This window comes from Neptunomonas sp. CHC150 (genome assembly GCF_030397555.1).
Lineage (GTDB): Bacteria > Pseudomonadota > Gammaproteobacteria > Pseudomonadales > Balneatricaceae > Neptunomonas > Neptunomonas phycophila.
Window position 1 is genome coordinate 180,315 of sequence record NZ_JAPNXU010000008.1, and the last position, 57,671, is coordinate 237,985.

54 protein-coding genes and 1 other RNA gene (1 of these 55 only partly in view) are annotated in these 57,671 nt (G+C 46.6%); 28 read left to right on the forward strand and 27 right to left on the reverse strand.

The genetic code is table 11. From position 1 onward, the window contains the following. The first annotated feature begins 222 nt into the window (after nt 1–222). Nucleotides 223–396: a DUF1328 domain-containing protein gene (locus tag OW491_RS10115; protein ID WP_075174004.1), complete on the forward strand. Its 174-nt coding sequence runs from the start codon at nt 223–225 to the stop codon at nt 394–396. A gap of 107 nt (nt 397–503) precedes the next feature. Continuing rightward, a complete protein-coding gene (locus OW491_RS10120; protein ID WP_075174005.1) occupies nt 504–965 on the forward strand; it encodes a PA2169 family four-helix-bundle protein in 462 nt (153 codons plus the stop codon). Nucleotides 966–1,045: 80 nt separating this feature from the next. On the opposite strand, the gene OW491_RS10125 is transcribed toward OW491_RS10120, so the two are convergent. The 4 genes from OW491_RS10125 to OW491_RS10140 all read right to left on the reverse strand — a co-directional run bounded on the left by OW491_RS10125 (nt 1,046) and on the right by OW491_RS10140 (nt 5,552). After that, the gene (locus OW491_RS10125; RefSeq protein WP_290035847.1) at nt 1,046–2,422 is read right to left on the reverse strand and encodes an aminotransferase class III-fold pyridoxal phosphate-dependent enzyme; all 1,377 of its coding nucleotides are present in this window, start codon (nt 2,420–2,422) and stop codon (nt 1,046–1,048) included. A gap of 25 nt (nt 2,423–2,447) precedes the next feature. Then, a complete protein-coding gene (locus OW491_RS10130; RefSeq protein WP_290035848.1) occupies nt 2,448–3,206 on the reverse strand; it encodes an SDR family NAD(P)-dependent oxidoreductase in 759 nt (252 codons plus the stop codon). 9 nt (nt 3,207–3,215) lie between these two features. Next, a complete protein-coding gene (locus OW491_RS10135) occupies nt 3,216–3,956 on the reverse strand; it encodes a sulfite exporter TauE/SafE family protein (protein ID WP_215151549.1) in 741 nt (246 codons plus the stop codon). A gap of 126 nt (nt 3,957–4,082) precedes the next feature. Next, a complete protein-coding gene (locus tag OW491_RS10140) occupies nt 4,083–5,552 on the reverse strand; it encodes a PLP-dependent aminotransferase family protein (RefSeq protein WP_215151550.1) in 1,470 nt (489 codons plus the stop codon). 203 nt (nt 5,553–5,755) lie between these two features. Here OW491_RS10140 and tauA point away from each other — a divergent pair, with 203 nt between their 5' ends. The 3 genes from tauA (at nt 5,756) to OW491_RS10155 (ending at nt 8,688) form a co-directional block, all read left to right on the forward strand. Beyond that, on the forward strand, nt 5,756–6,784 hold the full coding sequence (tauA, locus tag OW491_RS10145) for a taurine ABC transporter substrate-binding protein (RefSeq protein ID WP_277252469.1): 1,029 nt from the start codon (nt 5,756–5,758) through the stop codon (nt 6,782–6,784). A 93-nt stretch (nt 6,785–6,877) separates the two neighbouring features. Then, nucleotides 6,878–7,723 carry a taurine ABC transporter ATP-binding protein gene (locus OW491_RS10150; RefSeq protein ID WP_075174011.1) on the forward strand — a complete coding sequence of 282 codons (846 nt, stop codon included), beginning with the start codon at nt 6,878–6,880 and terminating at the stop codon, nt 7,721–7,723. Further along, on the forward strand, nt 7,723–8,688 hold the full coding sequence (locus OW491_RS10155; RefSeq protein ID WP_290035849.1) for an ABC transporter permease subunit: 966 nt from the start codon (nt 7,723–7,725) through the stop codon (nt 8,686–8,688). Before OW491_RS10150 ends, OW491_RS10155 begins: the two co-directional genes overlap by 1 nt. Here the strand turns inward: OW491_RS10155 and OW491_RS10160 are convergent. Together OW491_RS10160 and OW491_RS10165 are read right to left on the reverse strand one after the other, a co-directional pair. After that, the gene (locus OW491_RS10160; RefSeq protein WP_075174012.1) at nt 8,685–9,116 is read right to left on the reverse strand and encodes a helix-turn-helix domain-containing protein; all 432 of its coding nucleotides are present in this window, start codon (nt 9,114–9,116) and stop codon (nt 8,685–8,687) included. The genes OW491_RS10155 and OW491_RS10160 overlap by 4 nt on opposite strands. A gap of 3 nt (nt 9,117–9,119) precedes the next feature. Then, nucleotides 9,120–10,004, reverse strand: a complete 885-nt coding sequence (locus OW491_RS10165) for a class I SAM-dependent methyltransferase (RefSeq protein ID WP_290035851.1) — start codon at nt 10,002–10,004, stop codon at nt 9,120–9,122. Between the two features lie 129 nt (nt 10,005–10,133). Between OW491_RS10165 and OW491_RS10170 the strand changes: the two genes are divergently transcribed. After that, complete coding sequence (locus tag OW491_RS10170; RefSeq protein ID WP_290035852.1) at nt 10,134–10,790, forward strand: cation transporter; 657 nt, start codon at nt 10,134–10,136, stop codon at nt 10,788–10,790. Between the two features lie 85 nt (nt 10,791–10,875). On the opposite strand, the gene OW491_RS10175 is transcribed toward OW491_RS10170, so the two are convergent. After that, nucleotides 10,876–15,642: an NAD-glutamate dehydrogenase gene (locus OW491_RS10175; protein WP_290035853.1), complete on the reverse strand. Its 4,767-nt coding sequence runs from the start codon at nt 15,640–15,642 to the stop codon at nt 10,876–10,878. Between the two features lie 704 nt (nt 15,643–16,346). Here OW491_RS10175 and OW491_RS10180 point away from each other — a divergent pair. Then, on the forward strand, nt 16,347–16,733 hold the full coding sequence (locus OW491_RS10180; protein WP_290035855.1) for a c-type cytochrome: 387 nt from the start codon (nt 16,347–16,349) through the stop codon (nt 16,731–16,733). Nucleotides 16,734–16,866: 133 nt separating this feature from the next. On the opposite strand, the gene OW491_RS10185 is transcribed toward OW491_RS10180, so the two are convergent. Beyond that, the gene (locus tag OW491_RS10185) at nt 16,867–17,418 is read right to left on the reverse strand and encodes a cysteine hydrolase family protein (RefSeq protein ID WP_215151555.1); all 552 of its coding nucleotides are present in this window, start codon (nt 17,416–17,418) and stop codon (nt 16,867–16,869) included. 92 nt (nt 17,419–17,510) lie between these two features. On the opposite strand from OW491_RS10185, the gene OW491_RS10190 reads away from it, so the two are divergent. Next, on the forward strand, nt 17,511–18,461 hold the full coding sequence (locus OW491_RS10190) for a helix-turn-helix domain-containing protein (protein WP_215151556.1): 951 nt from the start codon (nt 17,511–17,513) through the stop codon (nt 18,459–18,461). Nucleotides 18,462–18,515: 54 nt separating this feature from the next. Here the strand turns inward: OW491_RS10190 and OW491_RS10195 are convergent, their stop codons facing one another. Genes OW491_RS10195 through hemC form a run of 4 tightly spaced genes read right to left on the reverse strand, consistent with a single transcriptional unit; the run spans nt 18,516 to nt 22,959 of the window. After that, a complete protein-coding gene (locus tag OW491_RS10195; RefSeq protein ID WP_290035856.1) occupies nt 18,516–19,820 on the reverse strand; it encodes a heme biosynthesis HemY N-terminal domain-containing protein in 1,305 nt (434 codons plus the stop codon). Continuing rightward, nucleotides 19,820–21,154 carry a uroporphyrinogen-III C-methyltransferase gene (locus OW491_RS10200; RefSeq protein ID WP_075174018.1) on the reverse strand — a complete coding sequence of 445 codons (1,335 nt, stop codon included), beginning with the start codon at nt 21,152–21,154 and terminating at the stop codon, nt 19,820–19,822. The genes OW491_RS10195 and OW491_RS10200 overlap by 1 nt, the downstream gene beginning before the upstream one ends. Then, nucleotides 21,151–21,966 carry a uroporphyrinogen-III synthase gene (locus tag OW491_RS10205; protein WP_290035858.1) on the reverse strand — a complete coding sequence of 272 codons (816 nt, stop codon included), beginning with the start codon at nt 21,964–21,966 and terminating at the stop codon, nt 21,151–21,153. The genes OW491_RS10200 and OW491_RS10205 overlap by 4 nt, the downstream gene beginning before the upstream one ends. 30 nt (nt 21,967–21,996) lie before the next feature. Further along, nucleotides 21,997–22,959 carry a hydroxymethylbilane synthase gene (gene hemC / locus OW491_RS10210; RefSeq protein ID WP_075174020.1) on the reverse strand — a complete coding sequence of 321 codons (963 nt, stop codon included), beginning with the start codon at nt 22,957–22,959 and terminating at the stop codon, nt 21,997–21,999. A 242-nt stretch (nt 22,960–23,201) separates the two neighbouring features. On the opposite strand from hemC, the gene argH reads away from it, so the two are divergent. Together argH and OW491_RS10220 are read left to right on the forward strand one after the other, a co-directional pair. Continuing rightward, a complete protein-coding gene (gene argH / locus OW491_RS10215; protein WP_290035859.1) occupies nt 23,202–24,596 on the forward strand; it encodes an argininosuccinate lyase in 1,395 nt (464 codons plus the stop codon). 42 nt (nt 24,597–24,638) lie between these two features. Further along, a complete protein-coding gene (locus OW491_RS10220; RefSeq protein WP_290035860.1) occupies nt 24,639–25,697 on the forward strand; it encodes a diguanylate cyclase in 1,059 nt (352 codons plus the stop codon). Between the two features lie 96 nt (nt 25,698–25,793). On the opposite strand, the gene OW491_RS10225 is transcribed toward OW491_RS10220, so the two are convergent. Further along, nucleotides 25,794–26,042: a GlsB/YeaQ/YmgE family stress response membrane protein gene (locus tag OW491_RS10225; RefSeq protein ID WP_075174023.1), complete on the reverse strand. Its 249-nt coding sequence runs from the start codon at nt 26,040–26,042 to the stop codon at nt 25,794–25,796. Between the two features lie 123 nt (nt 26,043–26,165). Beyond that, the gene (locus OW491_RS10230) at nt 26,166–26,678 is read right to left on the reverse strand and encodes an ACT domain-containing protein (protein ID WP_075174024.1); all 513 of its coding nucleotides are present in this window, start codon (nt 26,676–26,678) and stop codon (nt 26,166–26,168) included. 53 nt (nt 26,679–26,731) lie between these two features. Here OW491_RS10230 and OW491_RS10235 point away from each other — a divergent pair, with 53 nt between their 5' ends. Together OW491_RS10235 and OW491_RS10240 are read left to right on the forward strand one after the other, a co-directional pair. Further along, a complete protein-coding gene (locus OW491_RS10235; RefSeq protein WP_290035861.1) occupies nt 26,732–27,643 on the forward strand; it encodes an AEC family transporter in 912 nt (303 codons plus the stop codon). A gap of 229 nt (nt 27,644–27,872) precedes the next feature. Next, a complete protein-coding gene (locus OW491_RS10240; protein WP_277252404.1) occupies nt 27,873–28,007 on the forward strand; it encodes a hypothetical protein in 135 nt (44 codons plus the stop codon). A gap of 69 nt (nt 28,008–28,076) precedes the next feature. On the opposite strand, the gene OW491_RS10245 is transcribed toward OW491_RS10240, so the two are convergent. The 4 genes from OW491_RS10245 to OW491_RS10260 form a co-directional block, all read right to left on the reverse strand. Beyond that, a complete protein-coding gene (locus OW491_RS10245) occupies nt 28,077–28,667 on the reverse strand; it encodes a 5-formyltetrahydrofolate cyclo-ligase (protein WP_075174026.1) in 591 nt (196 codons plus the stop codon). A 35-nt stretch (nt 28,668–28,702) separates the two neighbouring features. After that, nucleotides 28,703–28,881: non-coding RNA, 6S RNA (gene ssrS, locus OW491_RS10250), on the reverse strand. Nucleotides 28,882–28,980: 99 nt separating this feature from the next. Continuing rightward, complete coding sequence (locus OW491_RS10255; protein ID WP_075174027.1) at nt 28,981–29,304, reverse strand: cell division protein ZapA; 324 nt, start codon at nt 29,302–29,304, stop codon at nt 28,981–28,983. After that, on the reverse strand, nt 29,301–29,510 hold the full coding sequence (locus OW491_RS10260) for a TIGR02449 family protein (protein WP_075174028.1): 210 nt from the start codon (nt 29,508–29,510) through the stop codon (nt 29,301–29,303). Before OW491_RS10260 ends, OW491_RS10255 begins: the two co-directional genes overlap by 4 nt. Before the next feature lie 144 nt (nt 29,511–29,654). Here OW491_RS10260 and OW491_RS10265 point away from each other — a divergent pair, with 144 nt between their 5' ends. The 6 genes from OW491_RS10265 (at nt 29,655) to gcvH (ending at nt 35,863) form a co-directional block, all read left to right on the forward strand. After that, complete coding sequence (locus OW491_RS10265) at nt 29,655–30,245, forward strand: UPF0149 family protein (protein WP_075174029.1); 591 nt, start codon at nt 29,655–29,657, stop codon at nt 30,243–30,245. Between the two features lie 23 nt (nt 30,246–30,268). Next, entirely contained in the window at nt 30,269–31,597 is a 1,329-nt protein-coding gene (pepP, locus tag OW491_RS10270) for a Xaa-Pro aminopeptidase (protein ID WP_290035865.1), read from the forward strand. Next, complete coding sequence (ubiH, locus tag OW491_RS10275; protein WP_290035867.1) at nt 31,594–32,883, forward strand: 2-octaprenyl-6-methoxyphenyl hydroxylase; 1,290 nt, start codon at nt 31,594–31,596, stop codon at nt 32,881–32,883. The genes pepP and ubiH overlap by 4 nt, the downstream gene beginning before the upstream one ends. A gap of 33 nt (nt 32,884–32,916) precedes the next feature. Beyond that, the gene (locus OW491_RS10280; protein ID WP_075174032.1) at nt 32,917–34,170 is read left to right on the forward strand and encodes a UbiH/UbiF/VisC/COQ6 family ubiquinone biosynthesis hydroxylase; all 1,254 of its coding nucleotides are present in this window, start codon (nt 32,917–32,919) and stop codon (nt 34,168–34,170) included. Between the two features lie 172 nt (nt 34,171–34,342). After that, nucleotides 34,343–35,446, forward strand: coding sequence for a glycine cleavage system aminomethyltransferase GcvT (gcvT, locus tag OW491_RS10285; RefSeq protein ID WP_215151562.1), 1,104 nt, complete (start codon nt 34,343–34,345; stop codon nt 35,444–35,446). Between the two features lie 24 nt (nt 35,447–35,470). Further along, nucleotides 35,471–35,863, forward strand: coding sequence for a glycine cleavage system protein GcvH (gene gcvH, locus OW491_RS10290; protein ID WP_075174034.1), 393 nt, complete (start codon nt 35,471–35,473; stop codon nt 35,861–35,863). A 109-nt stretch (nt 35,864–35,972) separates the two neighbouring features. Here the strand turns inward: gcvH and OW491_RS10295 are convergent, their stop codons facing one another. After that, on the reverse strand, nt 35,973–37,310 hold the full coding sequence (locus OW491_RS10295; protein WP_290035870.1) for a dicarboxylate/amino acid:cation symporter: 1,338 nt from the start codon (nt 37,308–37,310) through the stop codon (nt 35,973–35,975). Between the two features lie 204 nt (nt 37,311–37,514). On the opposite strand from OW491_RS10295, the gene OW491_RS10300 reads away from it, so the two are divergent. The 6 genes from OW491_RS10300 (at nt 37,515) to OW491_RS10325 (ending at nt 43,131) form a co-directional block, all read left to right on the forward strand. Continuing rightward, nucleotides 37,515–38,711 (forward strand): class I SAM-dependent rRNA methyltransferase, encoded by a 1,197-nt coding sequence (locus OW491_RS10300; RefSeq protein ID WP_075174036.1) that lies wholly within the window; start codon nt 37,515–37,517, stop codon nt 38,709–38,711. Nucleotides 38,712–38,766: 55 nt separating this feature from the next. Beyond that, entirely contained in the window at nt 38,767–39,804 is a 1,038-nt protein-coding gene (locus OW491_RS10305; protein WP_075179571.1) for an NADP(H)-dependent aldo-keto reductase, read from the forward strand. 186 nt (nt 39,805–39,990) lie between these two features. Beyond that, on the forward strand, nt 39,991–40,398 hold the full coding sequence (locus tag OW491_RS10310) for a CBS domain-containing protein (RefSeq protein ID WP_075174038.1): 408 nt from the start codon (nt 39,991–39,993) through the stop codon (nt 40,396–40,398). Nucleotides 40,399–41,137: 739 nt separating this feature from the next. After that, nucleotides 41,138–42,112 carry a hypothetical protein gene (locus OW491_RS10315; protein ID WP_290035873.1) on the forward strand — a complete coding sequence of 325 codons (975 nt, stop codon included), beginning with the start codon at nt 41,138–41,140 and terminating at the stop codon, nt 42,110–42,112. Next, nucleotides 42,109–42,297, forward strand: a complete 189-nt coding sequence (locus tag OW491_RS10320) for a hypothetical protein (protein WP_290035874.1) — start codon at nt 42,109–42,111, stop codon at nt 42,295–42,297. The genes OW491_RS10315 and OW491_RS10320 overlap by 4 nt, the downstream gene beginning before the upstream one ends. Before the next feature lie 243 nt (nt 42,298–42,540). Next, nucleotides 42,541–43,131 (forward strand): hypothetical protein, encoded by a 591-nt coding sequence (locus OW491_RS10325; protein ID WP_290035876.1) that lies wholly within the window; start codon nt 42,541–42,543, stop codon nt 43,129–43,131. A gap of 44 nt (nt 43,132–43,175) precedes the next feature. Here the strand turns inward: OW491_RS10325 and OW491_RS10330 are convergent, their stop codons facing one another. The 5 genes from OW491_RS10330 to OW491_RS10355 all read right to left on the reverse strand — a co-directional run bounded on the left by OW491_RS10330 (nt 43,176) and on the right by OW491_RS10355 (nt 48,982). After that, nucleotides 43,176–44,753: a sensor domain-containing diguanylate cyclase gene (locus OW491_RS10330; RefSeq protein WP_290035877.1), complete on the reverse strand. Its 1,578-nt coding sequence runs from the start codon at nt 44,751–44,753 to the stop codon at nt 43,176–43,178. A gap of 260 nt (nt 44,754–45,013) precedes the next feature. Beyond that, complete coding sequence (gene arsJ, locus OW491_RS10335; protein WP_290035879.1) at nt 45,014–46,243, reverse strand: organoarsenical effux MFS transporter ArsJ; 1,230 nt, start codon at nt 46,241–46,243, stop codon at nt 45,014–45,016. After that, nucleotides 46,244–47,245: an ArsJ-associated glyceraldehyde-3-phosphate dehydrogenase gene (locus OW491_RS10340; RefSeq protein ID WP_178969608.1), complete on the reverse strand. Its 1,002-nt coding sequence runs from the start codon at nt 47,243–47,245 to the stop codon at nt 46,244–46,246. Between the two features lie 60 nt (nt 47,246–47,305). Further along, nucleotides 47,306–48,073 (reverse strand): metalloregulator ArsR/SmtB family transcription factor, encoded by a 768-nt coding sequence (locus OW491_RS18260; protein ID WP_075179565.1) that lies wholly within the window; start codon nt 48,071–48,073, stop codon nt 47,306–47,308. A gap of 192 nt (nt 48,074–48,265) precedes the next feature. Next, complete coding sequence (locus tag OW491_RS10355) at nt 48,266–48,982, reverse strand: GntR family transcriptional regulator (RefSeq protein ID WP_290035882.1); 717 nt, start codon at nt 48,980–48,982, stop codon at nt 48,266–48,268. A gap of 268 nt (nt 48,983–49,250) precedes the next feature. On the opposite strand from OW491_RS10355, the gene OW491_RS10360 reads away from it, so the two are divergent. The 3 genes from OW491_RS10360 to OW491_RS10370 are packed head-to-tail and all read left to right on the forward strand — an operon-like array spanning nt 49,251 to nt 52,373. Continuing rightward, nucleotides 49,251–50,291 carry an aromatic ring-hydroxylating dioxygenase subunit alpha gene (locus OW491_RS10360; protein ID WP_290035884.1) on the forward strand — a complete coding sequence of 347 codons (1,041 nt, stop codon included), beginning with the start codon at nt 49,251–49,253 and terminating at the stop codon, nt 50,289–50,291. Between the two features lie 54 nt (nt 50,292–50,345). Further along, complete coding sequence (locus OW491_RS10365; protein ID WP_075174049.1) at nt 50,346–51,299, forward strand: PDR/VanB family oxidoreductase; 954 nt, start codon at nt 50,346–50,348, stop codon at nt 51,297–51,299. A gap of 54 nt (nt 51,300–51,353) precedes the next feature. Further along, nucleotides 51,354–52,373 (forward strand): TRAP transporter substrate-binding protein, encoded by a 1,020-nt coding sequence (locus OW491_RS10370; RefSeq protein WP_290035886.1) that lies wholly within the window; start codon nt 51,354–51,356, stop codon nt 52,371–52,373. A 59-nt stretch (nt 52,374–52,432) separates the two neighbouring features. Here OW491_RS10370 and OW491_RS10375 read toward each other — a convergent pair whose 3' ends face one another. From OW491_RS10375 to OW491_RS10385, 3 genes are read right to left on the reverse strand one after another with little or no spacing between them, the layout of a single operon-like run. Then, nucleotides 52,433–53,920 carry a M81 family metallopeptidase gene (locus OW491_RS10375; RefSeq protein ID WP_290035887.1) on the reverse strand — a complete coding sequence of 496 codons (1,488 nt, stop codon included), beginning with the start codon at nt 53,918–53,920 and terminating at the stop codon, nt 52,433–52,435. A 9-nt stretch (nt 53,921–53,929) separates the two neighbouring features. Next, nucleotides 53,930–55,027, reverse strand: coding sequence for an alanine/ornithine racemase family PLP-dependent enzyme (locus OW491_RS10380; RefSeq protein WP_290035889.1), 1,098 nt, complete (start codon nt 55,025–55,027; stop codon nt 53,930–53,932). Then, nucleotides 55,024–56,286, reverse strand: coding sequence for a DUF1611 domain-containing protein (locus tag OW491_RS10385; protein ID WP_290035891.1), 1,263 nt, complete (start codon nt 56,284–56,286; stop codon nt 55,024–55,026). The genes OW491_RS10380 and OW491_RS10385 overlap by 4 nt, the downstream gene beginning before the upstream one ends. A 381-nt stretch (nt 56,287–56,667) precedes the next feature. Here OW491_RS10385 and OW491_RS10390 point away from each other — a divergent pair, with 381 nt between their 5' ends. Further along, a protein-coding gene (locus tag OW491_RS10390; protein ID WP_290035893.1) for an OsmC domain/YcaO domain-containing protein crosses the window boundary here: on the forward strand, nt 56,668–57,671 show its 5' portion. 1,183 nt of this gene lie beyond the right edge of the window; 1,004 of the gene's 2,187 nt are visible here — the first part of the coding sequence; the start codon lies at nt 56,668–56,670; its stop codon lies off the right edge, out of view.

The following is a 57,671-nucleotide window of genomic DNA, read 5'->3' on the forward strand; positions in this document are numbered from 1 at the left end:
TTTATGAAAAATAAATAAAAAAGTATTTTATAAATTAAGTGATTGAATTAAATAGAAAAAATAAAACTGGCACGAAAATGGCTATATCTCTAGTAATTAACGGAATTAATTCTACGGACACGAACCTAGAGTTAGTTAGCCAACCTAATAGAGGCTCGTTAATAGTCAGTTTAACTGACTGTATTAATAGAAGTACCTATTAATTATTGCGGAGGATTCGCTATGTTACGCTGGGCTTTAACATTTTTTGTAGTTGCTATTATTGCAGCTGTTTTAGGATTTGGTGGTATCGCTGGTGCTAGTGCAGGTATTGCTAAAATATTATTTTTCGTCTTCGTTGTGCTGTTAGTCGTTTCACTAGTATCACACGTTCTTCGTGGTAAGCCTCCTGTATAAACAGGAGCTCCACACCCTATGTTACACCAGCGGCAGTAAAGCCGCTGGATAGCATTAAAAGTTTAAAACTCCATGTACGTTTAATTAATTTAAGTAGGAGAAAAACTATGTCTATGTTTGGAACTCATGATAGCCGTCTTGTTAACGATATGATTTCAGTATGTCACGATGGCAAAGCTTTTTATAAAGACGCCGCTAAAGAGGTTAACTCCCCTCAATTGAGTGCTTTATTTACTGAAATGGCTGATATCCGAGCCTCAATTGAAAAGGATTTGCAGTCTACCGTGTCTTCGATGGGCGAAGAGCCAAGTGAAAGTGGCACATTAATTGGTAAAATGCGCAAAACTTACACCGATGTTATGTCTAACCTGTCAGATGAGACAGACTATCGATACGTTGCTCAGCTTGAAGAAGCCGAAGATGATGCATTAGAAACCTTTAAAGAGTCTGTAGAAAAACTGGAAGACCCATTGCTAACATCGCGCCTATCAAGCCATGTCGATGCCATTCAGCTGACACATAACCGCATGCGGGATCTTAAACACACGATGAAAGATACTCGTCATTAATACTCACAGGTAAACCTCAATGGACAGAGGTCCACAAAAAAAGGCTCGTAATGAGCCTTTTTTATGTGCGTTAAAGACGGTTACAATGTTACTTTTGCGAAAACGCGATCCAGAATATTGAGAATATCCTCTATTTGCTCTGCAGTGATGCACAAAGCCGGGCTCATATTAAGAATGTTGTTAAAGGTTTCAAAGCTACGATTAGTGCGACCTATTAATAGACCTGCCTCTTTACAGGCATTTACAATTTGAATCGCTACCGCTTCGTCGACCGGCTCTTTAGTTTCGCGATTAAGTACCAGCTCAATACCGCAAAATAAGCCCTTGCCCCGCACATCTCCAATCATCGGGTATTTTTCTTTCAAGGCGTGTAAACCCTGCAGTAAAACTTCACCTAGATGAGCACAGTTAGCAATCAAACCTTCTTCTTCAATAATATTAAGATTAGCCAATGCTGCCGCTGGCCCAGCCAAGCAACCACCATAGGTAGAAATGTCTCGGAAAAAGCCCAGTTTATCGCCGTTATCTTCCTGCAACATTTGGTAGACAGCATCTGTTGTCACAGTACAGGAGATGGCCGCATACCCCGACGCAACACCCTTTGCCATAGTGACGATATCCGGCTGAATGCCGTAATGTTGGTAGCCAAACCAGGCTCCCGTTCGACCTAAACCGCACACGACCTCATCAACAATCAACAAAATGTCGTATTTGCGGCAAATCCGCTGAATTTCGGCCATATACCCTTCTGGAGGTAAAATTACACCACCGCCAGCGGTAATAGGCTCAATGATGACGCCACCCACAGTGTCCGGGCCTTCTTGTAGAATAACCTCCTCCATTAACTGCGCGGCTTTAATACCGTAATCTTCTACATCCCCAAATTGGCTGCGGTATTCAAAGCAGTGCGGAAATTCCACAAAGTCTGGCACAAACGGTCCAAAATGATCGCGACGTTGGGATTGGCCTGTAGCGCTCAATGCCGCAATGGTAGTGCCATGGTAGTCACGCTCACGGTATAAAATTTTGCGTTTTTTCCCACCATATTTTTTATGAGAGATTTGGCGAACCATCTTAAATGCTTTTTCGTTTGCCTCAGAACCCGAGCTAGAATAAAAAACTTTGCCCATCCCCGGCATTTTTTCCAGCAGACGGCTCGCAAAAACCGCTGCCGGTTTGCTCGCCATTGAACCAGCAAAGTAATTCAGCTCCATTAGCTGCTCGCTAATGGCATCTACTATCGCCTTGCGACCATAACCGACATTTGTCACCCAAACCCCGCCGGCGGAAGCATCGAGATAGCAATTGTCATCGGCATCCCATAAGTGCAGACCTTCCCCTTTGACATACAAAGGCATTCCTTTTTCAGCCGCCGCTGCCGGTGTTAAATGGTGCCATACATGTGCTTTATCCATCGTATGGACTTGTTCATTGGTGTATTCGCTGTACTGAGACATAATTTTGACCTCCTAACTTGGTTCGTTATTGATCGCGCTTGACGGCAAATGGCGACCAACTTTGACTAACTGGCATAATTTCTAATGTGTTTATGTTGAGATGAGCGGGTAACTGCGCTAGCCACAACAAGGTGTCGGCTATGTCATCGGGTTGAATGGCGTGCGCACCTTTATACAAATTATCGTATGCCTCTTGGTCCCCACCGGTGCGAACCAACGTGAATTCACTTTCAGATAAGCCTGGTGCTAAACAGCTAACACGAACGCCAGTGCCTGCTAGATCGCAGCGCAATGACAGCGAAAACTGCTCTACAAATGCTTTGGTTCCGCAATACACGTTACCGCCGGGGTAAGGCCAGTTAGCCGCAATGGAGCCAATGTTGATGATGCTGGCTCCGCGACCTGTTTCGATGAGTTTAGGCAAGAGCGCATGCGTGACGGTGGTTAGCCCTTTGATATTAGTGTCGATCATGGTGTGCCATTGTGCTAAGTCACACGCTTGTGCAGGCTCTGTTCCCAAGGCCAACCCCGCGTTATTGATTAATACATCCACTTGGTTAAAAGGTGCTGCTAAGCCGGAAAAGGCTGCCTGAACCGCTTCGGTGTCACATACATCCAACACTAGCGTTAAAACAGACGTCTGAGCTAGCTCATCTTTAATTTGTGCTAATCGTTCTTCGCGACGTCCCGTCAGAACTAAATTCCAACCCGCGGCAGCAAAGCGCCGAGCGGCTGCTAATCCAAAACCTGAAGTAGCCCCTGTAATCACGGCTGTCTTATTCATGTAAACTCCTTATGACGTCAGTAGTTGTTGGCTGCTGTAAAATAAAGTCACGACAGACAACAGCGTTAAAATAGGTAAGGCGATAGTGCGATACGTTTTTGGTGGACGACGAGTAAAGCACCAGTGACCACATTGCACACCCGCTACCGCTGGTATGAGCAAGAGTAAAACGGGCTTCCAGATGGATAAATCAACCGCATCTGACAGCAACAATAAAGCGATAGAGACGATGTCCGTACAGGCCAAAAAAACGACGACGGTGGCGCGTTGTACTAATGCATTTTGTGCGGTGCTCATGAGGTAGCAAATCAAAGGTAACCCGCCAACAGACGCCGCTGCGGTAAAGCCCCCCGAAATTCCCCCGACAATACGTGTATAAGCAGCACGCTCTTTAATTTTGAAGGACGGTGAAAAAAACAGGCCAACCGCCATTAAAAGGATTAACCCACTAATCAGTATTTTAAGGGGCTGATCGGGTATAAAAAGCAACATTGAAAGCCCAATCGGGATCCCTGCAACGGCGCCCAGAGATAGATTTTTTACCATCGTCATATCGGCATGGCGGCGCACACTGGGTAATAAGCGCACAGCGCTAATCACATCAATAAATAGTGTAACGGGCACACTCATCTGAGCTGGCCAAATCAAGTTAAGCCCTGAAATGGCAATCGCTGCAAAGCCGAATCCGGTATAGCCACGTACAATTGAGGCTAAAAAAACGATAACACACGCAATTTCAAAATGAGGCATGGTAGCTCCAACTCTCCGCGTAAACGCACTGGTTTGAAGTCAACAGGTGCCTCAAGCCGTGGAGTTAAGGTAGAGGGGAACTACCTGCTGGCGATAGTGCCAGCATGCAGGGAAAGTAGTACCAGATTATAAAAATGCGTCGAAAGTGCGCTTTAAAGCCTGAATACCAGGCTCAATTTTGTGGTTTGCGATGGCCGAAAAGCCCAAGCGGAAATAATGGTTAGGTGGTTCTGGTTGGCTAAAATGTACGGCACCCGGCTCAATTAAAATACTATTTTTAGCCGCCGCCCACGAGACGGCTTCGGTATCAACACCTGGCGGGGCAGATAACCACACAGACGTCGCTCCTGAGGTAATTTCCGTAGTTTTCATTTCGGGTAAATGTCGATCAATGGCGCTTGCCATACGTTCTAGTTTAGAGGCGTTGAGTTCGCGGATCTTACGTAAATAGGTATCGTAGTATCCCAAGGACAAAAAGAGGGCTACTTGTCGTTGGTTATTAACCGGCGGATGACGATACATCAAACGGCGCAACGAACGAACTTCGGAAATGAGCTCTTCATCTGCCACCATAAAACCCATCCGTAAGCCCGGCGAGATAGACTTAGACATACTGCCAATATAAATCACTCGATTTTCCGTATCACGAGCCTTTAACGCTGGCTTAGGCGTTTTCTGCATATTAATTTCGGCATCGTAATCATCTTCAATAATGACAACATCATGCGCCGACGCCATCTCTAATAGCGCCTGACGACGCTCTTCTGATAATTCTGCGCCCGTAGGCACCTGATGGCTGGGTGTAACATAAAGATAATCACAGGCTTGTAGTCGCTCATCGACAATAATTCCGTCTTCATCAACAGGTTGAAGGTGTAGGTCCGTATCAAACTGAGCAAAGATGTTATGCGCGTCTCTAAAACCTGGGTCCTCTAAACCAACACGGGTGTCACGGTTACACAACAAGTTAGCCAGTAGGTAAAGGGAATTTTGGGTGCCGATCGTGATAATAATTTCATTAGGTTCGGCATAAATCCCACGGCGCGGTAACAAGCGTGTTCGCAGTTGTTCAATCAGCATCGGGTCGTCAGAGTCAACCAAGTCATTAATCCAATACTTATTCCAACGACCGGACATACTTTTACGCGCGCAGTCGCGCCATTGTTCTAGCGGGAAAAACTCATGCTGTACCTGTCCATAGATAAAAGGGTACTCAAAACCCAACCAGTTATTGGGTTTAACAATATTAGGTTGGTCACTGGGATGTTTCTTAAACCGTTGGTGCCAGTTTAGCGAAGTGGACGAGTCAGCATGCACTGTTTTGGTGCCTATCGCTTCAGAAACTTGATACGTGTTAGTAACAAAATAACCTTTTCTTGGTCGGGATTCGATAAAGCCATTGTCCACTAGGCTCTCATAGATCAAAACCACCGTATTACGGGAGATGCCCAGCATACTAGCCAAGCGGCGCGAAGACGGCAGGGCTTTATCCACTGGTAGGCAGCCCGACAAAATCAAGTCGACGAGGTGCTCCCGGACTTGATCTTGCAAGGTGCGTTCAGGATCAAACTCAATATGTAGGTAATGTTCTAGCACTGCCAATACGCCTATTGTTTAAGGTTTGCTCCAAACTGAAGCAAAAAATACACCATACGCGTCAACTGGACTGACGCTTTAAGGTAACTGGATCTATCCCATCGATGTCCACAGCTCCTAAGGTAATTGCAAGGAAACACCAACACCTATTTTAGCGTTAATTTTTGCTTACTTAATGACCTTGACCGCTCAGGAGAAACATCATGACCGTAAAACAGATTACACACTGTATAAAAAAAGCCGCCGCACTATCACTGGCAACCGGTATTTTATTCTCTCAAATGGCCAGTGCTGACGATACGATCACTATTGGTTACCAAGGAATGATGAACCCATGGAAAGCTGTCATTGCTGAAAAGCAGTTAGAAAAAGCAACGGGTAAAGACATTGAGTGGCGCCGGTTTGATTCCGGAGCAAAAGTTATTACAGCCATGGCCTCTGGTGATATTGATATCGCAACCGCCGGCTCCAGCCCTATTGCCGCGGCCGTTAATCGTGGTCTAGAGATCGAGCTGGTTTGGATCCTCGAAAACATCAATGAAGCCGAAGCACTCGTCGTACGCGATGGCAGTGGCATTATGGCTCCGCAAGACCTTAAAGGTAAAAAACTAGGCGTCCCATTTGTATCCACAACACACTTCCACGCTCTCTTTGCGCTGGAACAATTCGGCTTAAGTGATGACGATGTAAAGCTTATCAATATGCAGCCTAATGCGATTGCAGCGGCATGGGAACGTGGCGACATTGATGGCGCTTTTATCTGGGATCCCGTATTAGGCCGCATCAAAGATTCTGGTCGCGTATTGATCACATCTGGCGAGCTCAGCAACTGGGGTAAGGCTACCTTTGACGGAATGGTTGTCGATAAAAGCTTTGGCCAAGAGAACCCTGAGTTTGTCGCGCAATTGATTAAATTGATTGCCGATGCTGACGAAACCTACCGCACCACAAAAGATAGCCTGACAGCTGACACACCTATGATCAAAGAAATTGCAGAAATGACGGGTGGAAATGCAAATGACGTAGCTGGCGTTTTGGCCTTGTACCAATTCCCAGACTTAAAAGCGCAAACGAGCTGCGTATGGTTAGGCTGCGGAGCTGAAGGCGGGGCGGCTAAAGCTCTGCAATTCACTTCCGAGTTTCTTAAAGAGCAGGGCAAAGTACCGAGCTTAGCTGACGACTACAGCGTGTTTGTTAATGCCTCTTTTGCAGAAGCCGCTAGCAAACTGTAACCGCATCAGAGCCATCCAGCGAGGCGTGTTGATGGCTCTGCATAATAACCTTTAAGCCATGACTACCTGCCAGACAGTTAACAGGAGAACGATATGAGTCGTTTACAAATTCATGATGTTTCCGTGCGCTACCCCGGAATGAACGGTGGTGAGACAGTAACCGCTCTTTCTGATATCAATTTTACCATCGAACCCGGGGAGTTTGTTGTCGCCTTAGGGGCATCAGGTTGCGGTAAAACGACACTTCTCAACTTGATGGCGGGTTTTATCCAACCCAGCGATGGTTATCTCACACTTGGACAAAGTGGAATAGCCGGATTACCTCGGGTTGCTTGTGGGTTAGACCTAGACGATCAAATTACAGGTCCAGGTAAAGATCGAGGTGTCGTGTTCCAAAAGCACGCGCTGCTACCTTGGCTCAACGTTCTAGATAACACTGCGTTTGGTCTTAAATTACAGGGTTTTAGCTTAAAAGAGCGAAACGAAAGAGCCGCTGAGTTTTTACAACTGGTTGGCCTGCAAGACTTCCACAAACACCCGGTGTACCAGCTCTCTGGCGGCATGCAGCAGCGGGTAGGGATAGCCCGCGCACTGACGAATGATCCGCAAATGCTGTTACTTGATGAACCCTTAGGTGCCCTAGACGCACTCACCCGAGAAGTCTTGCAAGAACTGTTATTGGATGTATGGAAACAAACACAAAAAATGATGTTCTTCATTACACACAGTGTAGAAGAGGCCTTATTTATGGCTTCCCGCTTGATTATTATGTCACCCCGCCCCGGGCGCATTACTCACGAGTTCTCGCTGAACTTTAATCAAATTTTTCTCGAATGTCGTGATGCTCGCAAGGTTAAATCCTTGCCAGAATTCATCGCAATGCGCGAGCAAGTGCTCAGTATCATTCATGGCGATGAAGCCGAAGGAGGGTTGCACTAATGGAATCTACAACACCCGTTATGACAACCATGCGGTCTTACGAACGAGACGCCGCAATTAAAAATTCCAAAGAGAATGTAAATAAAGGCAATCAAAAAGCAATGAATGCTCCACCCGTTGCCAAACCGACACTTGCCCAACGTTTTCTATCAATATTTGCCGCAGGCCCTGTAAAGCCCGGTGAATCTTACGGGGCACCCGGCCAAGGTAAGAGCCTAGCTATTAGCATCGCAACCGCCTTAGTGTTGATTGGCTTTTGGTATATTGCTACGTACTTACAATGGGTTAAGCCGCTTTTTTTGCCTTCGCCAGGTGCCGTTGTTGCACGTTTTTGGGAGGTTGCTACCGAAGGGTTTGCTAACGCAACGCTGCTAGAGCACACCGGTTGGAGTATGATGCGTGTGTTTTCCGCCTTCATTTTAGCGGCGTTAACAGCTATCCCCATCGGAATCTTTATGGGCGTTAACCGCGTTGCTCGAGGCTTATTTGATCCCATCATTGAGTTTTATCGCCCATTACCACCGTTGGCTTATTTGCCACTGGTTATCATTTGGCTGGGTATTGGCGAGGTGTCTAAAGTTGTCCTTATTTACTTAGCTATTTTTGCACCTATGGCTCTGAGCGCGCGTGCAGGTGTGAAATCCGTGGCGATTGAACAGATACACGCCGCTTTCTCAATGGGGGCTAGCCGCTGGCAGGTTATCCGTCACATCATCCTGATCAACGCCATGCCAGAAATTCTAACGGGTATGCGAATTGGCATCGGTTTTGGCTGGACAACCTTGGTCGCTGCCGAAATGGTCGCCGCGCAAGCAGGTTTAGGTTTTATGGTGCTCAATGCCGCTGAGTTTTTGGTAACTGATGTTGTCATTATGGGGATTATTGTTATCGGTATAATCGCCTACCTATTCGACATGCTGATGCGCTACGGCGAGAAAAAGCTAGTTCCTTGGAAAGGACGCTAAAGCGCTTTATGATCGGTTTCGCATAAGTCATGATCCGCCAGTACCTCAAGGATGCGGCACTGGTGGTTTTTCTCATAATGGCAATCTTCAATCATGCTCACCAATTCAGCTTCAACCGCTTGTAAGCGTTTAATCTTATCCCTAACGTCTAACAAGTGTTGCTGGGCAATGGTGTCGGCTTCGATATGATCTCCATAACAACAACCGTTTAACTGCCTCAGTTTTTGTATCTCTGTTAAATCAAACCCTAATGCACGAGCATGACGAATAAAGCGCAATGTCGTGACATGTTTATCGGTGTAACGCCGTTGATTGCCTTCGGTGCGGGTTGCCGGTTCTAGAAAACCGCGTTCTTCATACCAGCGTATAGTTGAGACTTTGCAGTCAGCTAGTTTTGATAACTGACCTATCGCGTAAAACTTAGCCATAAGCTATCCCTCTTTATGAATAAAGATCATCACTTTAAGGCCATCGTCTGGGCTTTTTTCTTGAACAACCTCAGGCCGCTCTAGCGTTTCGACATGCACTAACTGGGGCGCCTCTTCGGCAACGGCATCCAATATAAACTGACGCCCCAACCACGGAGCGTTTAGACATAACACGGCAACCCCTTCTTTTTTCAGTAACGTAGGTAACTGACGAATAATGCGCGGGTAGTCTTTCTCTACTAAAAAGCTACCTTTTTGCATAGACGGAGGATCAGCAATCACCACATCATAAGGCCCCAGTTTGCGTAATTTACCCCAGGATTTAAATAAGTCATGGCCTAAAAAGCGCACGCGTTTGTCATCTAACCCATTCAAGCGTAAATTCGCTCGGCCGGTGCTTAATGCCGATTTACTCATATCCAGATTCACGACAGAAGCCGCGCCACCGGCCATTGCGGCAACAGCAAAGCCACAGGTGTATGAAAACAGGTTCAACAGGTGTTTGCCTTGAGCTCGCTCACGTACCCAATCACGCCCGTTAGCCATATCTAGAAATAAACCAAAGTTTTGGTGCGTACCAATGTCCACATGGTAGCGCAGGCCATGCTCTTGGATCTCGCTCGGGCACTGCTCGTCGCCCCAAATATGCCTAACAGGTGCTTTAGGCTGATCCCGCTCTTGAAGGTAAATGCCTTCCACCAACGGCTCAGCGCTAAGCAGTTCAACCAGTGCCCCGAGTTGATCTTCGGTTAAAGGCGAGTACGCAACGATCAACATAATAGGAGGTAGCCACTCAATATTGAATGATTCAGCGCCTTCTACACAATGGCCTCGTCCGTGTACAACGCGCCGAGCTTGCTGATCTAAAGATGGCAATGTGATGTTCATTCGATATTTGGCCTTAAAAAAAATACATATTTTAACGCGCTGCCCCTTGAACCTCTAGTCGCTAGAGATTTTAAACTAGACCTAATCGATAGTTATCTCACTGAAAAAGGCGATGAATAAGGAGCGACCATGGCACAAAATTGCTGCGCAAATACCGAATTTACCGGTCTAGACCCTGCTTACAAACGCATTCTATGGATCATTATTGCAATCAACGGCCTGATGTTTGGTGTCGAAATGATCGCGGGCATCCAGGCACAATCGCAAGCCTTACAAGCAGATGCTTTGGATTTTTTAGGCGATACACTCAGTTACGGCATTAGCTTATGGGCCATTGGGAAATCAGTGACAATCCGCAGTAATGCGGCACTGTTCAAGGGGCTAAGCCTTACACTCATGGCTATTTGGGTACTGGGAAGCACGATCTATCGCGTCTTTGTCCTCAATAGCCCACAGCCCATCACAATGGGGAGCGTGGCTGTCGCGGCTTTTGCAGCTAACGTATTGAGTGTCCTATTGTTAATGCGTTACAAAGACGGTGATGCGAACGTCCGCTCGGTCTGGTTATGCAGTCGCAACGATGCCATCGGCAATTTGGTGGTTTTATGTGCGGCTGGAGCCGTTTGGTGGTTAGGCAGTGCATGGCCTGATTTGTTGGTCGCCGCTATCATGGCCGGCTTATTCCTCTCATCGGCTTGGCAGATTACTCGCCAAGCCCTGAAGGAAAAACGCGATGCGGCGTTAGCCTGCTCGTCAGAGCCTAAAAAAGACACCTGCTGCTCGTAATGGCTATAGGAGCGACCAACTTCGCGCCATAAAAAAGCCCCGCGTTCGCTATGCGAACCGGGGCTTTCTGAGGTCTCATTCAGCGTTAAAGCTTATTAGACAGCTCGGTTAACTCTCTGATCACAACAGTGAAGGTTGCGCTATCCAGCTGCGAGCTGTTTTGCAGATCGCTCAGCACTTGCTCCCAACGGCTGGTGCCTTTTTCATGCGAATCTAACCATTCAGCCGCCAACGCCGCACCGGTTTGTTCTGATTCGGAGCTCAACACAGAAGCTGTTAGGCGTCGTTGTTGCAGGTTTAGATCTTCGCTAAAGCCTTCGCGTGCTAATAGTTGCCAGTGGTTTGCTGGCTCATATTGGCGGATTTGTTCACTCACCCAGTCCAGCTGTAAGCGTTCACCCAAGGCGAAATAGACTTCAGCGGTCGGCAGCAAAGGCTGATCCGCATCAGCAGCCACTTCGCTCACAGCCAACGCTGAATACAAACGCTCGGCGCATGCTATTTGTGGTGCGAGGTCGGTTGGCACACCGGCATCGACGAGCGATTGTTGTAGCTCTAACCATGCATCTTTTAGATCACCCGTTAGCAAAGAGTCAAACGAATCGCGAATCGTCGTCACCGCAGGTGCGAAACGGTCGATTACGGCTTTAACATCGATGCTACCTCGGTTGCAGACATTACGGAGGAACCAGTAGCTGGCACGGCGCATTAGGCGCAACAGATCCACCAACATACGTTGCTGTACCGCCGCATCCACCTTATTGTCTAACTGCTCAACCGCTTTCCATAGGTCTTTAAGGCCAAACACTTCGCGGGCAATGATATAAGCCGCGGTTACCTGATCAGCACTCAAACCGGTGGTTTCGGTCATTCGGTTAGTAAACGTGATCCCCATGTGGTTAACCATGGCATTCGCTAACTGGGTGGCAATGATCTCATTACGTAGCTGATGGTCAGCAACTGCTTCTGGGAAGCGCTCGTTCAGTTGGCTCGGGAAAGCTTCTAACAGCTCTTGCTTAACAAACGCATCTTCCGTTAACCAGGAGGCACTTAGCTCTTCTTTCAGCTCTGCTTTAGTGTACGAGATAAGCACCGAAAGCTCCGGACGCGTCAGGCTCTGGCCTGCCTGTTGGCGCTCAGCCAATACATGGTTTTCGGGTAAGAACTCAAGCGCACGATCCAAGCGGCCTTCAGATTCAAGACGGTTCATCAAACGGATGTATTCGTCCAGAGATTTAGTGGAATGGCCTTGGGCCAAACTCAATGCACGCGCTTGGCGATCATTCGACTTGAGCACTAGCTCGCCCACGGTATCGGTCATATCACGTAAAAAGCTGTTACGCTGCTTCATGGTCAAATCACCATCGGCAACAACCTTGTTCAGCAGGATTTTGATATTAACCTCGTGGTCGGAACAATCCACACCGCCCGCGTTATCGATAAAGTCGGTATTACAAGCACCACCATTAGCGCAGTATTCGATACGACCTAACTGGCTTAAGCCCAAGTTACCGCCTTCGCCTACGACTTTACAGCGCAACTCGTTACCATTAATACGCAGAGCATCGTTAGCTTTGTCACCCACATCAGCATGGCTCTCACTGCTGGCTTTAACATAGGTGCCAATGCCGCCGTTCCACAGCAAATCGATCGGTGCTTTTAGTAAAGCGGAGATTAAGTCATTAGGGGAGAGCTTATCTTCTTTGATATCGAACGCTTTTTTCATCTCAGGGGAGATAGCAATCGATTTAGCAGCACGCGAGAATATACCGCCACCCTTAGAAATAAGATCCGTATTGTAATCGGACCAGCTTGAACGCGGCAGCGCAAACATACGCTGACGTTCAACAAAGCTGGAGGCCTCATCAGGCGTAGGGTCGATAAAAATGTGCATGTGGTTAAAGGCCGCCACTAAGCGGATTTTGTCAGATAACAACATACCGTTACCAAACACATCGCCCGCCATATCACCCACACCAATCACGGTGAAAGGATCCGTTTGTGTATTGATGCCTTTTTCACGGAAGTGCAGTTTCACTGACTCCCAAGCACCTTTTGCCGTAATCCCCATGCCTTTATGGTCATAGCCTTGGCTACCACCTGAGGCAAATGCATCACCCAGCCAAAATCCGTATTCTTCAGCGAGTGCGTTGGCGTAATCCGAGAACGTTGCAGTACCTTTGTCAGCCGCCACTACTAAATAAGGATCATCGGCATCGTGACGAACAACATTTTTAGGCGGAATCACGTCACCATTGACTAAGTTATCAGCAAGGTCTAACAAACCGCGAATAAACCAGCGGTAGCTTTCGACCCCTTCGGCTAACCATTCGTCACGGCCGCCATCGGTTGGGAGTTGCTTAGCGACAAAACCACCTTTAGCGCCAACAGGTACAATGACTGCATTTTTCACTTGCTGGGCTTTCACTAAGCCAAGTACTTCGGTGCGATAATCTTCTAAACGATCGGACCAGCGTAAGCCGCCTCGTGCTACTTTGCCGCCCCGTAGGTGTACACCCTCGACCCGAGTCGAATAGACGAACACTTCAAACATAGGCCGCGGCTTAGGAATTTCGGCAATCTCGTGCGGGTTCATCTTCAACGACAAGTAAGGCTTAGGCTCGCCATCATCAAGATGTTGGAAGTAGTTGGTGCGTAAGGTTGCTTTAATTAACTCAAGATAACGACGTAAAATTTTGTCGTCATTTAGGTTATCGACTTTATCAAGCGCATCCAAAATACTGTTTTCAATACGGCCAATCAGAGCTTTTACTTTTTCGCTGGATTGGCGCTGAGGATCAAAACGAGCACGGAATAATGCAACCAACAAGCGAGTTACATGGGCATGACGTGACAGTGTTTCGGCAATGTATTGCTGACTAAAACCAAAACGAATTTGTTGGTTGTAGCGTGCATAAGCACGAAGCATGACCACTTCTCGCCAGTTGAGACCGGCGTTAAGTACTAAACGGTTAAATTCATCGTTATCCGCTTTTTGTTGCCAGATGGCGGCAAAGGCTTGCTGGAAGATCTCTTTCACCTCTTCTAGCTCAACGACACCATTCCCACCTTTAAGCGTGAGGCTAAAGTCATGTATCCAATATTTTACATTGTTAGAGCAATGTACAACAAAGGGATGTTCGCCCACGACGCGTAAGCCCAAGTTCTCAAGAACAGGGATTACATCCGAAAGAATTAATGGCACAGCCGTGGTGAAGAGCTTAAACCGTAATACGGTTTGAGATTCCTCCAGCAAGCGATAAAAGCTCATGGTTAGCGGAGAGCCTTTTAACGCTTCCATTTTCTCAATGTCATGCACCGCATGCAGCGTCGTAAAATGCTCTCGATAAGCTGCTGGGAAAGCCTCACGGTATAAATTACTACGTGTGGTGCCCAGCTCTTCACCAAACGCATCAACCATGGCGCTGTGTAGGTCTTCATTCCAAGAGCGTGAGAGTGCCTGTACTTCGCTTTCAAGTTGCTCTAAATCTGGAGTTGGCTGCCCAGGTGGTACTCGTAATACAAAATAGGTGCGTGCTAATACCGATTCGCCCAATGAGTTAATAAACTCAATATCAGTGGCATTAAACATTTTAGTTAACAGCGTTTGGATGCTTAAGCGCAGCGCCGTACTAAACAAGTCACGGGGTACAAAGTACAAGCAAGAGTAAAATTGTCCGTTCTTATCCGCCCGTACGAGCATGCATGCTTTACGGCGCTCTTGAAGATGGAAAATGCGTAAGGCCGCTTGGTAAAGTTCATCCTCGGTGGCTAAAAATAGCTCATCACGTGGCATATCAACCAATACTTGGTGGAACGTTTTACCACTGTGGCCGTGCTTGTTAAAGCCAGAGCGGGTCAATATACGCTGCACTTTTTCATGGATTAGAGGGATGCGAGAAGGACGCTCAAAGTAAACAGGGGACGTGTACAAACCAAGAATACGGGTTGCACCAATGCAATTACCCTTTTTGTCATAGCGTCCAAGAATAATCATATCCAGATAGGCAGGGCGGTGCACTCGCGAACGTTCGCCGTGGCGGCTGTAAGTTAGTGGCTCATTACTGACCTCGTGTTCATCTAAGTTGAGTAATCCACGAACACTGAGCTGGCCCAAAGCCGAATCTTTATCTGGCGTTGCTTTACCACCCTTGTAGCTCACTTCATCACTGGCTAAGAAGGTGAAGTGGTCATCTAGTAGCCAATCAACAAAAGTCTGCTCTTTTTCATACCCCGCCGTTCCTAATTCCTTAGCCGCCAGTGAAATACGCTCTTTCATGGCATGAAAGTCGCGCACAGACACATCAACAGCGCGTAATGTGATGATCAACTCTTCACGCATACGCTTAAGTAAGTCGGCTTCCGTATGGCGGTCGACCTCAAGATAAATGAGGGATTCGGCCTCTCCTTTACCTTCCTGTCCGGATGTATTTACCAAGGTGCCATCATCACGCTCGGTATACAGTACGACGTTTTGCACCACGCGTATCCCAACACCGAGACGATTCAGAGACATTCGCACCGAATCAACAATGAATGGGCAGTCTTTCATCATCAACTGAATAACCGTGTGGTTTGAATGCCAGCCATGTTGCTCTAAGTCTGGGTTAAATACTTGGACCTTAGCGTTTACGCCATCAAACTGTTCGATAAAGCTCCAGCAGGCTAGCGTAGAGCCATATAAACCTTCAATAGGGCGCTGAGCGACTTCATCTTCGGGCGCGTATGTAAAAAGTAGGTCTGCAAAATGTGCAACGGCTGAAGCTTGTGAATCCGGTAGCCGCTTACCGAACAAATCTTTCATCTTAAAGAGTGTTCGTTGCTTATTATTATCGGCTGAATCGGTGTCCATAGGGTGATACTCCGTAATGAATGAGGTTAGATCCGTCTCATCGGATCAACGGTATAACAAAAATACTGACGAAAAATTGTGTCAGTTTGACGGTTAACGCACGTGAGGAAAGTAAGAAAAAATAGGCGGGGGAGTTGGGTGTTAAGCATAAATGTCCCCGCCCTTTAAAAAGAGAGTCGTTCGTAACGATGTAATGTCATGATGCTTCACAAACATTGACGTAACGCCACAAAGGTCTTGAAGATCAAATAGTAGAAACTCATCTCACGTATTACAAACTGTAGACGATGGTTTTGGATCTTTCCGCAAAAGTATCCGACTTTGACGCAAATTTAAGGTTTTTTGACGCATTAGCCTTTCTCCTTGTGCTCCATTCCTTGTTTCACAGGCCGCTTACTTTTTAAAGCATCGAATACTCACTAGGCTCTAGCATATAGGTGCCCCATAATAGTGCATGATATTAGCCCTTGATGACAACTGAAAAACACATCCAAGTAATAGACTGTTGAATATGCGCTCGTTGCGCAACAAAAATAGCAAGGCTTCCTACACTGAAGGCTCACGAGCCGGCTTATTTGATCTAGCTCAGTATCCCCGCAGTTAGCTGGCGGGCATGCGTAAAATCAGTACTTTCGTACAGCGCGCCGCCCAATAACCCTAAATATACTAAGGGAAATTATTATTGGTTAAGGGAGTAAACACTCATGATGAAGAAAACTACTCAAGCTTTCATCGGCAGCGCTGCACTGTTGCTATCAAGCTTTGCGATAGCGGATACAAATGCCGCGATGGCCGCTGCCGGAGAGCAGGTTTTTCAACAAAACTGCACCGCTTGCCACTCAGCAGATCCTAGTAAAAACACCTTTGGCCCTAGCCTTGTTGGTGTAGTGGGTCGTCAATCAGGCTCTGTACCACGCTTTGCATACTCAGACGCCATGTCGGCAGCAGGGTTAACTTGGACAGAAGAAAACCTGCGCCAATGGATCGCCGATAACGAAGCACTCGTACCCGGCACTCGCATGCGCCATGTATCCATCACCGACAAAGCCAAGCAAGATTATTTGATTAGCTATTTAAAAACGCTGAAGTAGGCAGGTGTAACAAAAGCAGTGCTAAAAAGCGCTGCTTTGTTGATTAAGGCTCAACTAAGCACGTAGCTGAACGGGCCATCAAAATGAGGCTTTTATGGTTTACGTGTAAAAAGCCTCATTGTCTGCAACGCTTTTAGGCGTTAGCCGTGAACGTTTCCGTATCTATCACCTCTGCATAAGCGAAAGCTAGTGCTGCCATTTGTGCTGCATGTACTTGCTTTGCTGGTACGTGGGTACCGTTAAATTCCAAATCTAAAGTTGCACAGGCATCGTGCAGGACTGTGTTGTTATAACCAAGGTCAGCAGCAGCGCGAGCAACGGCATCAATGCACATGTGGCTCATTGCTCCCACTATGACTAAATCTGTGATCTGTTCTTGATCCAGTAACGCTTGAAGGTCAGTTTCTTTAAAGCTGTTAACCTCGTGCTTTAATATGTCAAATTCGCCTTCTTTTGGTTGAAGAGAATGATAAATACGAGACCCTTCACTCCCAGCGATAAAAAAAGGCGCTTCGGGTGACGTAAATTCGTGTCGTACATGGATGATTGGTTGTTGGTTTTCACGAAAATGGACTAATACCTTGTGGACATTATTAGCGGCGGCCTCTATCCCGCTAAGAGGGTATTTACCCGCAGGGAAATAGTCGTTTTGCATATCGATTATAAGAAGGGCTGTTTTACTCATGATAGTCTCCTGATTGATAGGTTCGAACATCGTAGCAGTCCCTGTTAAGCTAATTAGGTGGCGGAAAAGACATAAATCGAGCAATAACAGACATGAATAACATTATTTCGGTTGCGATCATTATTATTCCAGGTACCGCACAGTCGGCCGTTTATGGATTGATTGATCTTTTCCAATCAGCCAATCGAATATTAAGCGAGATGCAGCCTGATACTAATGTCGCGTTCAAAATAAGCCGCTGGAAAGTCGAAAAAGAATGTTTAGTCAGTCTGGATGACAGCTGTTCTCCTTTGTTAGTGATAGTACCGCCTGTGCTTGAAGGGCAAGCTTACTTAGATAAGCAAGGCGACTTATGTCGCCAATTAAGTACGTGGCACCAACAAGGCGCGACTATTAGTTCGGCGTGCGCTGGCGCGTTTCTGTTGGCTCAGGCAGGTATGCTGCAGGGTCGTAAGGCGACAACTCATTGGCAGCTAGAGAGGTTATTTCGCCAGCATTACCCCACGATTGAACTGGATATAAATGCGTTGCTCATTAGTGACCCGGATGTCATTACAGCCGGAGGCGTGATGTCTTGGATGGACTTGGGTCTTCATTTGATCAGTCGGTATGTACCATCGACTGTTGTTCAGGCGCTTGGACGTTTTTTGTTAGTGGATATAGGACCTAGGCAACAAGGTTTTTATCGCAGCTTTTTACCCATTATGAACCATCATGATAATGCGATCCTTACTGCACAGCACTTGATTCACCGGGGCTTTTCAGGGCCTTTATTAGTTGAAAACTTAGCTCAGGAGGCGAACCTGACTGAGCGTACGTTTTTACGACGTTTTCAAAAAGCGACAGGACTAACACCGTCAGAATACATACAGCAGTTTAGGGTGCATAAAGCACGAGAGTTACTTGAGAACTCAACCACCACAGTAGACCAGATTGCTTGGATGATTGGCTATGAAGATGTCAGTGCGTTTCGGCGCATGTTTCACAAGCAAACAGGCTTAACGCCTAGCCAATACCGAAGTCGCAGTGGTCATAAAAGCTAAAAGCCCTCGGTGCAACTAAGCAACAGAGGGCTTTTGGGGAGCGGTTTGCTCTTGTTATGCTTTTGATTCAGCAGGTGCTGCTTCGGGTGCCGCGGACGATGATTCTGTGTCGGCAGTTGTATCACTTTGAGGTAATGGCAGCGGCGGTAAGTCAGTGCTCATTAACTCCATGCCATCCTGCATGATGCTAAGCGAGCGCTCGTTATCGCCCAAGTGAGTCAGCAAGCGTGTGAGTTCGCTGTAGGTCTCAGGTGATTTTTCAAGCGCTAAGCTTTCTTCTAAATAATCTACTGCTTTGCCCCAGTGCTCGTTACGCATTGAGATGCGGCCCAACGTCAGTTTCAAAGAGGCGCTGTCTGGGTGCTTTTTAAGCCAGCCTTTAGCGACTTCTAACTGCTTATGCGCGTCGGCTGCTTGCACACGACCGTAAAGTCGAACAAGGCCCTCATCCCACTCTTTCTTAATTTTAGTGCGCAAGAAGCTTTCAGCTTTTTCTTCTGAGCGGGCTTCAATGAGTAGCTCAACATATTGGCGAACGATTAGCTCATCTTGAGACATTCGGTTTGGTAAGCTATCCCACTCGCGGTTTAAGGCTTTTAAGCGTGTTTCTACATCGGCTTCTGCTGGGATATTAGCCAGTGCAGTGCCAAGCAGTTGTGCATAGCAGGTTTGCTCTAACTTATCTAATTCGGCCGGGTTGAATACTTTGTGCTTACGTAAATCAGGCAATAAGTTTGTTAACCCTTGCCAGTCTTCGAGGCTGACATACACCGATTTGAGCAGGCGTAAAACATAGGTGTTTTTAGGTGCTAAACGTCGTAAGCGAATGAGGTTAGCTAAGCAGGTTTCGTATTCTCCTCGTTCGAGCTGGATCTGTGCTTGGCTCACGCCAATGGCCACTTCAGCTTGAGGAACGGCGCTGCGTGCCTGCTGTAACAGCTCATCGGCGGCTTTGTCTTCCCTTTGCTCATGAGCCGCACGTGCGCCGGCCAAGTAGTTAACGAGGGGGAGTTGCGCATCATTGGCGGACTGTTTGAGTAGGCGTTGAGCTTGCCACCACTTGCCCTCGGAAAGCGCCAGCAACCCTTTCATGGTTTTACGTTGCGCTAATGAATGACGACGATGCTCACGCCATTCTTTAATGCGGGTATGAGGCATTTTCGAATGCAATAAAAAGTTGATCAACCAATGTAAAATGGCAAAACCAAGCACTAATATGACTATCAGTACCCATAAGCTTGTCTCAATGGTCGTGCCATTGTAAGCAAGCATGGCATAGCCAGGGTCTTGAACCATTTTTTCGCCAACCCAAGCGCCAACCGCTAGGACGACGAGTAGAAGAAGCAGTAGTCTTTTCATTAAGCGGCTCCTTCTGCCTTAAGGTCGGTCATTTTTTGAAGGTAGCTTTTTAAGGCGTTAAGAGAGCCGCTAATATCAGGCATTTGCGGTGAAATTTGAAGAGACTTAAGCTCATTCACTCCGCGCAGTAACGATTGTGTGGTTGCATCGTCGGCTTCAAAATAAGTAGAAAGCCACTCTTCTGCTTTGTCGAGGCTACGGTCGAAAGCGACTTGCTTACGTTGCAGTAATGCCAGTTGGGCTTGCTCCAGCATCAGGTGCAGATTTTGTTGCAGGTAGTAATTTTGCTCTGGTGATAACAGTGGCTCGATTTTCTTATCATGGTGCTGAATCACAACAAGCTTCTCAAACTTATCCACCGCTTTTGCCCATGAATCGCGAACATTATCCATTAATGAGGTATCAACGGTATCCGGTGTCATTTCTTCGATGAGAGACGGCAATTGATTTTTTTCAGTTAGCGGGATTAAGCGTAAGTTATTGACTTGGTTATTCAGTGCCGCTAGCTTGAGGTAGCTGCCTTCTAAATCAAATGTTGGAACGGCTTCGAGGGAGGCAATATCTTCAGCGAGCGCTTTGCGCACGGCATAGATAGATACGTCATCGGTCTCTTTTAAAATCTTATCGGCAGACTTAAGAAGTGCTAGGGCGCCAACCGGAGTTTGCTCCATCATGACACGTTGGTTTGCCAATCGTAACAAGTACTCTGATTCGGCCAATAGCCAATCTTTGCGGGTATTGGTTTGTTTTGCTTGCACTTGCTGAATGCTTTGCGTCAGGCGTTCTTGTAACTCAGCAATACCGGCTTGTTCTTTGGCTGTTTGGTTTTGCAGCATGGTTAAACTTTGGTTAACCGATGAAACCTGTGTGCTAACAAGCGATTTAGCGTCAGCAACGGTAGCGTTGGTGCTGTTGATAGCCTCAGACACTTGCGCCTTGAGTGCTTCTATATCAGCACTTTCTTGCTGCTGTTTTTGCATATCGTGCCAGTAGATGTAACCCGTTGCGCCTAATGCAATAATTGAGATAACCAGCGCTAACTTACCAGGCCATGTGCTTGGCTTTTTTTCTTCGGCTTGAGGTACCGCTGCAACCACCGGTGTGGGTTTGTCGGCCGGTATTTCTTTGGTTGGCTCAGTCACTTCAGGCTTGTTATCTGCAGACTGGGGTTCCTTTGCTGCCGTCGATTCAGTATCGGCGGCTTTTGCCACATCCGGTTTTGGATCAGATGTGTCATTAGATGTTTGCGCTTCTACGGTTGGTTTCTTAGAGGCAGAATCGTCTTTTTTTACTTGATCCTGCTTATCGTCCGTATGTTTCCCGGTCTCTTTCATGCGTTGGCTTCCGAGTCATTAGCTAGGGTAAGCGCCTTGATCATGGACTCATCGTCCGGTCCTTGCGCTACCATGATAGTTGTAAATCCTATTGTACGGGCTTTTTCAGCAATTCGTTCACTGGGGACCACAAGGTACAGTGAGAGTAGTGAATTGATACTGAATTGTTGTTGCCGACCTTTCACCACTGTAACAAAGTTATCAAGGGCCTCGCCACTGGTAATAAGGATAGAGGTCAGTGAAGATTGATAAATAGTACTTTGGATAAGCGTATCTTCATAGGTGGGGCAGCAACGGTCATATAAATTGGCATATGTGACGATAGCTCCGCGCTCGCTTAACCCTTCGGCAAGCGTAGCTCTTCCACCATCACCACGTAATATCAGTACCTTAGCGCCATTCAGCTCTGTCAGTGTTGGCATGGTTAACATGGCTTCGGAGTTAAAACCTTCGGCTGGGCGTTTAGCCGGTATGCCCGCATCGTTTAGCATGGTCTCCGTTTTTCCACCAATAGCTAACCATTCAATGCCGACAGGTAGCTGTGGCCAGTATTCATCTATCCATTCTATGGCAAGTTTAGCGGCGTTAGGGCTCACACAAATAATGACCTGATATTCATCAATGTTCATCATTTGGGTTTTGAGCAGATGATAACGAGGGTCTGTTGCTTCAATTGGATGAATGGCTAACAGAGGAAGCGGTATCGGAGTTGCACCGCAGTCCCTCAGTTGTTGTATTTGTTGGGCAGCTTGGTGAGCTGGCCGGGTAACTAATACCCGTTGTCCCGTTAAGTTGGCTAATGCATTTGGCATACTGTCCATTGCCCTTAAAAAGTGTGCGTGTTATGCCTGAGCGTTACCTGATGCATAAACGGCACTGAGTATTTCCTGGGCACCGGCGTCTAGTAAGCGCTCGGCGAGAGCTATCCCCATTTGCTCGGCATTTTCTGGGGCTCCGCGCTCTTCGTCACGCAATACAGTCGTACCATCGGGCTTGGCGACGAGTCCTCGTAGGTAGACTTCATCTTCAGCTTCGTTAAGGACGGCGAAGCAGGCAATAGGTACTTGGCAGCCCCCTTCAAGACGGCGGTTCATTGCGCGCTCAGCTGTCACGCAAGCCGCTGTGCGAGCATCGTGCAGCGGGGCTAGTAGCTCGATCATCTCGTGGTCATCTAAACGGCATTCAATACCAACGGCGCCTTGTCCACCGGCAGGTAAGCAAATGTCTGCAGAGAGTTCGGTGCGAATCCGGTCTTGTAGTTCAAGTCTGATTAGCCCCGCTGTAGCAAGGATAATTGCGTCGTATTGCCCATCATCGAGTTTGCTAAGGCGTGTTTGAACGTTGCCTCGTAAGTCATGAATTTCTAGATCGGGGCGCTGCTCACGCAGAAGTGCTTGGCGGCGTAACGATGAAGTGCCCACAATAGCGCCTTGAGGAAGTTCGGCCAGTGTGTTGAATCGATTGGAAACAAACGCATCGGTTGGGCGTTCGCGCGGGCAAATAACTGACAGTCCCAAGCCTTCGGGGAACTCCATTGGTACATCTTTCATAGAATGGACGGCGATGTCGGCGCGGTTTTCTAGCATGGCGACTTCTAGCTCTTTTACAAAGAGCCCTTTACCGCCCACTTTAGCCAGTGGGGTATCCAGAATTTTATCGCCTCGTGTGCTCATCCCCAGCAATTCGACTTCAATGCCAGGATGGTGTTTTTCTAGCTCGGCTTTTACATACTCTGCTTGCCATAGAGCTAACAGGCTTTTTCGGGTGGCGATGCGTACACGTTTTTTCTGGATATTATTTTGCATAATGATGTCCTGACAATCGAATCCGGCTGCAATGGCAATAACGAAAGTAAGAAGCCGATTCTAAACCGGCACGCCCAGCAGTGTTTGGATTGTAACAGATTGGTTTGGTTGCGTGTGCTTGTTCGGAAAAAGGGTCACGCTGCATGGAAAACTGATATAATCCGGCTAATTTTTTATTCGTTTTATAGCGATTTGTTTACAAATTAGTTGAAGCATAGCGCTGATTTTATAGGAGGTTAGTCATGAGCAACACAACCAACCAGCAATGGGGTGGTCGTTTTAATGAACCTACCGACGCTTTTGTCGCTCGTTTTACTGCATCAGTCCAATTTGATCAGCGCATGTATAAACAAGATATCCGCGGCTCTATTGCACACGCTACTATGTTGGAAATGGCAGGTGTTCTTACTGTTGAAGAGCGTGATTTGATTGTTAATGGCCTCAATGAAATTCAGTCGGATATCGAAGCTGGCAACTTTGAATGGTCAATCGAATTAGAAGATGTGCACATGAACATCGAAGCGGCACTGACAAAGAAGATCGGTATTACCGGTAAGAAGTTACACACGGGCCGCTCTCGTAATGACCAAGTCGCCACAGATATCCGTTTGTTTGTCCGTGATGAAATCGACCTGATTTTAGCTGAAATAACTCGCTTACAGCAGGGCTTAGCCGAGCTAGCCGAAGGTGAAGCCGACACCATCATGCCGGGCTTTACGCACTTACAAACCGCTCAACCTGTTACGTTTGGCCACCATTTAATGGCCTGGTTTGAAATGCTAACGCGTGATTATCAGCGTTTTGAAGATGTACGAAAACGCGTTAACGTAATGCCACTCGGAGCCGCGGCATTAGCTGGCACAACGTATCCGATTCAGCGCCATGTAACCTGTGAGTTACTCGGTTTTGATGCACCCGCTGAGAATTCGTTAGATGCGGTATCGGATCGAGATTTTGCTATTGAGTTTTGTGCTGCATCCAGCATCATGATGATGCACATGACGCGTATGTCAGAAGAGCTCGTATTATGGACGTCGGCGCAATTCAACTTTATCAATTTGCCTGATCGCTTTTGTACGGGCTCATCGATCATGCCACAAAAGAAAAATCCTGATGTGCCTGAGCTGGTTCGAGGCAAGAGTGGGCGTGTTTATGGCCACTTGTTTAGTTTGTTAACCTTGATGAAGTCACAGCCTTTGGCATATAACAAGGATAATCAAGAAGATAAAGAACCTCTGTTTGATGCCATTGATACCGTAAAAGGTTGTCTGCGTGCGTTCGCAGATATGGTTCCAGCGCTGGAGTCACGTAAAGAATATATGCGTGAAGCGGCCTTACGCGGCTTTTCAACGGCGACCGATCTAGCAGACTACTTGGTTCGTAAAGGAATGCCGTTCCGTGATGCTCACGAAGTCGTCGGTAAATCAGTTGCGTACGGCATTGAATCAGGTAAAGATTTAGGCGAAATGACCCTCAACGAATTACAGCAGTTCTCTGACACCATTAGTGAAGATGTCTTTGATGTTTTAACACTGGAAGGTTCTGTTGCGGCGCGTGATCATGTTGGTGGTACTGCGCCTAAACAAGTGCGTGCTGCCGTTACGCGTGCTAAAGCAATGTTAGCCAAGCGAGGTTAATTGGTGTGAATAGCCTATTAGCTAACCGGGGGTTGCTAATAGGTGACTTCTTTAACAACACAGCTCTCAGAAGAGCCAAGAATAAAGGGATTTATTTTGCTCACTAGTTTGATGTCCCGGCTGGGAAGAGAGCATAAAAACCTAGAGCCTGTAGAAGAGTTTATTTTATTCCAAGGGCTAATGGGTGTATTGGCGATTTTGCCATTTGCTGTTTGGCGTTTCTGGAGTGGAAACATAGAGCAGGGAATGGTTGATCTGCTTATTGTTGTGTTTATGGTCGTTATTGGAGCGTACGTATTCGCAACAGGGCGTTATCGCTTAGCCGGGATAATTTTTACCATGACCTACTCGCTGGGCATGGTTCTATCTGTGTATGTTAGGGGAACCGAGCTGCTTTTTTGGGCTTACCCTGTCACGTTAGCATGCTATTTTACCGTGCGCCTCAAAGAAGCGACAGCTATCTCCCTCATGTGCCTTGCTTTGGTAACTTGGCTGATTCGCGATATTGTAGAGCCTTCAGAAATGCTGCGTTTTGTAGTCACCTATGTGCTGGTGGCGATGTTTGCGTTTATTTTTGCTCGTCGTGTACATCATGACCGAGTGCGTTTGTCGGTGGCAGCCACCGTCGATTCATTAACCGGTGCAGGGAACCGCCGGGCGATGGATGATGAAATAGAAAGTGTTGTTTCTTCATTTTCTCGCCGTCCAATGCCTGTCTCCATAGTGCTCTTTGATATCGATCATTTTAAGCGAATTAATGATAACCATGGTCATGGCGTGGGTGATCAGTTTTTGCAGCGTTTTGTCGAATTCATGCAGGTACTGCTGCGCCGTAATGAAAAGCTCTTTCGTTTAGGCGGTGAAGAGTTTGTGGTGATTGTTGAAGGTGATGTGCAAGAGGCACAAAACTTAGCGGATCAAATTCGCCATTTGCTTGAAAAGACCCGTTTAATCCCAGGTTTATCTGTCACTGTATCGGTGGGCGTGGCGCAATTACGGGAAAAAGAGGATAGCCGAGATTGGATGAAACGCGCGGATGATGCGCTATATCGAGCCAAACATTATGGCCGTAATCAGGTGTGCTCTGCAACGACCAACTGAATAATTTGGACTAGCCGATGGCGGCATACGGTGAGTGCTTGGAAAATAGTCTGTGGGGCTATGGACGGTGCCGCTGGGAGGCACCGTCGCGTGGTGCTAGCTTTTCATCTTACGGTAGATAAAGAGCAAAATCACAGCGCCTAAGGTTGCTAAAGCAAAGCTACCTAGATTAAAGCCATCTACTTTACCCATGCCTAACAAGGTACCCAAGTAACCACCGAGTAAACCGCCACCAATACCCAACAAAATAGTAATGATACAACCACCAGGGTCTTTACCAGGCATGATCCATTTTGCTAATGCGCCGGCTAACAGCCCCATAATAATCCACGATAAAATACCCATATAACCTCTTTGCACTTTCTGCTTTAAATTAAACAGTCAATAATCTGTATTAGGCTTATAAGACGGTTTTCAAACTGAATGATGTCTGAAAATATCTACACAAGTGCGTAATAAGCGCTTTGATTAGTTAATTGAGATATCTACCATCAAGTCGCTGGCGATAGATTCTAGTGCTGCTTGTAGTTCGTCTACGTCCAGAGACTCGGGTGCGAGTAACTGTGCTTCTGCTTTAAATAGCAGCTCGGCCGACATGGAACCCGATACTAATTGGGTATCTAGGTGCTCAACATTAATTTGCCGCGCGGCAAGTGCTTGAGATATATCCCTAACGATTCCCGGTTTGTCGTGGCCTATAAGGTCGAGCGTTATAGGCTTTAGTGATACCTCACGGGCTTGGTCGTCACTGATTTCGCTTGATACTTTTAGCCCGCTGGACTGAAGCGCTTGCAGTGCGGCTTGTAGCGAATTAACTTGTGCCTCTGGTAAATCGACGAGTACGATACCTGCGAACTTGCCGCCAAGGCGAGAAAGGCCAGACTCAAGCCAGTTACCGCCATGAGAGACAATCGCGTGAGATAATTGTTCGACGAGTCCCGGTTTGTCTGGTCCGATGACCGTGAGTACGAGAGATGTCATGAGATGGCTCCCTGAATTATTTTGTTTTTGTACCCGAAGGATACTACACAAGTATGGAAACCGTGCTAAGTGCTTTATGGCCCATTTTTGCTTTATTAGTGTTAGGCCAGCTAGGTCGTCGATATCAGTTCCCAGGTGATGCCTTTTGGCTGCCGGCTGAAAAGCTTACCTATTTTGTATTATTCCCCGTGATGTTGATCGATCGATTGGGGTCGGCTGATATGAGTGGGGTTCCGGTTTTTTCGATCGCCGTCGCTATTGTAGTGATGCTGCTAACCGGTTCAGCGGTATGTTATTTACTCAAACCTTGGTTAAAGTTAACTGCTGCCGGCTTTACCTCTTTCTATCAAGGCGGCATACGCTTTAATACTTATGTAGCTTTAGCTGCGGCCGCCGCGTTATTTCAAGGCGATGCTATAGCAATCTCTGCCGTTATTATCGGTATTATGATTCCGCTTATTAACGTACTGTGCATTCTGGTTTTTTCGTTACACACAACCGCTACGCCGAGCGTGAAAAATGTCGTTATCAATTTATCGAAAAACCCACTAATACTCAGCTGCCTACTGGGTATCTTTTTAAATACAAGCGGACTTGGCGTGCCCTCTGGATTTAGCTCTGTAGCGGGTTTGTTGGGTGCCATGGCTTTACCTTTGGGATTATTGGCCGTTGGCGCGGGCCTAAATTTAAATACCCTGCGTACTGGTAAAACGGCTATTTGGGTTTCATCTGTCGTAAAGCTGGCCATATTTCCTGTCATTATGTGGATAACGTGCTGGAGTTTAGGCTTTACGGCACAAATGACGGCTTTGATGTTGGTGTTTGCGGCAGTGCCAACGGCCTCGTCTGGGTATATTTTGGCTCGACAACTGGGAGGCGACACTGAGTTAATGGCGGCAATTATTACCGGACAAACTCTTTTGTCATTTCTATTTATGCCGTTAGTGATGTGGTTTGTGCTTTAAAGACGAATTGCTTGCTGGAGCCTTCGAGTCAGAAAATTTTCTTGTTTTTCAGCTGTTTTTCGCTAAAACTTATAAAAATAACTAAGAAAACAGCGTAACTTGCGGATAAGTTATACGTAAAGCTTGATTTTTTTACAGAATATGAAAGACTCTTTGCTGATTTTTTGCGAACAAGTTTAACATCACTGTTTTTTCAAGTTTATTTTTTAAAAAAATTTAGAGCGTTACTATGCGAAAGGGTCCAGATCTTGTCATGTTAGTGATTACCGCCTTTGTCATCGGTTCTGTTATTACCGGTGTCTTTTCACAAACAGATTTTGAACTGGCGTCCATTGTCTCTCAAGTTTTTAGCCGCCAAGGCTAGCCTTGCTCAACTCACGGTAGCTACGGCTACTTCCATTGCGCCACTAAACTCTACTTCTTCTGCTCCCTATTATGATGAATAGGTGTGTAAAGCCTTGTCTGTAGCAACAGCACTGAGGGGAATGTCCCATGGTTCGATGGGTAGCGTGTCTACCTTTTGAAGCTCATGAGCTAAACCAATTAAGCGAGGCTTGTTAATCCCCGGTTTTTTTAGGTAGCTAAAGGTGCGATCGTAGTAGCCGCCTCCCATTCCCAGTCGCCCTCCGTTCGTATCAAAGCCAACCAGTGGCATGAGTACGAGGTCGATGCGCTTGGCGCTTAACATGCGATGGTAAGGCTTGCGAGGCTCTAAAATTCCATATTTATTGCGCTTCATTGGGGTGCTTGGTGTGTATTGCGTAAACCACAGGCGGTTATGACTCAAGGGATGCAAGACAGGCAGATAGACTCGCTTATTGTGTCTGTGACACCATTCAATGATGGGCTGAGTGCCTATTTCGCCATCTGAGTCTATATAAACCGCAATGTGTTTTACGCGCTGAATTGCGGGTATTTTACCCAGCTGGTTGAGAAGCCGTCTGCTCGCTTCCTTTTGCTGTAGTGGAGTAAGTGCGCGGCGTTGGCGGCGCAGCTTGGAGCGCAACTGTTGGCGTGTATCCATACTGACCTTAAGGTTTGGCTTGATAAAGGTAGGAAGGACTTCCCGAGGTACCGATATTGGTTGTGGCCCTGAACCCGAAGGTTCAAGGAGGAGATTCCCGAGATGTATTAGGCTTTCCGAAGAACGGACATGCTCACAACACCTGCTAAGAAAATCCAATCTGGTGTTTATCGGCTCGAGGGACGTAACCAATTGTCAGTTACCCCAGGAAGCCCTTGCATTATAACGCTATAAATTAAGATGTCAGGTCTTGTAATTTTTTATCTTAATGCTATGTGAAATACATAACATAATGATTTTACTGTAAAAAAAATTACGATGAATGATCTTCAGGTTGACCTTTTTCTAGTTTGGCTAAGGATTGATCTATTTTACTACCAAGGCGTTGTATGCGGGATTCGATCAGCTCAGATTGCTGGGCTTTATTTTGTAGTAGTTCGTGAGACATATTGAGCGCGGCCATTACGGCGATGCGATCTAGTCCTAGTAATTTACCCGTATCGCGTATTTCGCGCATTTTTGTATCAAGGTATTCAGCCGAGGCAAATAATTCGGCCTCAGCGCCATCTGGGCAGCCGACTACATATTCCTTGTCCAGTATTCGAATTGATACTTTTTGGCTTTTCCCTTGGCTCATGTGTTCTGCTCCAGTGATTTGAGGCGCTGAATCATTTTCTCGACCTGAGCGCGAGTTTGATCGTTCACCTGAAGCAATCGAGCCTTATCATGGCGGACGTTTTGCTCGGCTTCACGCAGTTGTCGGTTTTCATATTCCAAACGAGCGCAACGTTGCAGTAGTTGATCTATTTTTTGTTCGAGTGCGTTAAAATAGTGATCTGTCATCTTGAGGTCCGGCATTCCTAGCTCTGAGCTTTATTATGCTGACTATAATCAGGCTCTATTGTAGGGTCAATTCTGCCTAAGCTCCATGGATGCGTTACACTTAGCGTAATTCTATGTGACGATTGATAATTCGAGAGTGTTTTAATGACTTTAGCGCAACATGATGAACTCCTTACTTTTGACCAAATAGCCAATGTGCTTGTATCTGAAGAGGTACTAACGGTATCGCCTGCTGAGCTTCATGGCTGGCTTGCCGGTCAATTAGCTTCCGGGGCACGTTTAACGCCTGATTTATGGCTGAAGACGGTATGCGAGCTTTTAGAGTTATCAGGGTTATCACACGAGACGAGCAAAATAGGGTTAATTGGCTTGTACCAACAAACATTAGGCCAACTCGAAAGCTTTGATATGGGGCTGTCGATGCTACGGCCTGATGATGAGTCACCTGTTCATCAACGCACCGAAGCGTTGGGGCAGTGGACTCAGGGCTTTATGACAGGTTTCGGTTATCAAGGTAAGCAGACCGATCAGTCGTTATCAGCAGAGGCAAAAGAGTCGTTGACTGATTTATCGCAAATTGCCCAAGTTTCCAGTGAGGATGTGGAAGATACAGACGAAGCCGAGTCTGACCTGATGCAACTTGAGGAATATGTTCGGATGGCTGCATTAATGCTGTTTGCCGAGTGCAATAAACCCGACGATACACAAGAGTCTGCACCACAAGCAATGCACTAAGAGCGTTGCCATAGGATGGAGGTATGATGGATTACCCGCGTATAGAACAGGCTGAATTTGCCGCTCGACGTGAACGCTTAGCCGAGCAAATGGATGATAGCAGCGCTGCTATCGTACCCGCAGCAAGCTTACAGCCACGTAACAATGATGTTGAGTTTCCGTTTCGACAAGACAGCGATTTCTACTACCTAACAGGCTTTGATGAGCCGGATGCGGTCATGTTGCTCATTAAGCGAGCCGGTGTGGTGACTTATCATTTGTATTGTTTGCCTCGTGACCCTCACATGGAAATTTGGCATGGGTTCCGCCACGGGCCAGAAGGCGCCAAGGCAATTTTTGGTGCTGATGAGTCAGGTTCTGTAGAGGCGTTAGATGATAAAGTCCCAACGCTGCTAGACGGCATTGCTCAGCTGTATTTTTGTATGGGTAGTCACTTGGCTACGCAAGAGCGCGTAGAAGCATGGTTAACGGTTATGCGTCAGCAGGTGAGGCAAGGGGTGCAAGCGCCGACACAACTGACGGATTTGGCACCCTGCCTGCACGATATGCGTTTAATCAAGTCCGAAGCTGAAGCAGCCGTCATGCGCGCTGCCGGTGAGATATCGGCACAAGCTCACATCCGCGCGATGCAAGCATGTAAACCGGGTATGAAAGAGTATCAACTCGAAGCCGTAATCACTCATCACTTTATGAATGAAGGCTGCCGTCTACCGGCCTATTCAAGTATTGTCGGTGGGGGGGAGAATGCGTGTGTTCTGCATTATGTGAGCAATCGTGACACGCTGCGCTCTGGCGATTTAGTGTTAATTGATGCTGGCTGTGAACATGATTATTACGCTGGGGATATAACGCGGACGTTTCCCGTTAATGGTCAATTTAGCGACGAGCAAAAAGCACTCTACGAGCTGACATTAAAGGCGCAGTATGCCTGTTTGGATATGATTAAGCCGGGAGTACCGTGGGAGGCAATCCATGATTGCTCTGTGCGCGTCATTACCGCAGGGCTAATTGAACTGGGTTTATTGTCTGGCCAGTTGGACGCGCTGATAGAAGAAGGCGCTCATCGTGAGTTCTACATGCACAAGCTGGGACATTGGCTGGGTCTGGATGTCCATGATGTAGGTAACTATAAGGTTGATGGCCAATGGCGAACACTGCAGCCGGGTATGGTGATGACGGTTGAACCTGGTATTTATGTATCGCCATCCAACATGTCCGTTGATGCGCGTTGGCGTGGTATAGGAATACGTATTGAAGACGATGTATTAATCACTGAAACAGGGCATGAAGTCCTGACGGCATCGGTTCCTAAAACCGTTGATGAAATAGAAGCATTAATGGCGGCCGTATGACAGAAAAAAGTAACAAAGAGGCAAGCGCTGCAGTGCAAACATTCGATATTGTCATTATCGGTGGCGGTATGGTGGGTGCTAGCTTGGCTGCGGCGCTGCTGCCTGCCGCTCAGTCGCTTGATTTACAGATCGCCATGATCGAATCCCAGCCTCTACCGGATGACGATTTGACGGTTTACCAGCCTAGCTATGATGCCCGAGCCACTGCGTTATCTTATGGCACCCGATCATTATACGAGCATATCGGTGTTTGGCCGGCGATCTCGGAGCAAGCGACCCCTATCACCCACATTCATGTGTCGGATAAAGGCCACTTTGGTGCTGCTCGCTTAAGCGCCGAGCAAGAAAAAGTACCTGCTCTAGGGTACGTGGTAGAAAACCACTGGCTTGGGCGTGTGTTGCTTAATCATTTACAAACCCATACAAACCATGAGCGCCTTACGCCGATCTGCCCTGCTCACGTGTCTCATGTGGCGCGTGTAGAATCCGGTATGGAAGTAACCGTTGACATTAACGGCGTTGAGCAAGTTATTCGTGCGGCGTTGGTGGTGATGGCTGATGGCGGTCGTTCTGACTTACGTGAACAGTTAGGCATTGGCTATCAGCAAACTCAATATGATCAGCATGCTGTTGTAGCGGTTATTAGTCCCGATCGATCGCACAAAAATATTGCGTATGAGCGATTCACACCCGACGGACCAGTTGCTTTATTGCCGCTTGCCACGCATGACCAAGATAACCGTTGTGGCCTTGTGTGGACAGTACCATCAGATGAATTAGAAGAAACGCTTGCCATGTCGGACGACGCTTTTATAGCCAAGGTACAAGAGCGTTTTGGTTATCGTGCCGGGCGGTTTGTAAAAGTGGGAGAGCGGTTCAGTTATCCGCTTAAAAAAGTCGTAGCGGATGAACAGGTACGTTCAGGTTTAGCGATACTAGGCAATGCGGCGCATGCTTTACATCCGATTGCTGGCCAAGGCTACAATTTGGCTTTACGGGGTGTTGTTGCCTTGGCTCAACAATTAATTGATGCACGCCAACGCGGTGTTGGGCTGGGTGATCTTACAATGCTCCAAGCTTACTATCGTGCGCGCATTGATGATCAGGAACGCACGATAGGTTTGAGCGATAAGACGATGCGCTTGTTCTCAAATACAAATCCATTGCTCGCTTTGGGGCGTGATGTTGGCTTGCAAGCGATGGATATCTGCCCAATAGCCAAAACAATATTTGCCCGTGGGGCCATGGGCTTGGACATTCCGGCGCCAGATTTAACGGCTTCATAACAATGGTAACCACAATAGGGTTTAGGTATTAAAATGACAGTGCAGACGGCAGATGTCGTAGTAATAGGCGCCGGAATGGTCGGGTTGTCCGCTGCGGTAGCGTTCGCCCAACAAGGCTTACAGGTTGTTGTACTTGAACAAAAAACGAGTCAATTAGCACAGGCTATGTCCCAAGCGAAGGCTCAGCAAGATGTGGGTTATGATTCGCGAGTGAGTGCCTTGACCTGCGCGTCTGAGCAGTGGCTTAAAAGCTTAGGGGCGTGGCCACTGATGCAAGGTTTGCGTATACACCCTTACACAGATATGGATGTGTGGGATGGCGAAGGCAGCGGACATATCCACTTTTCCAGCCGAGAACTTCATGAGCCGCACTTGGGGCATATTGTAGAGAACCGAGTCACGGTGGCTGCTCTTATGGAAATAGCCGCGGGTTTGAAATCCCTAACCTGGGTGGCTGGCGTCAGTGTTGAAGCCATGAGTGATGTAGCAGCAGATGGCACTCGACAGCTAACCTGTAGTGATGGGCAACTATGGCAAACGGCGTTAGTGGTCGCGGCTGATGGCGCCATGTCTGGGGTTCGTCGTATGGCGTCGATTCCCATGTGGGAGTGGGACTACGGCCATCATGCAATTGTTACGACGGTTACCACTGAAAAGCCCCACCGTAACACGGCGTGGCAGCGTTTTACGGATGATGGCCCGTTGGCATTTTTACCGCTCAGTGACCCCCATTCTTGCTCCATTGTATGGTCAACGTCACCGGATCATGCACGAGATCTGATGTCAGGCGACGACCAAAGTTTTTGTGATTTGCTCACGCGTAGTTTTGAGCAGCGCTTAGGTCAGGTGCAAACAACCGCTGAGCGTTCGGTTTTTCCGTTGCGTCAGCGTCACGCCAAGTACTATGTTAAGGCCGCTCTGGCGGTTATTGGCGATGCGGCCCACACCATCCATCCCTTGGCGGGGCAAGGCGTTAATTTAGGGCTAATGGACGCCGCTGCTTTGGTGGAAACGGTGCTGCAGGCGCGCGATCGGGGTGATCAATGGAGCAGTGAAGCGGTTTTGTTACGCTATCAGCGCCAACGGCAAGCGGCGAATATTCAAATGTCTGCGGGCATGGAATTCTTTAAACAATTATTTGGGCATCAGCAGCCGTTGCTTAAGCTTATTCGTAACACGGGAATGAATACGCTGAACAAATTATCTCCGATAAAACAACACATTGTCATGCAGGCGATGGGGCTTAAAGGCGATCTGCCCGCTATGGCTCAACGTAAAAGCGGATGAATAAAACGATACGGGCTGGACTAAAGAAGCATCGTGCGGCAGGCTCAAGCATTGATCTGCTGCGCAAATCCCTATAAATTGACCTCCCTTTTTTATTTTCGGGCTTAGGGTTAGCGCTGATTCATGGCTTAATAAGCTCTACATGCAACAAACACCAGCGAGTTTGTGACGAATGGCAAAGAAGACTGCGTTGTACGATCTACACCAATCCATGGGTGCTAAAATGGTTGATTTTGGCGGCTGGGATATGCCGATCAACTATGGCTCTCAAATAGAAGAACACAATAAAGTACGTCAGGCATCAGGCATGTTTGATGTGTCTCACATGACAATCGTCGATGTTACTGGCGCCGATGCGGCTGATTATTTGCGCCGCTTGTTAGCGAATGATGTCGCTCGCCTTACCGTGAAGGGTAAAGCGATGTATAGCGGTATGCTCAATGACAATGGTCATGTCATCGACGATCTCATTGTATATCTAATGAGCGAACCTCATGTATCAGGTGAGTGGTTTCGCGTCGTCGTAAACTGTGCAACACGTGATAAAGATTTGCGGTGGATGGCTGAGCAAGCAGCACGCTTTGATGTGGCCTTAACCGAACGACCTGAATTGGCGATGGTTGCCGTACAAGGACCTGAGGCTATAGCGTTAACTAAAACAGTCTTGAGTGAGTTCCGCCAGCGCCTGATTGATGGCCTCGACGTGTTCCAAGGTTGCGAGTCGGAAGGTTGGTTTATAGCCCGAACTGGTTATACCGGTGAAGATGGGTTAGAAATTATGGTTCCTGACGATGAAGTGGTCGCTTTTTGGCAAGCATTAGCCGATGCGGGTGTGTCACCTTGTGGTTTGGGCGCGCGTGATACATTGCGCTTAGAAGCGGGTATGAACCTATATGGCTCTGATATGGATGAAACGGTTACGCCGTTGCAGTCGGCTATGGGCTGGACCATAGCTTGGGAGCCTGAAACACGTCAGTTTATTGGTCGCGAAGCGCTTGAAGCACAAAAAGCGGCGGGTGTACCTAATAAGCTAGTAGGGCTAGTATTAGAACAGCGTGGCATTTTACGCGGTCACCAAAAAGTAATCGTGGAAGGTTTAGGTGAAGGTGAAATTACCAGCGGTAGTTTTTCACCAACACTCAACGTATCAATTGCTTTGGCGCGTGTTCCTGCAGGAACGGGTGCAGAAGCTATGGTTGATATGCGTGGCAAACAAGTGCCGGTCAAAGTGGTTCGTCCACCTTTTGTCCGTCATGGCAAAAAAGTTTTTTCTTAACCTCCTTAGACAGGAACCGGGAAGATGAGTGATATTCGTAACGAACTGAAATATGTATCTAGCCATGAGTGGATCCGTGATGAGGGTGATGGCACCGTCACTATCGGTATTACTGACCATGCGCAAGATTTGCTAGGTGATGTTGTATTTGTTGAGTTACCGGAAGAGGGCTCAGAAGTAGGCGCAGGTGACGACGCGGGTGTTGTTGAGTCTGTGAAAGCTGCATCAGATATTTATGCGCCTGTTTCAGGTGAAGTGGTTGCTGTTAACGAGCAGCTTGAAGAGTCTCCTGAGCTGGTTAACAGTGATCCTTACGGCGACGGTTGGTTCTTCCGCCTTAAGTTATCGGATGCTTCTGAACTAGACGACTTGCTAGACGCCGCGGCGTATGGCGAGCTGTGCGAAGACGAAGAATAAGCGCTAAGGTAGCCAACACATACCTAACATAGCTTATGTGTGGCCTACTAGCCTTACTAAAAAACCCCGGAATTCCGGGGTTTTTTGTGCCTGCTGTGTAGCGTAAATACTAGCTGCGGTTGTGTGTTTGCTCGATACCAGCCGCGAGATCTCTTTCTGCTGCCGGGTCGAAGTGGACACCAGCATCATCTACCGTACCGGCGAGTGGATCATCATAGATAGTGGTATCCAGCTGGTTTTCACTTTTTGCGACAACGACTGACACGACAGCATCGCCTGAAATATTAACGGCAGTGCGGATCATGTCGAGCAGGCGGTCAACACCGAGGATTAAACCAATACCTTCGATAGGTAAGCCAACTTGGGCGAATACCATCGATAACATAATTAAGCCCACGCCAGGCACGCCTGCGGTACCAATTGACGCCAATACCGACATCATAATAACGGTTAAATACCCGCTCATGCCAAGTTCGACATTGTAGATGTTAGCAATGAATACCGTTGCAACCCCCTGCATGATGGCCGTGCCGTCCATGTTGATTGTTGCGCCAAATGGTACGGTAAAAGACGCCACGGAGTTTTTAACCCCCATTCGTTCGGTGACGGTACGAAGGGTCACGGGGATCGTCGCATTCGAGCTGGAGGTACTGAATGCGAAAACTTGTGCGTTACGGATCTTTTTAAGAAAGACGAAGGGGCTAAGGCCAGAAAAGAGCTTGAGGACAACTTGAAGCGTTACAAACAGGTGGAATAAAAGAACACCAATCAGAACAAGTACGTATCCCAATAGCTGACCTAGTAAATCTAAGCCTAGGTTTGCCATCGCTTTCGCAATCAAACAAAAGACCGCATAAGGTGCGACAGACATGACGATAGTTACCATTTTCATCATGACTTCATTTAGCACTTCAATAAAGTCAGCAACACTACTGGCTTTACGTCCTACTAGCAAAATGCTGGTACCAAAGAGGATAGCGAAGAAGATGACTGGCAGCATGTCGCCTTTCGCCATGGCATTAATAGGGTTGGTTGGAACAATGTTGATGAGCACATGGCTCAGTGGAGGTGCGTCTTTACCAGTGAAGACGGCTTCAGAAACGGCGTCCATACCTTGGCCAATACCCAAGCCTGCGGCAATAATCAAAGCGGACGCAATAGCCACCGCGGTGGTAATTAAATAAAGTACAAAGGACTTAGAACCAATACGCCCTAATAATTTGATATCACCGATGCCGCATACGCCGCAAATTAGTGAGAAGAACACTAATGGCACAACGAGCATTTTGAGAGCGTTAACGAACATGGTTCCAACAACATGGAATAGTCCGTTAGTTAGGTAGCCGTAAATCCATCCGTCAGGACTGTTGAGCCCCAGTAGGTTAATGGATAATCCGACAACTATCCCTAGTAGCATGCCAATTAGGACTTTAATGGTAAGACTCATACACACCTCCGTGTTAGTTTAGATCACAATACCATTGTCATCCGAGTATGACTATTCTGAAATATTGCCTTATTTATCCGTGATAAACAGCCGCTAACGCAGAGATTATCGACCTGACCTTAGCAAGGGTGTAAGCTTAACCTTAATTATTTTTTATCCCGGCTAAGGCCGGGATTGTCGTCTAAAGCGTCTGTCGAGAGTGTCATGTCTCTAAATACCTTAATTTTGAATAGTGGTGCTGACCGCCGTCTGCGCGCAGGTCATGTGTGGATTTACAGCAACGAAGTCGATAACAAACGTTCACCGCTCAAACAATTTGCGCCCGGCGAGCAAGTGCTCGTTGAATCAAGCCAAGGTAAAGCGATGGGCATTGCTTATATCAACCCTAATACGTTGATTTGTGGGCGTATGATCAGCCGCGATACGCGTTACCGTCTTGATCGTTCCTTATTGGTGCATCGTATCAATATTGCATTATCTTTACGTGAAGCTTGCTTTGATAAGCCGTGTTACCGCCTTGTGTTTGGTGATTCTGATGCTTTGCCCGGTCTGGTGATTGATCGCTTCTTTGATGTGTTTGTTGTACAAATTTCCACGGCTGGAATGGAAGCGGCTGTGGATGAAGTGGTCGCCGCTTTAAATAAGATCTTTACGCCGCAGGCTATTGTTTTACGGTGCGATGGTAAAATGCGCACTACAGAAGGGCTGGAAAGCTACATTGAAGTAGTGCAAGGCGAAGTGCCTGAGCTATGTCCGCTGGAAGAAAACGGAGTGCCCTTATTAGCACCTATCTTAACGGGTCAAAAAACGGGCTGGTTCTACGATCATCGTGACAGCCGCGCCGAGATGCAGCGCCATGTTCAAGGTAAGCGAGTACTCGACTTGTTCAGTTACGTGGGGGGCTGGGGTGTACAGGCATTAGCCGCTGGAGCTGATGAAGTCACCTGTGTGGATGCCTCTGAAACAGCCTTAGAAGTCGCACTAGAAAATGCACGTATCAATAATGCAGATGACCGTTTTGTCGGCTTAAAAGGAGATGCATTTGATACTTGCAAAGCGCTAATACAAGAGCAAGAACGCTTTGATGTGATTGTTGTGGATCCACCTGCATTTATCGCCCGTCGCAAAGACATCAAAAATGGTGAGCGGGCGTATGCGCGTATCAATAACATGGCGATGCGTTTATTGAAAAAAGACGGCATATTAATTAGTGCCTCATGCTCTATGCATTTAGAGCGCGCTAGCTTGATTGATATTATCCGCAGCAATGCACGCGAGCTCGATCGTACGGCACAGATCTTCCATCAAGGGCACCAAGGCGCAGATCACCCGGTACATCCCGCGATCCCAGAAACGGACTATTTAAAATCTTTTAGTGTTCGCGTCTTACCGGGGAGCTAAATGGCACTGGGCTGGTCATACCAGTGATTCAAACGTCAGCAAATAAGGAGAGGGTATGCAGTATCGTAAACTAGGTAGTAGTGATTTAGCCGTGAGCCGCATCTGCTTAGGCACTATGACATTCGGTAATCAAAACACGGAAGCACAGGCGCACGAGCAATTAGACTATGCCGTCGCTCACGATGTGAACTTTATCGATGCTGCCGAAATGTACCCCGTGCCGACGTCTCCAGAAACACAGGGCCGAACAGAAACTTACATTGGCAACTGGCTTAAAAAACGTGGCAAGCGGGATGATTTAATCATCGCAACCAAAGCGGCTGGCCCCGCAGAAATGACCAGTTACCTGCGCCCTAATTTACACTTTGATCGCCCTAATCTGCGTGAAGCCATTGAGAAAAGCTTGCAGCGTTTGCAAACCGACTATGTCGACCTCTACCAGCTACATTGGCCTGATCGTCAAACCAACTTCTTTGGCAAATTGGGTTATACACATGACGCCTCTAAAGATGGTACGCCCATCCTAGAGACTCTGCAGGTGCTCCAAGAGCTGGTGGATGAAGGAAAAATTCGTCACATCGGCCTCTCAAATGAAACGGCTTGGGGTGCTATGAGCTTTCTAAAGTACGCCGAGATGCACGATTTGCCGCGTATTGTGAGTGTTCAAAACCCATATAGCTTATTGAATCGCTCGACCGAGGTTGGCTTGGCTGAAGTAATGCAGCGCGAGCAGGTAGATTTGTTGTCTTACTCACCCTTAGGGTTTGGCGTATTGTCGGGTAAGTACCTAAATGGGCAAATGCCAAAGGGATCACGCTTATCATTGTTCCCAAGCTATGCGCGCTATACAAATGAAAACGGTGTAGCTGCGACGCAAGCTTACGTATCACTCGCGAAAGAGCATGGCATCGATCCTTCGCAGCTGGCACTGGCGTTTGTGAATTCGCGCCCATTTTTAGCATCTACTATTATCGGTGCCACCACCATGGAACAGTTGGCTATAAACATAGCGTCTGATGATGTTGAACTAAACAGCGATATTCTTGAAGCAATCGAGACTATCCATCAACGTTACACATACCCGTGTCCGTAAGCCAATGACGCTTAACTAAAAGAGCCTACACGGCTCTTTTTTATGTGTGCTTGCCCTCAAAGCAGCATAAACAGGGCTAATAACTCATAGCTATTATCAATATAGCTAGATCTCATTGGGCAAAACTCGTAAACGCGTTAATACTGGATGCAATCCCTATCGGGAAAACAAACAGAGGTTATCGACATGTTTAAAGTAAAACACTTAATGAGCCATCAGGTTACGCCCCTAACCATGGAAACGTGCCTCACTGATGCCGTCGATCAGCTACTTTCAAGTGGTTTCTTGGGGTTGCCTGTTGTTGATGAAAAAAAGCAGCTGGTGGGCTTTCTATCAGAACAAGACTGTATCAAAGCATTGATCACTGACAGCTACCACTGTGATTCACATATCCAAGTGAAGGATATTATGCACAAGAACCCCTTGTTCGTATCGGCTGAGTTATCCATCCTAGAACTGGCGACCATCATGGGGAAAGATAAGCCCAAAATCTTCCCTGTGGTGGATGATTTTAATCGTATCGTGGGGATCATCACCCGCTCACAAGTCATGTCATCGCTTAATCAGTCGCTAAAAGGGTGCCGAGTGGCGTAGTGAACATAAATAGTCAACGTGGAAGTAAACACCGCAGTATGGATGATTAGTCTGTACTGCTTTTGTATGCGTACCGTCTGGCACTACGTTAGACTTCTCACAATAAACCTACAGATGCTCTCAACGGGTATAGGTCAAATTCCTATTTTTAGGTAGGAGGTGGTTCGAGAAGCGATACCCGACTACAATATTGGTCTTCTTTTCGCACATAGAGCAGGACGCTCGTAAGGTTAGATCATGGAATGGGGTAAAGCATACAATGATATTTTCGCGACCAATAAACGCATTGCAAACAGCGAAGCTATACAAAAAGCTAAGCTATACAAAAAGCTAAGAACCTAAAACCTGTTGTAAATACCCCCGCATCACCACCTCTGGGTGTCCCTCCTGGTTTTTCTAGCAAAGGTAACCCAGAGAAAATGGAGTACTCTCAATTACCTGAAGGGAGAATACCATTATTACCGCTTCGCTTTGCGTTAAGTAACGAGGCTATCCTCAAGACGAGAAAGAGTCTTCATAACTAGGTTAGTCATGGATTTTAAGTAGATTATCGAAAGTGCTGATTTTTAGAATGTTTTGATAAAGATAAAGCTTATCTTAATGTGGATAAGAAGGTTTGTAATAAGGTTGCGCGTTATGCTGGAAGTCGTCGTATTTATATCCGGGTTAAACTGTTTTATAAAGACGTCAATTTTTCCAATAACAGTGAATGGTTATCTTTAGAGCTGAGTGATGTGTAATGCAAATCTTTTATATGAACGGCAAAAAGCTGTACGCGGGTGATGCGTTTCTTCAGTTTAAAGAATTTATTCAGTATTTTGGCTTAAAACGTAGTTTTCGTTATGTGAATGGATGTGTTGTTTTAGAACCTTTTATGCAGATGTGGGTGAGATCGCTATTTGTTATGTTATTTACGGTGGGAATGATCTTTTTACTGTTGAGTGGCGCACTAGGTACTGGGAAAGGTTCTATAATCGATGAATTACGTTGGTATTATGATTTTGATGATCGCGCTTATGAAGCAAATCTTCGTATAAGAGATGATTTTGATCCGAATAATGAATCACATGTAAGTCTTTTTGAAAGTTCAAAACGCTATTGGAAAACCCATAATCATATTCCTCCTGACTTAGCCCCGCTCCTCATCGCTACCGTTCCACTACTCATTAGCCTCTTTCGCCGTCGTGAGGCCTTGGTGGTCTTCGATAAAAAGCGACGTCTTATTTACACCGTTAAAGACGGGAAGGTTTACTATCACAAAGTTTATGACCTTAACTATCTGCCCTTCACAACGAATACGGGGGCAATATCGGCCAGCTCGTTAATCATTCCGCTGAATGTTGGTTTATATAAATGGAAAAACGAAAAATGCCTCACTCACAAAGAGGTGTTCAGTACAGGTATCTTTTACCCCGACAGCAATTGCCAGCAGCAATTTTTGTGCATATTGCTGAATGCTTATTTTAGCAACCAAAATAAAGATACCGATGACGCATGGCTTACCTCCATCTTAATCACCGGCCCTTCAAAAAAGTTTCTAGAATTTTTGGATAAAATCGTCCTCTTTAGCTTTAGAAAACGAGAAGACCCGTTCTCCCCAGAGGTGCAAGCGGTTATCGATCAGATCATGGTCGAGTTCAAGGATCTGGAAGAGGGCGATATGGATTTTGAAGACTTTGACTTTAGCTATCGTAAGCCGTTAGGTACGCAATGATCTCTTTTTTCTACATGAACGGCAAAAAGCTGTACGCGGGTGATGCGCTTATTCAGTTTAAAGAATTTATTCAGTACTTCGGGTTAAAACGTAGTTTTCGTTATGTGAATGGATACGTTGATATTTCCCCTGACAAAGATTCGCCTTTGGAAGAGCAAAATCAGGTTGATAGTCATGTCGACTAGGTCTGTAGAGTAGATGAAAAATATCATTAAATTTCCCGAGTATCTATCTAGATCTAACAAGGTAATTGCATTGTTAGTCTTTTTTTTGTTTTCGGCAGGCGTTTTATTAAGTGACTATGTAAGCACTGGGTATGGCGATGAAAAATATAATATAGATATATTCGATGAGATGTATGATGATTATATATATATGATTTCAAAAAATTTGTGGACATAGAATGGGTAAAACATAAGGAAATGAATGTGGATGTTTATGCAAGTGTTGAAGATTTATATCAGGACTTATATAACTCACATAGGAAAATGAACCTATCCCATAAAATATCGAAATTATTATTCTTTTATCTATTTCCTGTTTACTGTTTATTATTTTTTCTTTTCTACCCCAATATGCACCCCATTGTGGTTAACCGCTCCAAAGGCATCATCTACACCGTACGTCGGGGTCAAGTCTACTTGTACAAAGTGGGTAAAGTAGAAGAAAGGCAGACAGAGCTCATTCATAAAGACGGAGAGCCGGTGCTTACTTACAAATCGATGGGTTGCACCACGCTGTGGCTTGATTCGATTGAAACGGGGAGACGGAAAAAATTCTATGCTGGCTACTACCCGCCAAGCCCATTTATGGCAGGTGATATATTTTTTAAAATATGTGCAGCATTGATGGATAACCATATTTTCCCTGACAAAGATTTGCCTTTGGAGGACAAATGGAAGCCAATCCGTTGGCTTTTTGAGATATATCTATACCCTTCTTTTTTACATAAGAAGGTTGACCACCCCACCTATTTAGCGCAGATAGAGGCTTACCTAAATGCGCACCCAAAATGCTGAAAGCTATGATAGTAAATCACCGCCAAACTAAGGTATGTCTTACCTTAGTTTGTTAAATTATCAGCCACTACAACTCTGTTTCGGCCTTGGTTTTTAGCAGAGTAAAGGGCTTTGTCAGCTAAGCTTAACGATTCTTCAATTGTTGCTTCGCTATCAACAGACCAAAAAGAAAGGCCTAGCGAGATGGTGATGTTGTGTACGTTGTCTGGCATTTCGCTCAGTTCTGTATTGGCTCGTAAACGCTCTGCGAGGACGGTGGCGGCCTTAAGGTCTGTTCCCGGTAATAACATAAGGAATTCCTCTCCACCTGAACGACACAGTACGTCAGCACCTCTAAAACTGTCAGTCATGAGTTTGGCTACCAACTGAATGACCTTATCACCCATATCATGCCCAAAATTGTCATTGATACGTTTAAAGTGATCTATGTCGATAGCAATAATTGAAAAATAACTATGGTTCTTTTGTAGCTCGGTAATCATGACTTTTAACCCACGGCGGTTATAAAGCTTTGTCATGGGGTCAGTTAATGAATCCAAGTTAAGTTTGTTTATTCTTTGGTTAACTAAGTTCATTCCGCTTAATAAAGCCTGCTTAATCCTGTCGGCTTCAAAATACCACGAGCGTATGCTGCGTATTCGATCGTTGATGAAATGTGAGTCAAGGTCTTCTACGGCACTAGCTAGTTTGCCAAGAGGCTGCGAAATTAAGTAGGTGCAAAACCAAATAAATACCAACGTTAATATCGCCAAAGGAACAGTATTAATAATCACTTTTTTAATCTGGGAATTAAGCTCAGCTAACGTGATCGACACCGGCTTTTGGGCCACTACGCCCCACCCACTGATGGGGATATATGCATAGCCTGCAAGCATGTCTACCCCTTTACTGTTAACCACTCTGTCTGCTCCCGAGTTGCCTTTAATAACAGTATCAATAACGGAGTTGTTTGTAATAATCTCGCCCACTCTGTCGGGGTGATAGATAAGCCTTTTATGTTTGTCGACGACGTACAGGTAAGAGCTATCACGATGATAGTGCTCACCTAGAATAGAGTTTAAAATGTTTTCTTTTTCTAAATAAAATGACCCGCCCACATAACCTAAATAGCGTTTATCAGCCGAAAAAATAGGATAGCTTTGTACAATAATATAATTATTTACTGCTGATACATAAGGATCACTGATAATCGGTTTTTTGAGCTCTATTGCTTCGATGGAACCGGCGGAACGTATTTTTACTCCTTTTAACGGTATGCTCGTTGGGTGGAATGAGAGCATAGTCCCATCATTTCTCACCACAAAAACAGAGTTGAAGTTATTATTCTGCATTAATAACCGCTCTGTTTCTGCTGTTAACACAGCGTCATCATCCATCTTGTCTTGTAGCGTTTTGGCACTGTAGGCGAGCTGCTGTTGGCTGGATAAAAGGAATTGCTCTGTACTATAGGCGAGCTTAGCCGCATATACTCTGTTTGACTCTAGAGTATTGTTGATTATTATTTCACGCTGGACACTATAGCTTGCATAAATAGTGTTTATAAATGTAATGATCGCAATAAATATAGAAAGTAATAATATTAATCGCTTTAAATCAATACGGAATTTAAAAGGTGAAGGCATGGTTATCCATTAAATATTTTACTTATATAATTTACATTTTTAATAAAATATTTTATTAAAACAGTTTTTAAAAATTTGGGTATATCCTTATTTTGTATGCTGCATACAAGCGTTTAAAACCCTTAACGCTTGTAGCACTATAGTTGAAAATAGAGTGCGATGCACAATAAAAAAATCGATAGTGGTGCACATAAAAGCGGCTTCTAAGCCTCTGAAGCAGGGCGATGAAGCGGTTTGATGCGCTTTTGTAATACAAAAACTTATCGAGTATTCCTCGAATGAGGGAGTTTGATTGAAATTAAGGTGGCTGCTATCAAGAAGGCCGTCGAAATCCATAGGCATGCTTGAAGGCCTGAGCTACCTTGGCCTGCTAATTGGAAAACCCAGCCAGAGAGCACAGTACCTATTAAGCGCCCCATCGCATTGGACATATAATAGAAGCCTACATCTAAGGACACACCATCATTACCTGCATAGCTGACAATAAGGTAGCTGTGCAACGAAGAGTTTACAGCAAATACAGCGCCAAAAATCGCGAGGCCGCAGATGAGTAAGGTTGCAGGGTTCAGCTCTAGCATTAGGCCTATGGCAATCAACCCTGGTAATACCGTTAGTGATAAGGCCCACCATGTTGCACTGAGACCGTCAGGCACTTTACCTGAGGCTTTACCGGTAATACGAGGTGCAAATGCTTGCACTATTCCGTACCCAATCACCCACAAAGCTAAAAAGCCGCCAGTTTGGCTGTGGTTCCAATTTAGTGTTTGAGAGAGAAAAACAGGCAAGGCCACAACAAACCATACATCGCGGGCACCAAATAAGAACATTCTGGCGGCCGACAGAATATTGATCGCCGGGCTTTTCGAGAAAATATCCCGAAATTTCGGTTTGTTTTTGGCTTTACCCAGATCACGTTTGAGCAAGAGTATGCTCAGTATCCAAACGATTGCTAGCGCGCCCGCCATGGATGCCACTGCCCCAGAAAAGCCAAGCACAGAGAGTAAAAAACCTCCTAGGAAAAAACCGATGCCTTTTAATGTGTTTTTTGAACCTGTTAGTAGAGCAACCCAGTAATACAGTTTACCTTCTGCTTCAGGGGGAACCAGTAGCTTTATTGAGCTTTTGGCACTCATCTTGTTGAGATCTTTAGCGATACCCGATAAAGCTTGAGCCGCCATAACCCACATGACTGTTAACCACGAGCTAGGCACTAACAGCATAGCTAGCGCGGCCACTTGCAACGCTAGTCCAATATTCATGGTGCGATTTAGCCCCATGTGTGCCCCAATCCATCCGCCTACTAAATTAGTAATGACACCGAACACCTCGTAAAACAAGAAAAGCAGAGCAATGTCTAGAGGGGAGTAACCTAGGCTATGAAAGTGCAGCACAACTAACATGCGCAAAGCACCATCGGTAAGCGTAAACGCCCAATAGTTACCGGTGACTACTAAGTATTGACGAATAGCAGGGGGCAGGTGGCTTAGCATTTATGAGCGTCCTACTTTTAAGGTGAGCTCTGCTGTTCGATTAGCATAACCCCACTCGTTGTCGTACCAAGTATAGAGCTTCACCTGCGTACCGTTGACCACCATAGTAGATAGGGCGTCAATGATGCTAGAGCGAGGGTCCGTTTTGTAATCAATAGAAACCAGAGGGCGTTCTTCATAACCTAGGATACCGTTTAGATCACTATCGGCAGCGGCTTTTAGTAAGGCGTTGACTTCTTGGACGCTGGTGTCGCGTTCAACCTCAAATACACAGTCGGTTAATGATGCGTTGGCTAAAGGTACACGAATGGCATGTCCATTCAGCTTACCCTTAAGTTCCGGAAAAATATGCGTAATAGCCGTCGCAGATCCGGTTGTTGTTGGGATAAGGCTCATCCCGCAGGCACGCGCTCGGCGAAGGTCTTTATGGGGAGCGTCCAAAATAGTTTGTGTGTTGGTGATATCGTGGATTGTCGTCATGGAGCCATGTTTGATGCCAAGTTGCTCATGGATGACTTTGACAACCGGTGCTAAACAGTTGGTGGTGCAAGACGCGGCGGTCACGATAGGATGCTGAGCGGGATCGTAAAGATGGTCATTAACACCCATAACAATATTGAGAATGCCGTCCTCTTTAACCGGTGCAGTGACTACAACGCGCTTTACGCCTTGATCTAAGTAAGCTTGAAGTAGCGCTTTGGTTTTCATTTTCCCGGATGCTTCAATCACCACGTCACAAGCTGACCAGTCGGTCTCTGGTATTGCCTTATTGTGGCTTAGGGTGATTTTATGCTGGCCAATTAACATCGTATCTTCTTTGGCTGTCGCCTCATGCTCCCAACGTCCATGCACAGAATCAAAGTTCATTAGATGGGCCAACGTTGCTGCATCGCCTGCAGGATCATTGATATGAGTAATGTCGATATCATCTTGATTAAAAATGGCGCGCATCGTTAAGCGGCCCATGCGACCAAAGCCGTTAATACCTATTTTGATGGTCATCGTTTTTACCTCTCTAAACAGATTGTTTATCCATAGTAGTGGTCATAAATGCATGCTTTATTACACGTTTATGCTTTCTGAAGACGGCCTTGAGTTCATGCTGTTTAAGCGCCTTTCTGGTGTTTCTAGTAATTGTGAGCTGTGCTCTCGCGTGGTTCTTAGTATGTCTCGCATCCAGTCATCTAAGAGAGGATGAATACGGTAGAAAACCCACTGCCCCTGTCGCCTATCTAAGAGCAAGCCTATTTTTCGTAATTGACTGAGGTGCCTTGAAATTTTTGGCTGAGGGAGGTCGAGAGCTTCCATGAGTTCACAAACACACAGTTCACCCTCCTGCTCGATGAGCAACAGACTGAGCAGGCGTGTTTCATCGGCTAACGACTTATAAAAGTCCAGCGGTTGCAGCGGTTTGATTTCAGAGCTTATATGCTTGCTGTTCACTAAGACGAATAAGCGTATGCGCTCACTCAGCTCCTGTAGCGTAAGACCAAAAGCTCGTGGGTCACTACTCGCTTTAGGGTCCGGAAAGTCCCAAGCCATGACCACACCGTTGTCGGGCCAATGGCGGCATTCACGATGGGCCTTGTCACATAAACTAATAACAAAGTCGAAGTGCTGATTTTCTAGGCTTTCAATCGACTTTGATTTGAGATCTTTGGTTTTTAAACCAAAATTTTGCAGTACCTCTAGGGTACGAGGATCTATTTCAGAGGGTTCTGTGCCAGCGCTACATACTTCAAATTGATCACCAGCAAAGTGCCGTAACAAAGCTTCTGCTATTTGGGAGCGAGCAGAATTAGCCGTACAGACAAAAAGAACCCTTTTCATTACATAACCTCAACATAATATGACCCGAATTGTATATATGAAAAAACATATATTCAAATTTTAATATGTATTGGGTTGGATATAAGAAGGTCATCTGCAGAGTTATCGAGCGCTTCATTGGTGGGGGTGATGAAGGTGTCTGTGCCGTCAGTTAACGCTTGCTTTCAGAAGGTAGAAATTTATTGAAAGCCTTTAGTCGGCTCCTCCGATTACCCTGATCATATTTTTATCGGTTGGCTGGGCGCAACATAGATCGGTATATCGTAGGGTTGCATTAGCATGCTCGCGCATGATCGCTTCAGCACGCGCGCTTTGGCCGTGTGTAATCGCATCAAAGGCGGCATGATGTTGCATGTGTGCAAAATTAAATCGACGATATTCACGGGCTAGGTCATGTCGATCAATTGCCAGAGAACTCACAGAAGCAAATGGCATGTGTTCATTACGGTTGAGTGCGGCGGCAATCGTTGAGTTGTTACTCGCTTCGATGATTAGCGAGTGAAAGCGCTTATTTAAGTCGTGGTATGTCTCTAAGTCTTCTTCGGTGACATACCCTTTAGCGAATAAAGAGTCGCCCAACTCTAGGCATGTTTGTAGTTCTTGTTTTTGCTTTTCGGTCACTCCTTTTTCGGCCGCTTGACGAGCGGCTAAGCCTTCCAGAACTCCTCGTACTTCTACTGAATCGCAAACCTCGTCGTTGGTTACTTCTCTTACCCTATAACCTCGGCGTTCAAGTTTAATGAGTAGGCCTTCTTGCTCCAGTGTTCTAAAAGCGATTCTTATTGGTGTTCGCGATACCCCTAAAGCCTCTGCGGTTGGTATTTCGGCAATACGTTCGCCTGCTTTGAGTTCACCCGATAGGATCATTTGTCGTAGGGAACTGAGTACGCGTTGACCTGGTTTGCTCATTTTAACCTCATAAATATAGCCAATGTCCAAATAAGACCGTCTTCACATTGAGTCATGTCCACAGTGGATGTTAGCACCATATTGGATCCAATAAACCGTTAAGCACTTGTTTTGATAGGCTGTGAGTATGAAGTTTTTAGTGATGAAATAGCGTTTTTTTACGATTAACTGTAATTTATGGATCCAATAATGTGTATTTTTATTGACAATATGGATATTTGATGGAAAATTGGATCCAATAATTCTAAAAACACGCTGGGTCCTTTCTATGTTTCTAAAAAATACTTGGTATGTCGCCTGTACTGCTGATGAGGTGGCAGACAAACCCCTAGGACGAACAATCTGTGGCGAGCGGATTGTGTTCTATCGAGGTAAAGAGAACCAAATAGCAGCCGTTGAAAACTTTTGTCCTCATCGAGGAGCGCCACTATCACTTGGGTATGTGGAAGATGGGTTACTGGTTTGTGGTTACCATGGCTTAAAAATGGGGTGCGGGGGTAAAACCGAATCAATGCCTGAGCAGCGCGTTGAGGGGTTTCCTGAGATACGTGCCTATCCAGTTGTGGAGCGCTATGGCTTCATTTGGGTATGGACCGGTGAGGCGGCGTTAGCGTCTCCTGATGAAATTCCAGAGCTAGAGTGGGCTGAGAACCCTGAGTGGGGGTATGGGGGAGGGTTGTTTCATATTAACTGCGATTATCGGTTGATGATTGATAACCTAATGGACCTCACTCATGAAACGTATGTGCATGCGAGTAGTATTGGTCAAAAAGAAATAGACGAGGCGCCGGTCTCCACAAAGAAAGAGGGGATGAGTGTCACAACGAGTCGTTTTATTGAAAATATAATAGCTCCACCATTTTGGCAGGCTGCCTTGCGTGCAAATAATCTGGCGGATGATGTTCCTGTTGATCGTTGGCAGATCTGTCGTTTTACACCGCCTAGCCATGTCATGATTGAGGTGGGCGTCGCTCACGCCGGTAAGGGCGGATATGATGCTGATCCGGCCCACAAAGCCAGTAGTATCGTGGTGGACTTTATTACACCTGAAACAGAAACGTCGATTTGGTACTTTTGGGGAATGGCACGCCAGTTCAAACCGGATGATCAGGAACTGACCGCTCAAATTCGTGAAGGACAAGGGAAGATCTTTACCGAAGACCTCGAGATGCTTGAATCTCAGCAGCAAAACCTCTTAGCGCATCCTGATCGAAGCCTTCTAAAACTTAATATAGATTCGGGTGGGGTTCAGTCACGACGAATCATTGATCGTTTGCTGAAAGCAGAAGGCCGCCTCAATGAAAGTTGAACGCATTTAATCAATCTAACCATCTGTTCATAATAAAAAACTAGGAAAGTTGTCATGATTGAAGTGTTTGTGTCTTCCAAACAGTTAGAAGCCGAGGATATCTATGTATTTCGGCTGGAGCGGTCTAATGGTGAAGCTTTACCGTCATTTAGTGCGGGAGCTCATATTGATGTGCATTTACCCAACGGCATAATCCGGCAATATTCGCTGTGTAATCATTCTGATGAAACCCACTGTTATGAAATAGGTGTGCTTAAAGATCCCGCATCAAGGGGAGGCTCTTTAGCGATGCATCAGTTAATTAATGAAGGAGATCGACTCCTCATTAGTGAGCCTCGTAACCACTTCCCTTTAGTGCATGGTGCGCAAAGGAGCCTGCTGTTTGCGGGGGGAATCGGTGTCACTCCTATTCTGTGCATGGCTGAAAGGTTATCGCACAGCAGTGCAGATTTTGAGATGCACTACTGCACGAGGTCTGAAAACCGCACGGCCTTCGTGGAGCGCATTCAGTCATCTTCATTTAAAAATAAGGTGCATTTTCATTTTGATGATGGCGCGGCCGTTCAAAAGCTTGAAGCAGAAAAATTGTTAGCTAATCCAGTACCGGGTACTCACATTTATGTATGTGGACCTGGTGGTTTTATGGAGCATATCCTCAGTACAGCAAAAGCGAAGGGGTGGCCGCAAGATCAAGTGCATCGTGAATACTTTGCCGCCGCACCTATTGACCACAGTGCTGATGACAGCTTTGAGATTAAGCTCAGTAGCACAGGTCAAGTCTTTGAAGTCCCCGCAGATAAGTCTGTCATTGATGTGCTAGAAGATAACGACATTGATGTACAGTTTTCTTGTGAGACGGGAGTGTGCGGTACGTGCGTAACGCGAATACTGGAAGGTGAACCAGACCACAGGGACTCTTTTTTTACTGAAGCCGAGCGAGAGAAGAACGACAAATTTACACCGTGTTGCTCTAGAGCTAAGACCCGACAGCTGGTGCTTGATATCTAAATCTGGACATCAGACCCGACACCGATAAACCAATAATAATAGGAAATGTCGATAATGAACTTTAAAAAATGGGCGAGCCTGACCGCCGCCACGTATGCACTGTTAGCCCCACTCAATTTAGTTCACGCTGCAGATGTCACCTTGCGCTTGGCACATCCTTGGCCCGGAAATTCGGACATAAGTAAAGGGTTATCAGCATGGGCAGACTCGTTAACAACTGCATCTGATGGTCGGATTGATGTAGAGCTCTATCCAGCACAAACACTCTCTAAGGCTGCTAAGTCTTATGATGCGGTGATTAGCCAGATCGCTGATGTTGCCGCCACTGTTCAGGGATATACCGCGAATCGCTTTTTGTTAACACAGGTTGTCGAGCTGCCGGGTGTGGTTGATACTGCTGCCCAAGGTTCTTGTGTCTTACAGCAGCTCTATGACGAAGGGGATATCAAGGATGAGTATCAGGATACACACGTACTTTTCGTTTGGACTAATGGGCCTGGCCACCTGCATTTGAAGGGGAAAAGTGTCAAAAAGCCAGAGGATATGGCAGGGCTACGCATTCGTCGTCCAACTACTATTGTGGGGCAGCTACTCGAAGAGTTGGAGGCTCAACCTGTTGGAATGCCAGCACCGGATACTTATCAGTCATTACAAAGGGGAGTGATTGATGGTGTCGCTATGTCATGGGATGGCGTGAAAGTTTTTCGACTGAACGAAGTGGCAGATCACCACACGGAATTAAACCTGTACTCTTTAAGCTTTATGTTAACAATGAATAAACGCGTATATGAAAGCTTACCCGCCGATCTACAAGACATTATTGACCAGCATTCAGGCCATAAATGGTCTCAATTTATGGCGAATATTTTCGATGATCTTGATCGTCAGTCCGTACAAGAAGTCACTGCAATGAAGCAGACCATTACGCATTTTAATGACGAAATAAAGGCAGCGTGGAAGCCTGTGTTAGATGGCGTAACCGCAAGCTATTTAAGCGAACTTGAAAACAAAGGAATGCCAGGTAGACAAGTTTATAATCGAGCTATGAAGCTAAGCGCTGGTTGCAATAGGTAAAACCTGAAAGCAGGTATGTGTTTGTAAGTTTAGGGCAAGAGCAGAGTGCCTCGAAGGCACTACAACGTTAAATTAACATCCAAAGGGAAAATTGGCCTAGGCACGTTGCGATAAGGTAGTCGGTCGTATCGCGGCGTGCAAAGTGCACCGCTATCGCAAACGATAATTTGGCCGGCGATAGGCTCGAATGCTGCACGAAAGTGTTGCATCGATTTCAAGGCCACCACTTTTTTGCCTTGTGGGTTGATACCAAAGGCTTTGAACTGCTGTAAGTCGAGTATTTGTCGCGCGATACTCACGATTAGTATATCGACTCCTTGCACATGTAAAACAACGGTTGTTCCAAAGTGACCACTGAGGCCGTGAATCATGGGGCCATCCCCGATGAAGTGACCATCACTCACGGACAGCAGCTCGCCTTTAACGGTTATGGGTCCGCCTCCAAACTGCGGGTCTGTGGTTCCGCCTAAGTCTATTTGAACACAATCACCAGGTGCGTGTGCACTTAACCGGCGGGCGGATTTGGCGTCTACCAGAGGCCCCAAGCAGGCATTACTAACGCCCGCCTCGAGTAGTGCTTTTAGCAGATTGGTTGAGTCTCCGTAGCCACCTGCGCCGGGATTATCCGCGTAATCTGCAATGATTAAAGGCCCGTTGATGGCTTGATAGTTAGCGGCTAGCGTTGCGGCTTCTGTGGTGGTGAGGTAATGATTTAATACGTCAAAGCGCTTATCCCATATGTCATTAGCAATATGTTCTGCAAATTCTTGATGAGCTTTAAGGTCGCCTTGGCAGGTCACGAGTACAGTCGGGCCAATGTCTTTTACATCGGCACTGGCGAAACCGGCGTTGATGCTGACGGCAAAGACATCATCTAACTGTTCATAAGCACGGGCTTTGGCTAGGCGCTCAATCATGGGACCTATATCGGTGCGTCCGCCATTCACCTCTTCGAGCATAGGTCGGCTAACACGCAGGGTTTGCGGAGTGATCTCTTTGCACAGAGTACGCTGTAAAATATCGCCTGCTTGACGGCCGATTACACGCATGTCGATGTGAGGGTAGGTATTAAATGAAACAATAATATCGGCCAATTCGCACATTTGAGGGCTAACGTTAGCGTGCGGATCTAACGTAATAGCAATAGGTATGTCCATGCCTAGTTGGTCGCGAATCCTCTGCAATAGCTCACCTTCGCCATCTTCTGAAAAATCTAGGCCCATGGCTCCGTGTAGCCCTAAAAGAATCCCATCAAACGTCTGTGCTTCTAATGCGTTGAGTATCGGTTCACATAACCAATCGAAGGCTTTGCGTCTAATTTTACCACTGGGGCCCGCCGCCGCGCTTAAGATGTGCTGCACTGTCCATTCATAATGGCGGCCAGCATCAAGAAACCCTGCTAGTTCTGTATTCTCATGACCCCGCTCGGCGATTGCCGCATCCCCCATCAATGCATAGCGCGCCATAAAGGCTTGTCTTCCTGTTTTACGGCGGCTAAATGTGTTGGTTTCATGGGATATTTCGGCTGTCAGAACGGTAAAGGTCATGGGCTATTCCTATGGAAGTGCACGGTGGAGATGGCTAGGTGTCAGGTAAGTTTTCATCAGCTTTGTGACAAAAGGTGATGTCATGCTGCGTAGCAAGGTGCTGTAATTTAGTTGAAAACGAACTTCGGCACCTACCTGCAAAACATGATGGCTACAATCAACAATAAGGTGGTCGCTACTCGCACTCAGAATGGTGATATCAGTAGGTGCAACTAAGCCAGTAAGGTCAATATCCTGCCGACCAATCGCTAAAATAGCTTGTGTGATCTTGCCGCGGTTGAGTGTCAGGCTTTCTTCGCCAAATGCGCTTTGAGCGATGTCGCCCCAAGGCTGAGTGGGTTTACGTTTTGATTCGATCACTTCTGCCACTAGGGTAATCGCATCGGTATGTAAACCTTCAATGGGTTGTCGGTGTAATGGCTCGCAGCCGAGTAGAATAGACTCACCTAAGCGTAGGTTATTAATGCGGCCTTTGCTGTTATCACTAAACGCCCAGTTAAGGTTAGCCGAGTTACCGCCGGACACAATATCCAAGGTGAGGCCAAATGTCTGCTCGATCATCACCGCTAAGGCCGACAAGGTTTCCATATTTTTCTCGTCAGGGGCCACGCCGCTGCGACAAGCGAGATTAGCGCCGATCCCCTTAAGATCAATATTAGGCATCGCAAGTACTTGGCTTACCGTGGAGGTCAGATCCGCTGGCATAATGCCTTCACGCAGATCGCCAAGCTCAACCATCAATATGACATCGTGCCTTACCTTTGCCGCTACCGCTGCGTGGGATAGCGCTCGCATAACGGTGATTTCACTATTCAGGCTGACGTCAGTTAATCGGACGACTCGATGTACATCACTCATCATCGGTGTACGGATGAGCATCATAGGCGTGGTTATACCTGCTTCACGCATCCTTTCTATGTTTTCTATGCGCGAGTCGCCAATCAAATTAATGCCCGCCCCCAACATCGTGCGGGCGATGTCGGGCGAGCCAAGGCTTGCTTTCATAACGGCCGTAACAGAAATGCCACGGCGGGCTAAACGATCGACTAGCGCGCGGGCATTATGGCCGATTTTGTCGAGGTCTATCTCTAGTCTAGGCGCGCTCATGGCGCACAAGTGGTCATCTTATCGCTCAGTGGTGGAAAAGCCGCGACGACCATGGCCACTAAGTCGTTAGCGGGACGTGTAAGCGCATCGGTAGCCGGTATTTTCAGTTCCTGCTCATACGTGATGATGGCTGCACTTACTTCATCATCGCTCATGTGCTCATGGTTGATTGTTATGCCGATGACCTTGGTCGTCGAGAAGGTCTGAATTAGATTGATCTCTGACGCCGGTAACGGCATAGGCATCCGATCAAAGTCGCAGCGAAATGCGCGGCCGGGAGCATGTTGCAGTACAACCGCGTCAGGGCAGCTACCTCGTAAGATAAACGAGGTAGTAGAGAAGGCGGGATGACTTAATGCACCTTGTCCTTCTATCAAAATCACATCGGGCTTTTCTGTTTCATACGCGTCTAAAATAATCGCTTCGAGTTCACCCGCACAAAACTGCGACGGAACCGCATCCATTGCAATCCCGTAGCGTGCACCTTGAATCAGCCCCGTTTGTCCGGTGCCGATTAATACGACGTTTAGCCCCCGCTCTCTTAATGCACTCGCAATAATGGTAGCCGTGGTGCGTTTTCCAATAGCACAATCGGTGCCTAGCACGGCAATACGTGGGCAACTGACCTCAGCAATCCGACCCGTAAACATGCGTAAATCTTTCTTGGCTCTAGGCTGTCGAATATCATCAATCGTTACCTGATGGGTCCGACATGCCGCGATGAATTCAGGATCTTCATTGAGGAACTCATGCAGACCGTTAACCAAGCTCATCCCCATCTTCATGGCTTCAAGGAGTAGGGAGCGTTCTATTGGCGATAGCATGCCGCTGGAAGGCGCCATACCGTAGATAAATACATCGGCGATGCCGCCTGCTTGCGTTAAGGCGTCCGCGAGGTCTTTGCAGACGGGGATCAGGTTCGCTTTGCCATCCAGCACCATGCCGGTATCTGAACCCGCAAGTTTGCTGTCGATGACGGATAAAATGTCGTATTTTTCTGAATGTCGAACTAATCCGTTGGCTGTTTTGCCATCAATTTCGCCAAAATTCGCTTCACAATACACAATAGCGGTTGGGTTCTTATGTGATTGGCGAGCTGTAAAAGGCAGCGGGCCCGGGCTTTGAATGGGAGAGGGTTGAGTAGTAGCAGTATGTTGTGTTGTAGACGACTGGGTTGGCGAAGGAATCGGTGAATTTTCAGCTAAGGCTGGTGGTCCCTGCGGAATGGCGACACGGGGGTTATTAGGGATAATATGCATAGTAATGACCTCTGTTGAACATGAGCTCAGAGGGCAGCAGATTGTGCCGACCTGCGTAAGTCGGATGTCAAAGAGAACCCCACTAAGCGGTGGGATAAGGGGTTATACTAACACATAAGGCCGATTTATCGGGGTAAATTAATATAATAACCTCCTGTGCAGAATTCGGGCCTTCAAGCTCAAGTTCAATTTTTGCCAATTTTTTAGGTTTTGGTTCTTAACTTTCATCATCTAAGATTAACGAGATATCCTCCGAACGTTTAATCACCTACATGTTTCGTTATCATCCCTTCGAAAGTGCTAAAATATCCCCATACTATGTAGCCCTCAGTTTTTACTGGCACATCACACCTCAATTTGCGTCCCGAAAGGCAATTCATCATGGAAATCAACGTTAATTTTTTAGACAACCTCCGACTCGAAGCAAAGTTTGATGATTTTACGGTGATTGCCGATCAGCCTATTCGTTATAAAGGTGATGGTTCAGCCCCTAGCCCTTTTGATTATTTCTTAGCGTCGTCTGCCTTATGCGCCGCCTATTTTGTCAAGGTGTACTGCGCGGCGCGTGACATCCCCACTGAAGGGATTCGCCTTTCGCAGAATAATATTGTTGATCCGGAAAATCGTTATAACCAGATTTTTCAGATTCAGGTCGAACTCCCCGAGTCTATTTCCGAAAAAGATAAAACAGGCATCTTGCGGTCAATTGAGCGATGTACTGTAAAAAAAGTGGTACAAGAAGGCCCTGAGTTTGCGATCGAGACGGTAGAAAATTTAGACGCGGATACCTCAATTATGGCAATGAAAATGCCAGAGGGTGACGCCAATACGATGATCTTAGGTAAAGATCTTCCGCTTGAAAAAACCATTGCTAATATGACGCAATTGCTAGCTGATTTAGGCATGAAGATCGAGATAGCTTCGTGGCGCAATATTGTGCCCAATGTATGGTCGTTACATATTCGCGATGCTGCTTCCCCCATGTGCTTTACCAACGGTAAGGGCGCAACTAAAGAAAGCGCGTTGTGTTCGGCGTTAGGGGAGTTTATCGAGCGCGCGAGTTGTAACTTCTTTTATAACGACCAATATTTTGGTGAAGAAATCGCTAACAGTGAATTTGTGCATTATCCGCGAGAAAAGTGGTTTGCATTGCCCGAAGACGACTCTCTACCTGAGGGGTTATTGGATGACTATTGCCTCGATATTTTTGATCCCGATGGTGAGTTGGCGGCTTCTAACCTCGTCGATACCAACTCGGGTAACGTGGATCGCGGCATTTGTGCCATTCCTTATGTGCGCCAGTCTGATCAACAGGAAGTCTATTTTCCATCCAACCTGATAGAGAACCTGTTCCTTAGTAACGGCATGAGCGCGGGCAACAACTT

Coding starts and splice junctions, on each gene's coding strand:
- OW491_RS10155 (WP_290035849.1), top strand. CDS start 7,723: ATGGAATCTACAACACCCGTTATGACAACCATGCGGTCTTACGAACGA.
- OW491_RS10365 (WP_075174049.1), top strand. CDS start 50,346: ATGATTGAAGTGTTTGTGTCTTCCAAACAGTTAGAAGCCGAGGATATC.
- OW491_RS10255 (WP_075174027.1), bottom strand. CDS start 29,304: ATGAGCCAAGGGAAAAGCCAAAAAGTATCAATTCGAATACTGGACAAG.
- OW491_RS10280 (WP_075174032.1), top strand. CDS start 32,917: ATGACAGTGCAGACGGCAGATGTCGTAGTAATAGGCGCCGGAATGGTC.
- gcvH (WP_075174034.1), top strand. CDS start 35,471: ATGAGTGATATTCGTAACGAACTGAAATATGTATCTAGCCATGAGTGG.
- OW491_RS10125 (WP_290035847.1), bottom strand. CDS start 2,422: ATGTCTCAGTACAGCGAATACACCAATGAACAAGTCCATACGATGGAT.
- OW491_RS10320 (WP_290035874.1), top strand. CDS start 42,109: ATGATCTCTTTTTTCTACATGAACGGCAAAAAGCTGTACGCGGGTGAT.
- tauA (WP_277252469.1), top strand. CDS start 5,756: ATGACCGTAAAACAGATTACACACTGTATAAAAAAAGCCGCCGCACTA.
- OW491_RS10190 (WP_215151556.1), top strand. CDS start 17,511: ATGAATAACATTATTTCGGTTGCGATCATTATTATTCCAGGTACCGCA.
- OW491_RS10175 (WP_290035853.1), bottom strand. CDS start 15,642: ATGGACACCGATTCAGCCGATAATAATAAGCAACGAACACTCTTTAAG.
- OW491_RS10160 (WP_075174012.1), bottom strand. CDS start 9,116: ATGGCTAAGTTTTACGCGATAGGTCAGTTATCAAAACTAGCTGACTGC.
- OW491_RS10340 (WP_178969608.1), bottom strand. CDS start 47,245: ATGACCATCAAAATAGGTATTAACGGCTTTGGTCGCATGGGCCGCTTA.
- OW491_RS10375 (WP_290035887.1), bottom strand. CDS start 53,920: ATGACCTTTACCGTTCTGACAGCCGAAATATCCCATGAAACCAACACA.
- OW491_RS10300 (WP_075174036.1), top strand. CDS start 37,515: ATGTCTCTAAATACCTTAATTTTGAATAGTGGTGCTGACCGCCGTCTG.
- arsJ (WP_290035879.1), bottom strand. CDS start 46,243: ATGCTAAGCCACCTGCCCCCTGCTATTCGTCAATACTTAGTAGTCACC.
- OW491_RS18260 (WP_075179565.1), bottom strand. CDS start 48,073: ATGAAAAGGGTTCTTTTTGTCTGTACGGCTAATTCTGCTCGCTCCCAA.
- OW491_RS10305 (WP_075179571.1), top strand. CDS start 38,767: ATGCAGTATCGTAAACTAGGTAGTAGTGATTTAGCCGTGAGCCGCATC.
- OW491_RS10115 (WP_075174004.1), top strand. CDS start 223: ATGTTACGCTGGGCTTTAACATTTTTTGTAGTTGCTATTATTGCAGCT.
- OW491_RS10185 (WP_215151555.1), bottom strand. CDS start 17,418: ATGAGTAAAACAGCCCTTCTTATAATCGATATGCAAAACGACTATTTC.
- OW491_RS10120 (WP_075174005.1), top strand. CDS start 504: ATGTCTATGTTTGGAACTCATGATAGCCGTCTTGTTAACGATATGATT.
- argH (WP_290035859.1), top strand. CDS start 23,202: ATGAGCAACACAACCAACCAGCAATGGGGTGGTCGTTTTAATGAACCT.
- OW491_RS10180 (WP_290035855.1), top strand. CDS start 16,347: ATGATGAAGAAAACTACTCAAGCTTTCATCGGCAGCGCTGCACTGTTG.
- OW491_RS10130 (WP_290035848.1), bottom strand. CDS start 3,206: ATGAATAAGACAGCCGTGATTACAGGGGCTACTTCAGGTTTTGGATTA.
- OW491_RS10265 (WP_075174029.1), top strand. CDS start 29,655: ATGACTTTAGCGCAACATGATGAACTCCTTACTTTTGACCAAATAGCC.
- OW491_RS10195 (WP_290035856.1), bottom strand. CDS start 19,820: ATGAAAAGACTACTGCTTCTTCTACTCGTCGTCCTAGCGGTTGGCGCT.
- OW491_RS10150 (WP_075174011.1), top strand. CDS start 6,878: ATGAGTCGTTTACAAATTCATGATGTTTCCGTGCGCTACCCCGGAATG.
- OW491_RS10245 (WP_075174026.1), bottom strand. CDS start 28,667: ATGGATACACGCCAACAGTTGCGCTCCAAGCTGCGCCGCCAACGCCGC.
- ubiH (WP_290035867.1), top strand. CDS start 31,594: ATGACAGAAAAAAGTAACAAAGAGGCAAGCGCTGCAGTGCAAACATTC.
- pepP (WP_290035865.1), top strand. CDS start 30,269: ATGATGGATTACCCGCGTATAGAACAGGCTGAATTTGCCGCTCGACGT.
- OW491_RS10360 (WP_290035884.1), top strand. CDS start 49,251: ATGTTTCTAAAAAATACTTGGTATGTCGCCTGTACTGCTGATGAGGTG.
- OW491_RS10380 (WP_290035889.1), bottom strand. CDS start 55,027: ATGAGCGCGCCTAGACTAGAGATAGACCTCGACAAAATCGGCCATAAT.
- gcvT (WP_215151562.1), top strand. CDS start 34,343: ATGGCAAAGAAGACTGCGTTGTACGATCTACACCAATCCATGGGTGCT.
- OW491_RS10370 (WP_290035886.1), top strand. CDS start 51,354: ATGAACTTTAAAAAATGGGCGAGCCTGACCGCCGCCACGTATGCACTG.
- OW491_RS10165 (WP_290035851.1), bottom strand. CDS start 10,004: ATGAACATCACATTGCCATCTTTAGATCAGCAAGCTCGGCGCGTTGTA.
- OW491_RS10225 (WP_075174023.1), bottom strand. CDS start 26,042: ATGGGTATTTTATCGTGGATTATTATGGGGCTGTTAGCCGGCGCATTA.
- OW491_RS10385 (WP_290035891.1), bottom strand. CDS start 56,286: ATGCATATTATCCCTAATAACCCCCGTGTCGCCATTCCGCAGGGACCA.
- OW491_RS10240 (WP_277252404.1), top strand. CDS start 27,873: ATGCGAAAGGGTCCAGATCTTGTCATGTTAGTGATTACCGCCTTTGTC.
- OW491_RS10230 (WP_075174024.1), bottom strand. CDS start 26,678: ATGACATCTCTCGTACTCACGGTCATCGGACCAGACAAACCGGGACTC.
- OW491_RS10170 (WP_290035852.1), top strand. CDS start 10,134: ATGGCACAAAATTGCTGCGCAAATACCGAATTTACCGGTCTAGACCCT.
- OW491_RS10235 (WP_290035861.1), top strand. CDS start 26,732: ATGGAAACCGTGCTAAGTGCTTTATGGCCCATTTTTGCTTTATTAGTG.
- OW491_RS10330 (WP_290035877.1), bottom strand. CDS start 44,753: ATGCCTTCACCTTTTAAATTCCGTATTGATTTAAAGCGATTAATATTA.
- OW491_RS10295 (WP_290035870.1), bottom strand. CDS start 37,310: ATGAGTCTTACCATTAAAGTCCTAATTGGCATGCTACTAGGGATAGTT.
- OW491_RS10315 (WP_290035873.1), top strand. CDS start 41,138: ATGCAAATCTTTTATATGAACGGCAAAAAGCTGTACGCGGGTGATGCG.
- hemC (WP_075174020.1), bottom strand. CDS start 22,959: ATGCAAAATAATATCCAGAAAAAACGTGTACGCATCGCCACCCGAAAA.
- OW491_RS10135 (WP_215151549.1), bottom strand. CDS start 3,956: ATGCCTCATTTTGAAATTGCGTGTGTTATCGTTTTTTTAGCCTCAATT.
- OW491_RS10200 (WP_075174018.1), bottom strand. CDS start 21,154: ATGAAAGAGACCGGGAAACATACGGACGATAAGCAGGATCAAGTAAAA.
- OW491_RS10260 (WP_075174028.1), bottom strand. CDS start 29,510: ATGACAGATCACTATTTTAACGCACTCGAACAAAAAATAGATCAACTA.
- OW491_RS10205 (WP_290035858.1), bottom strand. CDS start 21,966: ATGCCAAATGCATTAGCCAACTTAACGGGACAACGGGTATTAGTTACC.
- OW491_RS10355 (WP_290035882.1), bottom strand. CDS start 48,982: ATGAGCAAACCAGGTCAACGCGTACTCAGTTCCCTACGACAAATGATC.
- OW491_RS10310 (WP_075174038.1), top strand. CDS start 39,991: ATGTTTAAAGTAAAACACTTAATGAGCCATCAGGTTACGCCCCTAACC.